This is a genomic window from Pseudomonas syringae group sp. J248-6, from assembly GCF_032586995.1.
GTDB classification, from domain to species: Bacteria; Pseudomonadota; Gammaproteobacteria; order Pseudomonadales; family Pseudomonadaceae; genus Aquipseudomonas; species Aquipseudomonas amygdali.
Genome location: NZ_JAWHOP010000035.1, coordinates 1 through 44,684 on the forward strand (window position 1 = coordinate 1; position 44,684 = coordinate 44,684).

Here is a 44,684-nt window from a genome sequence, read left to right on the forward strand (position 1 = left end):
GCTCAACGGTCAAAGCCCCGTAAAGTACAGGGCTCAGGCGGCAAGCTAAACCGTCCAACTTTTGGGGGGCAGTTCACAGCGTGGGAATGCCGTTCGTGACGCTCCGCGTCACAGATCTGCGCCGCGCCGCGCCCTCAAGACAGGACGCAGAGCTCCCAGAACTGCATGCGACGCGGAGCACCGCACGATAGTTGGGATTATCGTTCCGCACGCTCCAGCGTGGAATGCCTAGCAATGTTGATCAGATAGCTATGCGCCACGTTCAAGAGTAATACCGGGTATTTCCGCTGCCTGGACAGCTTCGCGTTGGCGGCAGGCATGGATCGTGGCACGATGGTCCGGTTATCGAACTGGATTTCCTGACCATGCCGCACTCAACACCCAAGAATTTTTCACTGATCGCCGCCATCGACCTGGGCTCCAACAGTTTTCATATGGTTGTGGCGAAAGCCAATCAGGGCGAAATTCGCATTCTTGAGCGCCTGGGCGAGAAGGTGCAGTTGGCCGCTGGCATCGACGAAGAACGCCAGTTGACCGAAGAATCCATGCAGCGCGGTCTCGACTGCCTGAAACGCTTTGCCCAGCTGATCAATGGTCTACCGCCCGGTGCCGTACGCATCGTGGGCACCAATGCGCTGCGCGAAGCCCGCAACCGCAACGACTTCATTCATCGCGCCGAAGAAATTCTCGGCCATCCGGTGGAAGTGATCTCCGGCCGTGAAGAGGCGCGCCTCATTTATCTGGGCGTCTCGCACACACTGGCCGACACCCCCGGCAAGCGTCTGGTCGCCGACATCGGCGGCGGCAGTACCGAATTCATCATCGGCCAGCGCTTTGAGCCGCTTCTGCGTGAAAGCCTGCAGATGGGTTGCGTGAGTTTTACTCAGCGCTACTTCCGCGACGGCAAGGTGACACCCGCGCGTTACGCACAGGCCTACACCGCTGCCCGCCTGGAAATCATGAGCATCGAACATGCGCTGCATCGCCTGAAGTGGGATGAAGCCATCGGTTCGTCAGGCACCATTCGCGCTATCGGCCTGGCGCTCAAAGCCAATGGTTACGGCGCTGGCGAGGTCAATGCCGAAGGGCTGGCCTGGCTCAAGCGCAAGCTGTTCAAGCTGGGTGACGTCGAAAAGATCGACTTCGACGGCATCAAGCCAGACCGTCGCGCGATTTTCCCCGCAGGCCTGGCGATTCTGGAAGCGATCTTCGATGCGCTTGAGCTCAAGCGCATGGATCACTGCGAAGGCGCCCTGCGTGAAGGCGTGCTGTATGACCTGATGGGCCGTCATCATCATGAAGACGTGCGTGAGCGCACGCTCAGCTCGCTGATGGAGCGCTACCATGTTGATCTGGAACAGGCCGCACGCGTCGAAGCCAAGGCGCTGCATGCGCTGGAGCAGGTTGCCGAAAGCTGGGAATTGCAACACGAGAGCTACGCCGAACTGCTGAGCTGGGCCGCCAAGGTGCATGAGATTGGCCTGGACATTGCTCACTATCACTACCACAAGCACGGCGCGTACCTGATCGAGCACTCTGACCTTGCCGGTTTCTCCCGCGAAGACCAGCAAATGCTCGCTCTGCTGGTGCGCGGTCATCGCCGTAATATTCCCAAGGACAAGTTCGCCGATTTCGGCGCAGAAGGCATCAAGCTGATTCGCCTGTGCGTGTTGTTGCGCTTTGCGATTCTGTTTCACCACATTCGTGGCACCCAGGAGATGCCGCGTGTGATCTTGCGTGCCGACGGCCCGAATCTGGACGCCGAGTTCCCCACAGGCTGGCTGGAAAACAACCAGCTGACTCAGGCCGACTTCGCGCTGGAAGCGGAGTGGCTGACCCGAGTCGGCATCGTCTTCAGCGTACGCTGAGAACCGGGTTGCTCAGGCGCTCCAGCAGGGTCGCCTGGGCGCTTCGGGCGTTCTGATTGCCGGTCGGCATGCTACGCACGTAACGCCCGTCTGGCTGCAACAGCCAGCTGTGGGTGTTGTCGGTCAGGTAGCTTTCCAGCTCTTTCTTCACACGCAGAATCAATTTCTTGCCTTCCACCGGGAAGCAGGTCTCGACACGCTTGTCGAGGTTGCGCTCCATCCAGTCGGCACTCGACAGGAACATTTGCTCGTCGCCGCCGTTGAGGAAGTAGAACACCCGCGTGTGCTCCAGGAATCGGCCGATGATCGAGCGCACATGGATGTTGTGCGAAACCCCGGCGATGCCCGGACGCAAACAGCACATGCCGCGCACCACCAGATCGATACGCACACCGGACTGACTGGCCTTGTACAACGCGCGAATGATCTTCGGATCGGTCAGCGAGTTGAACTTGGCGATGATGTGGGCTGGCTTGCCGTCGAGCGCAAATTGCGTCTCACGGGCAATCATGTCGAGCATGCCTTTCTTGAGCGTGAACGGCGCATGCAGCAGTTTCTTCATGCGCAGCGTTTTGCCCATGCCGATCAGCTGACTGAACAGTTTGCCGACGTCTTCGCACAATGCGTCGTCAGAGGTCAGCAGGCTGTAGTCGGTGTAAAGACGCGCGTTACCGGCGTGATAGTTACCGGTCCCGAGGTGGGCGTAACGCACGATCTCGCCGGCTTCGCGACGCAGGATCAGCATCATCTTGGCGTGGGTCTTGAAGCCGACCACACCATAGATCACCACCGCACCGGCAGCCTGAAGACGGCTGGCCAGTTGCAGGTTGGACTCTTCGTCAAAACGGGCGCGCAGTTCGATCACCGCGGTGACCTCTTTGCCGTTACGCGCCGCATCGACCAGCGCATCGACGATTTCCGAGTTCGCACCGCTGCGGTACAGCGTCTGGCGCACAGCCAGAACGTGTGGATCCTTTGCCGCCTGACGCAGCAGGTCGACAACCGGGGTGAACGACTCGAAAGGGTGCAGCAGCAGAATGTCCTGCTTGCTGATCACGCTGAAAATGTTTTCGCTGTTCTGCAGCAGTTTGGGGATCGCTGGCGTGAACGGCGGGTATTGCAATTCAGGGTGGCTGTCCAGGCCAGTAATACTGAACAGGCGCGTCAGGTTGACCGGCCCGTTGACCTGATACAGCTCGGACTCGTTCAGGTTGAACTGTTTGAGCAGGTAGTCCGACAGGTGTTTGGGGCAGGTATCCGCTACCTCCAGACGTACCGCATCGCCGTAGCGACGCGAGAACAGCTCACCGCGAAGGGCACGTGCCAAGTCTTCCACGTCTTCCGAGTCCAGCGCCAGATCGGCGTTTCGGGTCAGGCGGAACTGGTAGCAGCCCTTGACCTTCATGCCCTGAAACAGATCGTCAGCGTGAGCGTGGATCATCGACGACAGGAAAACGAAGTTGTCGCCAGGGCCACAGACCTCTTCCGGCACCTTGATGACACGCGGCAGCAAACGCGGTGCCGGAATGATCGCAAGGCCCGAGTCGCGACCGAAGGCGTCGATACCTTCAAGCTCGACAATGAAGTTCAGGCTCTTGTTGACCAGCAACGGGAACGGATGGGTTGGGTCCAGACCTATCGGGGTGATGATCGGCGCGATCTCGTCACGGAAGTAGCGACGTACCCAGGCCTTGAGCTTGGCCGTCCAGTGACGACGACGAATGAAGCGGACCTGATGCTTTTCCAGCTCCGGGAGCAGAATGTCGTTGAGGATCGCGTACTGGCGATCAACATGACCATGCACCAGCTCGCTGATTCTGGCCAGCGCCTGATGCGGCTGCAAACCGTCGGCCCCGGCCTGTTCACGGGCAAAGGTGATCTGTTTCTTCAGACCTGCGACACGAATCTCGAAGAACTCATCGAGGTTGCTGGAGAAGATCAGCAGAAACTTCAGTCGCTCCAGCAACGGGTAGGACTCATCGAGCGCCTGTTCCAGTACCCGGATGTTGAACTGCAATTGCGACAGTTCACGGTGGATATACAGGCTGCTGTCGTCCAGGTTCGGAGCGACGATAGCGGGCACTGTAGCGGCAGGTGCCTCAATGGCCGGGATTACTTCGATGTCAGGTTCAACCGCGGGCGTCGCCTGCGGAACATCGACTTCAACAGCGGCTTCGATGAGTGCTTCGGTATTCATGAATGATCCTGTGAGGCTATTGCCCCTTCAACAGTTGAGCGGCGCGAACAGCGAAGTAGGTAAGGATGCCGTCGGCACCGGCGCGTTTGAAGGCCGTGAGGGACTCGAGAATAACCCCTTCACTCAGCCAACCATTCTGGATTGCTGCCATGTGCATCGCGTATTCACCACTGACCTGATAGACAAAGGTCGGCACTTTGAACTCATCCTTGACCCTGTGCAGGATGTCCAGATAAGGCATGCCCGGCTTGACCATCACCATGTCGGCACCTTCAGCCAGGTCAGCTGCGACTTCGTGCAGTGCCTCGTTGCTGTTGGCCGGGTCCATCTGATAGGACGCCTTGTTGGCCTTGCCCAGATTCAGCGAAGAACCCACTGCATCACGGAACGGGCCGTAATAGGCACTGGCGTATTTGGCCGAGTAGGCCATGATCCGCACATTGACGTGCCCGGCCAGCTCCAGCGACTCACGGATGGCCTGGATGCGACCGTCCATCATGTCCGAAGGCGCGATCACCTGAGCGCCTGCATCGGCGTGCGACAAGGCCTGCTTCACCAGTGCATCGACAGTGATGTCGTTCTGCACATAGCCCTCTTCGTCGAGGATGCCGTCCTGACCATGGGTGGTAAACGGGTCCAGTGCCACATCAGTGATGACGCCCAGCTCCGGGAAACGGTCACGCAACGCGCGGGTGGCGCGTTGCGCAATGCCATCCGGGTTCCAGGCTTCAGCACCGTCCAGAGATTTTTTCTCGGTCGGCGTCACCGGGAACAAGGCCAGTGCAGGAATGCCCAGCGCAACCCAGTGCTCGGCTTCCTCAAGCAACAGATCGACACTGAGACGCTCGACGCCAGGCATCGAGGCGATGGATTCACGACGGTTTTCACCATCGAGGACAAATACGGGGAGAATCAGATCATCAACGGTGACAACGTTTTCACGCACCAGCCTACGGGAAAAGTCGTCGCGGCGATTACGGCGCAGACGAGTGAGAGGAAACAGGCGGTTTGCGGGGGTAAAGCTCACGGCGAGACTCCTGAGCCCGCTTACGCGGGCAAGCGCGACAGTTATAAGCCGCCATTATGACCAATGTGTGACAGTCATGGTTCGACCTGCGACTGCACGTCGCGGTCATGGCCCTTATGAGGATCCGACCATTGTGGTTGCAAGAATCTTTAACGTCGAGACACATATCGACACTTTCATCATTGCCTTGGGCGCGTTAGGCTGCGCGTTCATTTCGCCAGCATCCAGACAATGCTCCAGAATTTCTTGAACGAATTCGGCTACTTTGCCCTGTTCCTCGGCACCTTTTTTGAAGGCGAGACCATTCTGGTTCTCGCCGGCTTTCTGGCGTTTCGCGGATACATGGACCTCAATATCGTCATCCTCGTTGCCTTCTGCGGCAGCTATGCGGGCGACCAGTTGTGGTATTTCATGGGGCGCAAACACGGCCGCAAGCTCCTGGCTCGCAAGCCCCGCTGGCAACTCATGGGCGACAAGGCCCTGCGGCTGGTGCGCAAGCACCCGGACATATGGGTACTGAGCTTCCGCTTCGTGTATGGCCTGCGAACGGTCATGCCGGTGGCCATCGGCCTGTCAGGCTACCCACCGGGGCGTTACCTGCTGCTCAACGGTATCGGTGCGGCTGTCTGGGCGGCAGCGCTGGGTTCGGCGGCCTACCATTTCGGCGCGGTTCTCGAGGGCTTGCTGGGCAACGTCAAGAAATACGAACTCTGGGTGCTCGGTGCGCTGATACTGCTCGGCCTTGGTCTGTGGCTGCGCCGACGCATCAAGAACGCGCGTATTGCCCGTGAAGAGCGTGAAGAAAAGAGCCGCTTCTGTGCATCTGCAGCGGCGTCCGATCTGGATACACCTGTCCCCGTGCCCGTCGACCTGACGAAAAAATCAGACGAGTAATTTCTCCGTTTCCTTCCCCGAGTGCAGGCTGACAGGCCTCACTCGGCGGCAGCGCGCAGCCGCTGCCTGACCTCGCAAGCACCGCCCTTCCCCACGCATTTTTGCGTAGCCTGTAAAGCGTGAACTGAACACTCGGCCTGTAAAGCGATCAATTAATGGACGAATTAAAAGAAGCCTTAGATTGCTCAAGTACAAGGAGCCGAATCGATGCAGAAAAAAGTGGCTGTAATCCTGTCCGGCTGTGGCGTCTATGACGGTGCCGAAATCCATGAAAGCGTCCTCACCCTGCTTCGTCTGGATCAACGTGGTGCGCAGGTCCAGTGCTTTGCGCCGAACATCGCCCAGCATCACGTCATCAATCACCTGACTGGCGAGGAAATGCCCGAGTCGCGCAATGTCCTGATCGAATCTGCGCGCATTGCACGGGGCGAAGTGAAAGACATCCGCGAAGCAAATGCAGAAGACTTTGACGCCCTGATCATCCCGGGCGGTTTCGGCTCGGCGAAGAACCTTTCCGACCTTGCCCTGCAAGGCTCTGCCTGCCAGGTGGAAGCCGGGCTGCTGGAACTCGCAGAGGCGTTCGCAGAAGCAGGCAAACCGGTCGGGCTGATCTGCATCACCCCGGCACTGGCGGCCAAGATCTACGGTCCCGGCGTTACCTGCACCATCGGCAACGACCCGGATACCGCTGCGGCCATTACCAAAATGGGCGGTAGCCACGCGCCATGCGCTGTCGATGACATCGTCGAAGACGAAGCACGAAAACTGGTCAGCACGCCCGCCTATATGGTTGCCAAAAGCATCAGTGAGGCTGCATCGGGCATCAACAAGCTGGTTGACCGCGTGCTGGAGCTGACGCACGAGGGCGATGCCTGACCTGCCGCCGGACGAACCCAATGCACCGCCCGTCAGACGAGCGGTGTTTTACAAGCCAGCCATAGTGATCCATCACGGCCTTATGCTTTACTGTATGTATAAACAGTATTTGAGTAATGCCAGATGTCCAGCCCCTATCCGGTTCGTGGCCGCGGTACTGCCAGCAATCCGCATAACCGCTTTGCACCCAGCCAGTCCGTGGCCGAAGACGACGGCTGGTATCAGGAAGTGCCACTTACCCAAGGCACTCAGGTCACCAGCGAAACCGCCAAAAGCATCATTACCCGCAACAGCTCGCCGGATATCCCCTTTGATCGTTCGATCAACCCTTACCGGGGCTGCGAGCACGGCTGCATTTATTGTTTCGCCAGGCCCAGCCATGCCTACTGGGACATGTCGCCGGGCCTTGATTTCGAAACAAAGCTGATCGCCAAGACAAACGCCGCAGCGCTGCTGGAGCAACAGCTCTCCAAGCCAGGCTACCGCTGCGCGCCCATCACGCTGGGAGCCAATACCGACCCGTATCAGCCTATCGAACGTGAATACCGCATCACTCGCGCCACGCTTGAGGTGCTGCTGCGCTATCGGCACCCGGTCAGCATCATTACCAAGGGCTCGCTGATCCTCCGCGACCTGGACCTGCTCGCAGAGATGGCCAGACTTCGGCTGGTGTCAGTCTTCATCAGCCTGACTACACTGGATGACGAGCTCAAATGCATCCTTGAACCCAGGGCAGCAGCGCCCAAGGCTCGCTTGCGGGCCATTCGGGTGTTGCGTCAGGCGGGCGTACCCGTCGGGGTGCTGTGCGCACCCATGATTCCGATGATCAATGACAGCGAACTGGAGGCGCTGCTGAGCGAGGCGAAAGCTGCAGGCGCGCTAAGCGCAAGTTACGTGATGCTGCGCCTGCCGCTGGAGGTCGCGCCGCTGTTCGACGAATGGCTGAAGACGCACTACCCGCAACGTGCCGAACATGTGATGAGCCTGATTCGTCAAAGCCGCGGCGGAGCGCTGTACGACAGTCAGTTTGGCTCAAGGATGCGCGGTGAAGGACCGTTTGCCGATCTACTGGCTCAACGCTATGCCCTGGCAATCAAACGGCTTGGATTGAACAAACGTGGCGGTTTCGCACTCGATTGCGATGCTTTTTGTCCGCCAGGAGGACAAATGTCACTGCTGTGACGAACTTGGTACTATCGTGCAAACCCGCGTCCCAGAGCCATCGCATTCAGTTTCGCTTAAGCTTGGGCGATTAGTCTGTAACTCGGAGTGTCACCAGCGATAGCGCTCAAGGGATTTGTTCGTGATGCCATTTACAGGGATCACATCCGGCTCTGGTCAAACAGGCATGAAGAATCCATATCAATCCGTCAGAGAGGATGAAGACATGACAGACATCGGTAAACAGCATTCGGCTACGTCGTCCAGCACATCAAGCCATTCAGACAGCGCCGACGTAGCGTTGAAACACATCGTCGATGGCTTTGTACATTTTCGTAACGAGGTCTTCCCCCAGCAGGAAGAACTGTTCAAGAAGCTGGCGACTGCCCAATCGCCACGGGCCATGTTCATCACCTGCGCCGACTCGCGCATCGTGCCCGAATTGATCACCCAAAGTTCGCCTGGCGACCTGTTCGTCACGCGTAACGTCGGCAACGTCGTCCCGCCGTATGGCCAGATGAACGGCGGCGTGTCCACCGCTCTGGAATACGCAGTGGTTGCACTGGGCGTGCAGCACATCATCGTTTGCGGACACTCTGACTGCGGCGCCATGCGCGCAGTGCTCAACCCTGACAGCCTGGACAAGATGCCTACGGTAAAAGCCTGGTTGCGTCATGCCGAGGTTGCCCGCACGGTAGTCGAGCAGAACTGCAGCTGCAGCGGCGAACTGGAAACCATGCAGGTCCTGACTCAGGAAAACGTGATTTCCCAGTTGCAACACCTGCGCACCCACCCTTCGGTCGCAGCAAAAATGGCCAGCGGCCAATTGTTCATTCACGGCTGGGTCTACAGCATCGAAACCAGCGAAATCCTGGCTTATGACGCCGAACTCGATCGTTTCATACCGCTCGACGGTTCGGGACCGACGCCGATGGCTTCACCGAAAGCACGCTTTTCAGCCGACTGATCACCAGTCCGACTGACGGCAAGCCCTTCTTTATCAGCTGATGGCGGCTGCGCAGGATGCGCGTCGCCCGTCTTGCCTCGTCTGAAGAATTCCGGAGAAGCGTCATGGGTATTACAGCATTGAAAACCGCTTTACCACGGGAGCTGCTCGCTTCCGTGGTCGTGTTCCTGGTCGCCCTGCCGCTGTGCATGGGGATCGCCATCGCATCCGGCATGCCTCCGGCCAAAGGTCTGATCACCGGCATCGTGGGCGGGCTGATAGTCGGCTGGATAGCCGGTTCTCCGTTGCAGGTCAGCGGACCCGCAGCCGGTCTGGCAGTACTGGTTTTTGAAGTGGTACGCGAGCACGGCATGGCCATGCTGGGTCCTATTCTGGTACTCGCCGGGTTACTTCAGCTGCTGGCAGGTCGATTCAAGCTTGGCTGCTGGTTCCGGGTCACGGCGCCTGCGGTGGTCTATGGCATGCTCGCCGGTATCGGCGTGTTGATCGTACTGTCACAGGCACACGTGATGTTCGACAGCGGTCCCAAACCTTCCGGGCTGGACAATCTTATCGCCTTCCCTTCCACACTGATCCAGGCATTCGGACCAGGCACCGGCATGCAAGCCGGTATGCTCGGTCTGGGCACCATGCTGATCATGTGGGGCTGGGAAAAACTTCGTCCGCAGTCTTTGCGCTTCGTACCCGGCGCGCTGCTGGGCGTGGGTATCGCCACCGGCATCAGCCTGTTCATGGCCTTGCAGGTCAAGCGTGTCGAAGTGCCTGACAACCTGGCCGACGCCATCGACTGGCTTCGCCCGGCCGACCTGATGAACCTGGCCGACCCGGCCATTCTGGTTGCCGCTATCGTTGTGGCGTTCATTGCCAGTGCCGAAACGCTGCTCTCTGCCTCGGCGGTTGACCGCATGCACAGTGGCCAGCGTTCGGACTTCGACAAGGAACTCAGCGCTCAAGGCGTGGGCAACATGCTCTGCGGCGTGCTCGGTGCGTTGCCGATGACCGGCGTTATCGTGCGCAGCTCGGCCAATGTTCAGGCCGGTGCCACCACGCGCTTCTCGACGATCTTCCACGGTCTGTGGCTGCTGGCGTTCGTGTTGCTGCTGTCGAGCGTACTGCAGAGTATTCCGGTCGCGAGTCTGGCTGGCGTGCTGGTTTATACCGGTCTGAAGCTGGTCGACCTGAAGGCGTTTCGTGGTCTGGGTCGCTATGGCCGGATGCCGATGTTTACCTATGCGGCGACTGCCGTGGCGATCATCTTCACCGACCTGCTGACCGGTGTACTGGTCGGTTTTGGTCTGACCCTGGTGAAGCTGGCGTTCAAGGCTTCGCGCCTGAAGATCAATGTGGTCGAACTGGCGGGCGAGAAGGAATTCGAGCTGCGCCTGGTCGGTGCCGCAACGTTCCTCAAGGTGCCGGCGCTGACTCAGGCTCTGGGCACTATCCCGCAGGGCAGCACCGTGCATGTGCCTCTGGGCAATCTGTCCTACATAGACCACTCGTGCCTGGAGCTGCTGGAAGAGTGGGGACGTTCCAATGCCGCGCATGGCACCCGACTGCTCATTGAGCCGCGCGGGTTGAAGCGTCGTCTTGAAGGGCGGATCTACACAACAACGGGGATAGGCTCGGGCGCGGCCTGATAGTCAAAGCCTTGGGCTACAGCCTGGAATGATGGGAGCCGGATGGGTCTTCGCGTAGCAGCGGAGCGATATCCGGCTCCTTCCATTGCGGGCGAAGACATTGATTCGGGCCTCTGAATCAGATGACGGAGCGTTCCAGCTCCAGGCCGATACCCAATTGTCGTGACAGGCTCGGCCAGCGCTTCCACGCTGCACCTGTATCAGGACTGGTCAGTTTTTCGCGGTAAGCCTCGACGGAGTCCAGCGCGAAACTTTCATCATCAAGCAGCTTGTCGACGGCATGGTGAACCGCCTCGTCCAGCTGGTTGGCAAATTGCTCGCCGATCAACTGGTGGGCAATCACGCTGGCAACCGTGGTATTTGACGGTATCAGCGGCTGACCAAAATGCTTGATGTACAGATCGTTCACCTCCTCGACCAGTCTGTGTGCCAGATAGGCCTCGTCCAGCAGGCTTTCCAGCCCTTCATGTCCGTCCATGATGGAAGGGGGTGCTGCGAAAAAATGCTCTGCGATTTTCAGTACCGGTTTAATCTGCCCTTCGATACCGGCTTCTACGGCGACCTCGTGAGCAGCGTCCAGCAGGTCGGGGACCAAGTCGATGTAAGCAGTGACGAAACGCGTCAACACGTCCTTCGCGTCGACATCCGGGAGGTGAATGGCAGGATGAAGATGTGGGAGCTTCTGTTCCAACTGTTGCAGCAAGTGGCCGGTCTCGGCTTCATGTTGATGGGCTAGTTGTATCTGCTCGCGCAATGCGGCGGTGTTCATGGCAGTGGGGACTCCTGAGGGCATTAAACCCCGTGGTTTGGTTATGGAGAGTCATACGTTAGCTCGGTTAACTAAATGCCTAAGACATTTTTGCTATAACCGAAACGCATTTATATGCATTGGCTATATCAAGGCGTTTTTTGCTCAGTTTCTGACCATTTGCCTACAGTGGCGCATAAATACGGCACCTTGCGCTGATGTAAGCAGGCTACTCTGAAGCCGCCCGCAGACCTTTCGACACGCTGTCTGACATAAAAAGTGAGCCCGGCATGACTCAGCCTCTTTTATCCAAGCGGCTTGCTCTGCGTTTGATCTGTTTGCTGGTGATCATGTTCATCTGCGGATTTGCATTGCCGTCGCTCTATGGTTTGCTGACCGGGCATAACGGAAACCGCGATCAGGACGCTTCGCGGCAGATCGAGGTGCAGTTCACCGCGACAAACTCTGCGGGGATGGTCTGGGCGTTCTACCCGCGCGCCAGCCAGATGCAAATCAACCCTGGTGCCCTCAACGAAATGATTTTCGTGGCGCAGAACCCTACTGACAAACCGATGAAGGCCCAGGCTGTACCGGGTATTTCGCCGGGGAAGGCGGCAGAGTGGTTTCACAAGACCGAATGTTTCTGCTTCACCCAGCAGACCTTACAGCCGGGTGAGCGTGTCGAGATGCCCGTGCGCTTCATTGTCGACCGCGACTTGCCCAAAGAGGTGAAACGCCTGACGCTGGCCTATACGCTGTTCGATGTCACTGCGCCCTAGGCGCTCGAAGCCATATAGGCCATCATCCCCAGCCGCATGCCGATCACTACCCGCGTTGATGCCATGACCCGTATCCAGAAAACCGTTTTTATCGCTGCCGCCATTGTTGCCCTCGTTCTGGGCCTGATCCTCAGCCAGTTGCTGCCGGGCAGCGGGTCTGAGGATCAGGCGGCACTTAACGATGCAGGTATTGTGCTGCTACCGAAAAGTCGCCAGTTGCCAGCCTTGAGCATGTCGGACCAGAACGGCGCAGCGGTGGCCCTTGATGACTTGAAAGGCAAATGGACGCTGATGTTCTTCGGCTACACCTTCTGCCCGGACATCTGCCCCACTACCCTGGCGCACATAAAGCAGATCAGTACCGAGCTGCCTGAAAAGGTGGTCGAGCGCATGCGTGTGGTGCTGGTCAGCGTCGACCCTGACCGCGACACGCCGCAGCAGCTCAAGCAATATCTGGGTTATTTCGACAAGCAGTACATTGGTCTCACGGCACCTGTCGCAGATATCCAGAAGCTGGCCAACGCAGTGAGCATCCCGTTCATTCCGGCCGATACCAGCAAACCGAACTACTTTGTCGACCACAGCGGCAACCTGGCTTTGATCGGGCCGGACGGCACCCAGCGAGGCTTTATCCGCGCGCCGCTGAACAACCAGAAGCTGGTGAAGCAATTGCCTGGGTTGCTGGAGAGGGATTAGTCAGTGCACTGACACGAAGTCGCCGAGGACGCGGAGCGTCCTGAAGGGCGCTACCACGCGACAGGGTTGTGTCTGGCGCGGGAATGCAGCCCCCAATGCTCTGCGTCGCAAGGGACACAGAGCATAGGCTCGAGAACCACAAGTGCGATCAGATCAGAACGCCGGAACCACAGCGCCTTTGTATTTCTCGGCCAGGAAGGTTTTCACTTCAGGACTCTGCAGGGCCGCTACCAGCTTTTTCATCGCGTCTGAATCCTTGTTGTCCGGGCGGGCAACCAGAATGTTCGCGTAGGGCGAATCGGCACCTTCGATGATCAGTGCGTCCTTGGTCGGCTCAAGCTTGGCGCTCAAGGCATAATTAGTGTTGATCAGCGCCAGATCGACCTGAGTCAGTACGCGCGGCAACGTAGCTGCTTCCAGCTCACGGAACTTGAGGTCTTTCGGGTTATTCACGACATCCGAAGGCTTGGACAGGATATTGGTCGGATCCTTCAAGGTAATCAGACCTGCCTTGGCCAGCAGCAGCAAGGCACGGCCTTCATTGGTGGCGTCGTTTGGCAGGGCGACGTTGGCACCGTTGGGCAGTTCTTCCAGCTTCTTGAACTTGTCCGAGTACGCGCCGAACGGCTCTACGTGAACCTTGGCTACGGCCACCAGATCTGTGCCCTTGCCCTTGTTGAACTCATCCAGATACGGCTGGTGCTGGAAGAAGTTCGCGTCCATACGGTTCTGCGACACCTGTACGTTCGGCTGGATGTAGTCGTTGAACACCTTGATGTTCAAGTCCACGCCCTCTTTGGCCAGCGTCGGTTTGACGAACTCGAGAATCTCGGCGTGCGGCACGGCAGAGGCCGCGACGGTCAGGGTTTCGTTGGCCTGCGCGGACAAGGCAGTAACAGCGGCAAATATGGCCAATAGTTTTTTCATGCAACAACTCCTTTGGGCCCGCACAGGCGGGCCGATACCAACGGTTCGATCAACGATGTGTGAAATGCGCGACCAGTCTGTCGCCGATGGTTTGCAGAATCTGCACCAGCACCAGCAACAATACGACCGTCACGAACATCACATCGTTCTGGAAGCGTTGATAACCATATCGGATGGCCAGATCGCCCAGCCCGCCAGCACCCACGGCACCGGCCATGGCGGTGAACGACACCAGCGCAATGGCGGTAACGGTGATTGCAGCCAGAATGCCGGGGCGAGCTTCAGGCAGCAGCGCCTTGACGATGATCTGCCGAGTCGTCGCGCCCATGGCCTGCGTGGCTTCGATGATGCCGCGATCCACTTCGCGCAATGCTGTCTCTACCAGACGCGCAAAGAACGGCGTGGCGCCAGCGATCAGCGGCGGCAACGTGCCGAGAATGCCCAGTGACGTGCCGGTAATGATTTCGGTGAGCGGCATCATCACGATCAGCAGGATGATGAACGGCAACGCACGCAGCATGTTCACAATCAACCCGACCGTGGCGTACAGCTGCTTGTGTTCCAGCAACTGCCGCGGCGAAGTGAGGAACATCAGCACACCCAGCGGCAGGCCAAGCAGGATGGTGAAGCCCAGCGAAACACCGAGCATGATCAACGTGTCGCCGGTGGCGACCCAGATCTCGTACCAGTCGACATTGGAAAACAGGTTCAGAAAAGCGTCCATCAGCGCAGCACCTCCATATGAACGTCGGCGGCGGTGAAGCGCGCAAAAGCAGCGTCCATATCGCCGCCGGTGATGGCCAGCGTCAACTGCCCGTAAGGGGTGTCCTTGATGCGGTCGATGCGTCCGGCAAGGATGCTGTAGTCGACGCCGGTTTCGCGGGCCACGGTGCCCAGCAGAGGCGCATACGTCGCATCGCCCTGAAAGGTCAGGCGCACGATACGGCCTTGAACATGAGCGAAATCGTCACGCTGTTCATTTTCATCGATCTGGTCATCTTCCTGCACAAAACGCTTGGTCGTCGGGTGCTGCGGATGCAGAAACACATCGGCGACCTTGCCTTGCTCGACAATCACGCCAGCGTCCATGACCGCCACCTGGTCACAGACGCGACGAATCACGTCCATTTCATGGGTGATGAGCACGATGGTCAGCTTCAGTTCGCGATTGATCTCGGCCAACAATTGCAAAACCGACGCAGTGGTCTGCGGGTCCAGCGCGCTGGTGGCTTCATCGCACAGCAGGATTTTCGGCTTGGTGGCCAGGGCGCGGGCGATGCCGACGCGCTGCTTCTGGCCGCCGGACAATTGCGCCGGGTATTTTTTCGCATGATCGGACAATCCAACCCGCTCCAGCAGCTCAGCCACGCGCTGGTCGATCTGCTTGCGGGGCATGTCACCCGCCAGCGTCAGCGGCATCGCAACATTGTCGGCCACGGTTTTGGAGGCCAGCAGATTGAAGTGCTGGAAGATCATCCCGACTTGTTGGCGGAAGCGGCGCAGGCCATTGGCATCAAGCGCCGTGACGTCTTCACCGTCAACCACGATCTGTCCACCGCTCGGGGTCTCCAGACGGTTGATCAGGCGCAGCAAGGTACTTTTGCCAGCGCCGGAATGGCCGATGATGCCGAACACCTGGCCGCCGTCGACGCGCAGGCTGGTAGGGTGCAGGGCCGGTATTTCCTTGCCTGCCACCCGATAGGTTTTGTGGACGTTATGAAACTCGATCACGGAGCGAACCTTGTGGGGCGCGTTAAAAAATCAGCGCAGTGGCAGGACGCCACCTGCTTCGTTACCTCGGCCGGGTAAAGCCGGGCGCGCATTTTAGCCTGTCCGGCCCGCTGTGCTTAGCATTTATTTGCAGGCTGCCCTGCGCAACAGGCATAACGCGACCGTTGGTAAAGATGTGCGACAAATAAAGGGAACGGCTGTTTTAGGCCTCGGTCACTTCTTGGATACCGTGATTTCCCGCTTACGCCAGGGAAGTCGTATTCAGCGAACCCAACTCAATGATTGGGGCGAGATAAGGAGTCTCTGATGGCTAGCAAGAACGCACCACCTGTAACCGCAACGCCCAAGAGCGAATTGGCAGGTACCGACACCCTGGACCGTGGCAATACCAACGACAAGCTGGAAAGCCTTGAGCAGTTCCGCTCGGACGCGACCCAGCAGGCCCTGCGCACCAATCACGGTGTCAAGATTTCCGATAACCAGAACACACTGAAAGTCGGCAGCCGCGGCCCATCGCTGCTCGAAGACTTCATCATGCGTGAAAAGATCACGCACTTTGACCATGAGCGTATTCCGGAGCGTATCGTTCACGCCCGCGGCACCGCGGCACATGGTTATTTCCAGACCTATGAAGACCATGGCGCGCTGAGTAAAGCGGGCTTCCTGCGTGATCCGGGCAAGAAGACCCCGGTGTTCGTGCGCTTCTCTACCGTTCAGGGCCCGCGCGGCTCGGGCGATACCGTGCGCGACGTGCGTGGCTTTGCGGTCAAGCTCTACACCGAAGAAGGCAACTTCGATCTGGTCGGCAACAACATGCCGATCTTTTTCATTCAGGACGCCATCAAGTTTCCTGACTTCGTGCACGCGGTAAAACCAGAGCCGCATAACGAAATCCCGACCGGGGGCTCGGCTCACGACACCTTCTGGGACTTCGTTTCGCTGGTGCCGGAATCTGCACACATGGTGCTGTGGACCATGTCCGACCGTGCCATTCCGAAAAGTCTGCGCACCATGCAGGGCTTTGGTATCCACACCTTCCGCTTTATCAACACCGAAGGTAAGTCGAGCTTCGTGAAGTTTCACTGGAAGCCAAAGTTCGGCGTGTGCTCGCTGGTATGGGACGAAGCGCAGAAGCTGGCTGGCAAGGACACCGATTTCCACCGCCGCGACCTGTGGGAATCCATCGAGATGGGCGACTACCCGGAATGGGAACTGGGCGTGCAGATCGTTGCCGAGGAAGACGAGCACAAGTTCGACTTCGACCTGCTCGATCCGACCAAGATCATTCCCGAAGAACTGGTACCGGTCACTCCGCTGGGCAAGATGGTCTTGAACCGTAACCCGGACAACTATTTCGCCGAGACCGAGCAGGTTGCCTTCTGCCCGGGCCACATCGTGCCAGGTATCGACTTCTCCAATGACCCGCTGCTGCAAGGTCGCCTTTTCTCCTACACCGACACGCAGATCAGCCGTCTGGGTGGGCCGAACTTCCACGAGATCCCGATCAACCGTCCGATTGCGCCGAACCACAACGGTCAGCGTGACGCACAGCATCGCACCACTATCGACAAGGGCCGCGCTTCTTACGAGCCGAACTCGATCGATGGCGGCTGGCCGAAAGAAACCCCTGCCGGCCCGGTAGATGGCGGCTTCGAGACCTACCCTGAGCGCGTTGAAGCGCACAAGGTTCGTGAGCGCAGCGAATCGTTTGGCGACCACTTCTCGCAGGCCACATTGTTCTTCCAGAGCATGAGCCATCACGAGAAAGAGCACATCATCGCGGCCTACAGCTTCGAGTTGGGCAAGGTCGAGCGCGAGTACATTCGTGCCCGTCAGGTCAACGAAATTCTGGCCAATATCGACCTGGAACTGGCCAGCCGCGTAGCCGCCAATCTGGGCTTGCCAGCACCGACTGCCGGGACCGTACCGGTGCGTCAGACCTCGGTAAAAGAGTCTCCGGCGCTAAGTCAGGTCAATCTGTTGTCTGGCGATATCGTTTCGCGTAAGGTTGCCATTCTTGTGGCAGACGGCGTGGACGGCAAAGCGGTCGAAGCCATGAAAGCCGCACTGACTGCCGAAGGCGCACACGCCAAGGTATTGGGCCCGACCTCCGCACCGGTCAAGACAGCTGACGGCAAGAGCCTGCCAGTGGACGCATCGGCTGAAGGCCTGCCTTCGGTAGCGTTCGACGCAGTCTTCGTGCCGGGCGGCAAGGCTTCGATCGAGGCGCTGAAAGGCGACGGCGTGGCATTGCACTTCATCCTGGAAGCCTACAAGCATCTCAAGGCCATCTCCGTAGCCGGGGAAGCCAAAGATCTGCTGAGCTTGTTGCGTCTGGAGGAAGATGCGGGCCTGCTGGTGGTATCCGATATCAAATCGTTCAAACCGTTCTTCAACGCGATTGCTCAGCACCGTGTATGGGATCGTGAAGTGAAAGCCAAGGCTGTACCGGCTTGATCTGACGCGGCTACATCGCTCCCACGCTCCGGCGTGGGAGCGCCTTTCTGAATACTCTCACCCTTCGCATAGACTCCCGAACACTTCTCGTTCCTCACGCTGCGCGTAGGAATGCAGTTCTGGACGCTCTGCGTCCGCTTTGAAGGGTCGGCTCAGGACTTCGCAGGCGTCAGTACGATGTGCGCTTTTTCATTGCGCTCGATCTGGCGGCGCAATTCCAGCTCAAAATCCGGATTGGCTTTGACCACCCGCTTGGTCAGCAATGTAGCCAGCCACGGGTAATCTTCGGTGCGTGGCACCACCAGCAGCACTTCACAGTTGAACGCTACGGTATCTGCTGCGATATCGTCCAGTTGACGGCGCAGTGCGCGCATATCGCCGATTTTAAGATCAATCGTGGTTTTCTCTGCTGACGGATCAACCAGCTTCGCCACTCTTCTGTCTTCCGCCGCCTTCAAATCTGCTTCGGCTTTTTCCAGCTCGGCCTTGCGTGCATGCGCGATAGCGCCGTTGACGCCACTGGTCAGCGCCGGTGCCTTGGGCATCAGCGCGCGCGCACGAGTCAGTGCGTTGGCCGCCGCATTCATATCACCCTTCTGCAGGCTGATCTGGCTGCGGCTCAGATAGGCTTCAGCCAGACGACGCTGAAAAGGTTCGAGGCGGATATCGGCAGGATTGGCGGCCTGCAACGCGGCCAGTTGATCCTCGGCCGTCGCCAGCTCATTGCTGACGATGTTCTGCTCCAGCTGAGCGAACGCGTCAGGCTGAACATCGGAGGCAGGCGTCTCGGCAGTGGGCGCACTCTGGCAGGCACCCAGCAGGATGGAAAATGCGACAAGCAGCAGATAGCGTGGGGCGAACGGCTTCATTCCTGCGATTCTCTAGTTTGCGCAAAAAACGAGCAAGTCTACACCGCTCGCCTGGGTAGAACAAAGCTGAGCAAAAACAACGCTGCAGCGGATACCACTATAGACGGTCCGGCCGGGGTGTCCTTGAACCATGACAATGATAGCCCGACACACACGGCGATCACGCCCAGCAGGCTTGCACCCAAGGCCATCTGCTCCGGCGAGCGGGCGTGACGCTGTGCCGCAGCGGCAGGAATGATCAACAGCGACGTAATCAGCAGAACGCCGACAATCTTCATCGCCACGGCGATTACCACGGCGATCAGCAGCATCAGCGCCATGCGCAATGCCGCGACGGGCAGGCCTTCGACCCGTGCCAGTTCTTCATGGACGGTCATTGCCAGCAACGGGCGCCACAGCGCAACAATCAATACCAGCACCAGCGCGCTACCGCCCAGAATCCAGGCCAGATCAGCCGGGCTGATGGCCAGCAGGTCGCCGAACAGATAAGCCATCAGGTCGATACGCACTTCATGCATGAAGCTGAGCACCACCAGGCCGAGCGACAGCGTGCTCGGTGCGAGGATCCCCAGCAGCGTGTCCGAGGCCAGCGGCTGGCGCTGTTGCAGCGTGACCAGCAGCACCGCCAGCAGCAGGCAGCCGACCGTCACCGCGATGGTCGGGCTGATATCCAGCAGGAAGCCAAGCGCCACGCCGAGCAATGCCGCATGGGACAGCGTATCGCCGAAGTACGCCATGCGCCGCCAGACCACGAACGACCCCAGCGGGCCAGCGACAACAGCCAGAGCAACGCCTGCGAGCAAGGCATACAGTAAAAAATCAGCCATGCTTGCAGTGGTCTCCGTGAACATGAGTGTGAGTAGGTGACGAAGTCGCCGGGGCATCATTCACCACAGCGCCATGCAGATCATGAGCGTGGTCGTGATGGTGGTGGTAGATCGCCAGGCTTTGCGCGTTTTTGCCGAACAGCTCGACAAACGCCGGATCATGGCTGACCTGCTCGGGATGCCCGGAGCAGCAGACATGGCGGTTCAGACAGACCACCTGGTCGGTCGTGCTCATGACCAGATGCAGATCATGAGACACCATCAGCACACCGCACTGGTGGCGGTCGCGCAAGCGGGTGATGAGGCCGTACAGCTCGGCCTGGCCTGCCACGTCGACACCCTGCACCGGCTCATCGAGCACCAGCAATTCAGGCTTGCGCAACAAGGCTCGGGCCAGCAGAACGCGCTGCATCTCGCCACCGGAAATGCCTTGAATCGGGCTGTCGATGACCTTCTCGGCCCCGACTTCTTCCAGGGCCGACTCTGCAGCCATGCGGTCCACGCCCGGAACCAGACGCAGAAAGCGCAGCACCGACAGCGGCAGCGTCTGATCCACATGCAGTTTTTGCGGCATGTAACCGATACGCAGCTTCGGCTTGCGCCAGACGGTTCCGGAGTCAGGCTTGAGCAGCCCCAGCACTGCACGCACCAGCGTGGTTTTGCCAGCACCGTTAGGGCCGATCAACGTAACGATTTCGCCGGGCTTTACGCTCAACTGGATGTTGTCCAGAACGCTTTGCCCGGACAGCGTTACAGCGACCTGTTCCAGACGTATCAATGCATCCGTCATCAAGCCGCCTTGCAACCGGCGCATACACCCACGATCTCGACCGTCTGGCCTTCGACCGCGAAGCCAACGCCTGCAGCGGCATCGATGACGGCATTGCTGATGGCCGGGTGCTGCAGCTCGATCGCCGCGTGACACAGGCGGCAAATCAGAAACTGGCCCTGGTGCGCATGAGTGGGGTGATTGCAGCCGGTGAATGCGTTGAGCGAAGCGATGCGGTGCACCAGACCGTTTTCCAGCAGGAAATCCAGTGCGCGGTAAACGGTTGGCGGCGCGGCGCGGCGACCGTCTTCATCACTCAGCACCGCGAGGATGTCGTAGGCACCCAGCGGTTTGTGGCTTTGCCAGACCAGTTCCAGCACGCGACGGCGCAAGGTGGTCAGGCGCAGCCCCTGTTTGGCGCACAGGGCATCCGCTTCGGCGAGTGCCGAATGCACGCAGTGAGAGTGGTCATGGGGGCGACTGGCCAGGGGAGTATTGGGCATGAGCAGCGACGATATTGGCTAGAGACGTTATTATGTTACCTGTTCCTGGCTTATATGAGTGATTCGAGTGCGCCGTCTTTTAAATCTTGTTGCTGTTTTGTGGGTCAGTCTGCTGGTCATTTCCCCTGTTCAGGCCGAGGTCCGGGTGCTGACCAGTATCAAGCCATTGCAGCTGATTGCGGCGGCTGTGCAGGATGGCGTCGGTACACCGCAAGTGCTGTTGCCACCGGGTGCCTCACCGCATAACTACGCGCTGCGCCCGTCCGACGTACGGCGCGTGCAGGAAGTCGAGTTGCTCTACTGGATCGGCCCGGACATGGAAACTTTCCTGCCGCGCGTCATTCAGGGCCGCAAACTGCCTGCGGTTGCCGTGCAGTCGCTGCCCGGCATGCACCTGCGCCACTTCGGCCAGGACAATGCCTCGCATGATGACCACGAACATGATCACGACAACGATTCAGACGAACATGATCATGATCACCGGCCCGGCAGCCTGGATTCACACCTGTGGCTGTCGACCGTCAATGCCCGGGTGATTGCTGCGAAGATGGCCACAGACCTGAGCGCTGCCGACTCTGCCAATGCAGCCCGTTATGCGAGTAACGCTGCCGCATTCAGCAAACGCCTTGATGCGCTGGATGCTCGGATCAAGGGTCGGGTGAGTGCAGTGGCAGGCAAGCCTTACTTCGTCTTCCACGAGGCGTTCGATTATTTCGAAGAGGCTTACGGGCTCAAACACGCCGGGGTATTCGCCATCGCCGCCGAGATCCAGCCCGGTGCACAGCATGTCGCCGCCATGCGTGAACGCCTGAAGGCTGCGGGCAAGACCTGCGTATTCAGTGAACCGCCACTGCGCCCGCGTCTGGCTGAAACCTTGAGCGCAGGCCTGCCGGTCAAGCTGGCGGAGCTGGATGGACTGGGCGGCTACACCCCGGCCACCGCGCAGGGTTACGAGCAGGTATTGCAGAAGCTGGCTGATGACCTGGCAGGTTGCCTGAGTAGTCTTTGACTGCCACCGCCCACATCGCAGCACTGCTGTGTGACGCGGAGCGTCACGAACTGCATTCCCACGCGGAGCGTGGGAACGATGATTTGCCTGGATTTAAGTCATAGCGCAAACGGCAAGGCTATGTGCGCTTCCTGGCGCTCAGCCAGACGGCACTCGAATTCCGCAGGATCATGAATCAGCACGTCCTGACCGGCGAAGGTTTCGGCGGCGATCAGACGTGACAGCCAGAAACGTACGCAGGCGATGCGCAACATGGTCGTCCAGAGCTTCGACTCCGCCGCAGTGAATGGTCGCAAACCCGCATAAGCCCCCAGCAGCGCACGGGCGCGAACAGCATCGAGCTGGCCGTTTTCACGCGAGCACCAGTCATTGAGGGCAATCGCCAGATCGTAGAGCATCGGCCCGGAACAGGCGTTATAGAAGTCGATCAGCCCGGTCAGGTGCGTGCCTTCGAACAGGACGTTGTCGCGAAACAGGTCCGCGTGCAGGTTGGCACGCGGCAACGCCATGATTTGCGGCTTGAAGTCTTCGATCTCTTGAAGGCTCTTTTCCAGCAAGGCTCGCTGGGTTTCGCCCAGATGCGACAGGAAATTGCGCCCCTCACTCAGCATCCAGTCCAGACCTCGATCGGTCTTGCGCTCCAACACCTGCTCACGGGTCGCCAGATGCAGGTTGGCCAACAGCTCGCCAATCTGTACGCAGTGCTGGGTATTGGGCTCGCTGATGTGCTTGCCCGGCAAACGTGGCTGCAGAAGCGCCGGTTTGTCCGCCAGTTGCCGCAGGGCCTCACCGTCGGTGGTGCGCAATGCGTAAGGCACCGGCAAATCGGCATCGTGCAGCACGTCGAGCAGTTCGATGAAGAATGGCATCTCCTGCACCGGGCCGCGTTCGACCAGTGTCAGAACAAATTCGCCCTGCTCCAGACTGATGAAGTAATTGGTGTTTTCGCTACCGGCGGCAATGCCCTGATAGTCAAGCAGACGGCCGAGCCCGTAAGGGGCGAGAAATGCTTCCAGCTCGGGCCGGGCCAACGGGGTAAAAACGGACATGTCAGAACTGCCAGCAATTAAAGTGAATGTAGGTGGCTACCATTCGAATATTTTCCACTCCGGGATCAGCATGTCCGGTTGGTCCGAACGGATAAAATTGGGACTTGTACCATCGGATCGCACCAGAAAATAGGGCTTGCCGTGCTTGGGGGTAATCTTTACAGCATACAGAAAGCCGTTCTGGCGGTATTCCTGAATGGTTTTGTCCCCGTCGGTGCGGATAGTAACGTCCGGGGCCGCCGAAGGTGGATCCTCTGCTGAAACTGCGAGCAAAGGACAAAGTGCCAACAGGCCGGTCAATATCAGTCGATTTACCTTGCTCATGATAACCTTGTCCCTTTGTCGTCAATGGTCCGCGCATTCTAGCGCCGACCCCGCCGAAAAGGTTGATTCTGCTCATGACCCAAGCGCCGCTCGTCCTGATAGACGGTTCCTCTTACCTCTATCGCGCCTTCCACGCACTGCCACCACTGACCACGTCCAAAGGATTGCCGACGGGTGCCGTCAAGGGCGTGCTCAACATGCTCAAAAGCCTGCGTCGCCAGTACCCGGACAGCCCGTTTGCGGTGGTCTTCGATGCCAAGGGCGGGACTTTCCGCGACGCGCTGTATACCGATTACAAAGCCAATCGGCCCAGCATGCCGGATGACCTGCGCGTGCAGGTCGATCTGCTGCATGCCTGCGTCAAGGGCATGGGCTATCCGCTGCTGTGCGTGGAAGGCGTTGAAGCAGACGACGTGATCGGCACACTGGCGCGCAGCAGCGCGGCGGCAGACCGTCCGGTGATCATCTCCACCGGTGACAAGGACATGGCGCAGCTGGTCGACGGACACATCACCCTGGTCAACACCATGACCGGCAGCGTGCTGGACGTGGCTGGCGTGAAAGAGAAGTTCGGCGTCGGTCCGGAGCACATCATCGACTACCTCGCACTGATGGGCGATAAGGTCGACAACATACCTGGCGTCCCCGGCGTCGGCGAAAAGACTGCCGTCGGCTTGCTGGTTGGCGTGGGCGGCGGAATCAAGGAGCTTTACGAACGCCTCGAAACGGTCGCGACCCTGCCTATTCGTGGGGCCAAGACCCTGGCGGCCAAGCTTGAAGAGCATCGTGCGATGGCCTTCCTGTCCTATGAACTGGCAACTATCAAGATCGACGTGCCACTGGACATCGAACTGGACCAGCTGCATTGCGGCGAGCCGGACCGCGACAAATTGATGGAGCTGTACGCCGAGCTGGAATTCAAAAGCTGGATCGAAGACCTGCAACGTGATGCCAAACGCGCCGGGCAGGAGCTGGCCGTCGAAGAGCCAACCGTCGAGGCAAAGCAAGCCGCCTATGAAGTCATTCTTGAACAGAGCCAGTTCGACGCGTGGCTGAAGAAGCTCAACGCCGCGCCGCTGTTCGCCTTTGTGACCCAGAGCAACGGCACCGACGCCCAGCGCGCGCAACTGGTAGGTTTGTCTTTTGCCATTCAAACCCATGAAGCCGCCTACATTCCGCTGACCCACTCCTACATGGGGGTGCCGCAGCAACTGGACCGCGACACAGTACTCAAGGCGCTCAAGCCGCTGCTTGAAGACCCGGATAAAACCAAGGTCGGTCAACACGCCAAGTTCGCTATCAACCTGCTTGCCAACTGCGCGCTCGACGGCGATCAGACCCAAGGCATCGACCTGCAGGGCGTCAGGTTCGACACTATTCTGGAGTCCTACGTTCTGGACTCCACCGCCACTCGCCACGACCGCGACAGCCTGGTGGCCAAGTACCTGACGCACACGCCGATCAACTTCCAGGAGATCGCCGGCAAAGGCGCCAAGCAGTTGACCTTCGACCAGATCGCCATCGAACAGGCTGGCAATTACGCTGCAGAAGAAGCCGACCTGACCCTGCGCCTGCATGAAGTCTTCGAAGCGCGTCTGGCCGCAATTCCAACCCTGCAGCCGGTCTTGAACGACATCGAGATGCCGCTGGTGCCCGTCCTGGCAGGTATCGAACGCCAGGGCGCACTGGTTGATGCCAACCTGCTGGGCATCCAGAGCGTGGAACTGGGCGACAAGATGACCGCGCTGGAGCGCGAAGCCTTCGCCATTGCCGGTGAAGAGTTCAACCTGGGCTCGCCCAAGCAGCTTGGTGTGATTCTCTACGAAAAACTCGGCATGCCGATCCTCAGCAAGACCGCCACCGGCCAGGCATCGACTGCCGAGGCCGTGCTGGCCGAACTCGCCGAGCAGGACTTCCCGCTGCCCAAGGTACTGATGCAATACCGCTCGATGAGCAAGCTCAAGAGCACTTACACCGACCGCCTGCCGGAGCAGATCAACCCGCGCACCGGGCGTATTCACACCTCCTATCATCAGGCAGTGGCGGTGACCGGGCGCCTGTCATCCAGCGATCCGAACCTGCAGAACATCCCGATCCGTACCGCTGAAGGCCGGCGCATCCGTCAGGCATTCGTGGCCCCCAAGGGCTACAAGCTGCTGGCGGCCGACTATTCGCAGATCGAACTGCGCATCATGGCGCATCTGGCACAGGACGAAGGCTTGCTGCATGCCTTCCGCAACGACCTGGACGTTCACCGCGCCACGGCAGCGGAAGTCTTCGGCGTCGAGCTGGAAAACGTCACCACTGACATGCGCCGCAGCGCCAAAGCGATCAACTTCGGCCTGATCTACGGCATGAGCGCGTTTGGCCTGGCCAAGCAGATTGGCGTGGACCGCAAACAGTCACAGGCTTACGTCGACCGCTATTTCGCCCGCTATCCCGGCGTGCTGGATTACATGGAGCGCACACGTGCGCAGGCCGCCGAGCAGGGTTTTGTCGAGACCATTTTCGGCCGTCGCCTGTACCTGCCGGACATCAACGCCAAGAACCAGTCGCTGCGCAAAGGTGCCGAGCGCATGGCGATCAACGCGCCGATGCAGGGCACCGCAGCGGATATCATCAAGAAAGCCATGGTGGCCGTGAATGGCTGGCTGGAAGAGTCCGGTCTGGATGCGCGGGTCATTCTGCAGGTGCATGACGAACTGGTGCTGGAGGTGCGCGAAGACCTGGTCGATCAGATCAGTGAACAGATCCGTCCACACATGAGTGGCGCAGCAGACTTGGCAGTGCCGCTGCTGGTGGAAGTCGGGGTCGGCAACAACTGGGACGAGGCGCACTGAGTCTGAAAAGGCGAACCTGTCAGCAGGTTCGTCAAACCCTGTAGGAAATGTGAACTTTTCTTCATTGCTGGAACTTAACCGTTTGGACAGGAGTCAGACGTCCCGATTGATTGAAAAATCGATCGTGCTCCTAGTTGTGTTAAGTGTTGGCAGTTATCCAGATCCCACCCTAAGATCTGGACCTTAAGCCCCGGAACTTCCCCCTCCCCATGCGAAGTCCGGGGTCTTTTTTGCCTGCGATTTACTCCGCAGGTGCCTTGTCTTCCAGCTCCATCCAGTCGGCCAGCACGGTGTAAGCCTCTTCCAGCCCCATGCGCTTGGGAGCCGAGAACAGCTGGATGCTCACTGCATCGCCCCAGCCTTTGCGAATTTCGGCCTGAACCTTGAGCAGCGTGTTCTTCGCAGCGCCATAGGTCAGCTTGTCGGCCTTGGTCAGCAGAATGTGCATCGGCATGTTGCTGGCGATGGCCCAGTCCAGCATCAACAGGTCGAAGTCGGTCATTGGATGACGGATATCCATCATCAGGATCAGACCTTTCAGGCTTTCGCGACTTCCCAGATAGGCTTCCAGGTGGCGCTGCCAGTGCAGTTTGAGCGGGATAGGCACTTTGGCGTAGCCGTAGCCGGGCAAGTCGACCAGACGTCGATCTTCATCCAGCCCGAAGAAGTTCAGCAACTGAGTGCGCCCCGGTGTCTTGGAGGTGCGCGCCAGGCTGGCATGGGTCAGGGTGTTCAGCGCGCTCGATTTGCCCGCATTGGAGCGACCGGCAAAAGCGACTTCAAACCCTTCGTCGTCGGGACATTGGTCGACCTTGGCGGCGCTGAGCATGAACGTGGCCTGTTGGCACAGACCGAGGATGGGGTTTTTGAGTTGCATGTGATTTCCGGTGAAGGCCCTGCCTGCAAAGGGAGCGGCAAGAGGTGTCGGTTTCGTTTGGATGCGTACGCATATAATGACACACCTGCCCCCCGGCCCACACTGGCACTGTATCGGGCCGCTCTGGCTGGCGGCTGGAACATTCAGACATGACCTGCTTCACTCCTTATGCAAAAAGGCCGTCCGTGGTCGCCCATTTTTACAACCTCAGCGTTACACTAACGAACTCAGGCTTTCGCGTTCGGTCGAAACCACCGTCGCTTGAAGGCGATTCAATCTGTTCAGGAGTAAAGCATGCGTAATCTGATCATCAGCGCCGCTCTGGTTGCCGCCAGTCTGTTCGGTATGTCCGCCCAGGCTGCCGAGCCCATCGAGGCCGGCAAACAATATGTCGAGCTGAAAAGCGCTGTGCCTGTAGCAGAGCCGGGCAAAATCGAAGTCGTCGAGCTGTTCTGGTATGGCTGCCCGCATTGCTACGCGTTCGAGCCAACGATCAATCCGTGGGTTGAAAAACTGCCGTCCGACGTCAAGTTCGTACGCATTCCGGCCATGTTCGGCGGCCCTTGGGACGCCCACGGCCAGTTGTTCATCACCCTCGACACCATGGGTGTCGAGCACAAGGTTCACGCCGCCGTATTCAAAGCTATTCAGAAGGATGGCAAGCGCCTGACCGACAAGAATGACATGGCTGATTTCGTAGCCACTCAAGGCATCAACAAGGACGATTTCCTCAAAACATTCGACTCCTTCGCCGTGAAAGGCAAGATCGCGCAGTACAAGGAACTGGCCAAGAAGTATGAGGTGACTGGCGTTCCGACCATGATCGTCAACGGCAAGTATCGCTTCGACCTGGGTTCTGCCGGCGGTCCGGAAAAGACCCTGGAAGTTGCCGACCAATTGATTGCCAAAGAGCGAGCGGCTGCTACAGCCGCCAAGTAAGCGCCCGCCATGCGCCGCTGGGGCAAGGGCAGCACCCGTATCGTTGGCCTGCATGACCCGCAGGTCAACGAACATCATCTGACGCAAAACGGTCTGCCGGAAGACGGCAGGCTGCGTTTGCTCAGTTTCAATATCCAGGTGGGTATCAGTACCCAACGCTACCACCACTACCTGACGCGCAGCTGGCAGCATCTGCTGCCACATGGCGGCAGGGCGGGCAACCTGCAGAAAATTGGCGATCTGATCCACGATTTCGATCTGGTCGCATTGCAGGAGGTCGATGGCGGCAGCATGCGCTCCGGCTTCGTCAATCAGGTCGAGCACCTTGCTCAACTGGGTGGCTTTCCGTACTGGTATCAACAGCTCAATCGCAATCTCGGTCGCCTCGCCCAACACAGCAATGGTGTGCTGAGTCGCTTGCGCCCGACCAAGATCGAGGATCATCCGCTGCCGGGTCCGGCCGGGCGCGGGGCAATTCTTGTCCGCTTCGGCGAAGGCGAGGATGCGCTGGTGGTGGTCATGATGCACCTGGCTCTGGGCACTCGTACCAGAACCCGGCAACTGGCTTACATTCGCGACCTGATCGGCGGTTATCGCCATCAAGTGCTGATGGGCGACATGAATACCCACGCCAATGACCTGCTGGAACACTCGCCGCTACGCGATCTGGGCCTGTTGGCACCCCAAATCGAAGCGACCTTTCCGAGCTGGCGGCCACAACGCTGCCTTGACCACATTCTGCTCAGCCCGACCCTCACGCTTGAACGCGTACAGGTACTGGCGCAGCCCATTTCCGATCACCTGCCGGTTGCTGTCGAGATTCGCCTGCCAGATTCACTGCGTGGGGACTCACTGCCTGTGCCCTCTGGTGGAAGCCTTGCATGAGCGACGACGCAGAGCGTTGGAAAGAGAAGTACCTCAAGGGAATCGAGCAACAGGATAAGCTCGAAAAGCGCTGGGATGCGCGGCTCGATTTGTTGCGACGCGGTCTGGTACGCAGCAGTCTGGCGGCGGAGGGCTCTGACCGCGCCGTCGATGAATGCATGAAGGAAATGCGCGAAATTGTCCGCAAGGACGATATGGACGCCGGTCTGGCAGCCTTGATTCCGCGCCTCGAAAAGGCCGTGCTGGACTCCGAACATCGCCGTGAAGTGCGGGTCGGGCAAATTGGCTCGGCACTGACCGCACTGGTTTCACAACTGCAGGCGCTGCCGCTGCCACGAGAGGTACGCAAGCCACTCAAGCGCTTTGCCAAGGACCTTGAAGAACGTGCATCGCAGGCGCGCGAACTGCCCTTGCTGCTCAGCGAATTGAGTGGTTTGCAGGGCCAGGCCCTGACCCTGCTCGAAAAGCACGAAGAGGGTCCACGCCAAGGGCTTCTGCAGCGTTTGTTCGGTTCGCGGGACGAACATGGCAATGAGCACCCTCCCGAGGCTGCCCACCCCGAAAACGCCTCTTCTGCTCAGGAAACGCATGAGACGCACGTGGAGCCTGAGGCCGAGAACGCTCACGCCCCGATAGACGTTGCCGCATCTGAAGTCGAAGCTGCCATTGTCCCCGACATCGCCAACCAGAAGACAAAGGACGCATACACACTGCCGCCGCCGGTTTCCGAAGCCGAAACCATTGTCGTTACGGCAACTGAAACACCTGTGCCATCGCCAGCCGCAGCAGCCCTTGCTCCAGCCCTGGCCGAAACAGTCACCGAACCTGCGGTTGTCCCTGTCGAGCCGATCGATTACACCGACCTGCTGGGCCCCGTTCCTTCAGTGCCCTACCAGCAACGGCCTGCGCCAATCATCCAGGCACTGGAAGAACCGCAAGAAGATGCCGAATCAGAAGCCGAGACGGTAGACGGCGAAGAGGGTTATTCGTTGCCCTCGTCGCCAGAACCCAGCTACAGCTCGGTGGCCGCACACATCGAGGAAACGCTGCTGGGCCTGCTCGATGACCTGACCTTGTCGGAGCACTTCCGCCCGCAGGTCGAGGACATGCAGTTACGTTTGAAACATGGGCTCAACTGGTACGAATTGCTGCCTATCCTCGACGATCTGGCAGTTCTGATGCTGGCAATCAACAACGGCGGCCAACAGGAATTCAGCACCTACCTCAAGCAGCTCAATGAGCGGCTCGAATCGTTTCAGAGCCACTTGCAGGCTGCCAGTGAAGATCATGCCGAGGATCAGTCCACAGCCCGCGACCTGAACGAACAGTTACGCGAACAGGTGGGCGGCCTGCAAATCAGTGTTCAGGACGCCTCCGACCTGACCAGTCTCAAGCAGGTACTCGACAACCGCTTTGAAGGCTTGCTCAGCACCATGGACCACTATCAGCTCAAGCGTGACGCGCGCGAGCGGGAAGTTGCCTCGCGGCTGCAGGGTCTCTCGGCCCGCGTTGCGAGCATGGAGCAGGAAGCTCTGGGTTTCAGGACTCACCTGGAAGAACAGCGCCAAAAGGCCTTGATCGACCCGCTCACCGGCCTGCCCAATCGCGCAGCCTGGGGCGAACGCCTCGAACAGGAGATGACCAGGTGGCAACACGAGAAAAACAGCCTGCTGGTGTGCATTCTGGACCTGGACCACTTCAAGCGCATCAATGACGGCTATGGCCACCTGGCGGGCGATAAAGTGCTGAAGATCGTCGCCAACGTTTTCAGGAAACGCCTGCGCAGCGACGATTTTCTTGCCCGGTTTGGCGGTGAGGAATTTGTCATGCTGCTGCCTGCGACACCTCTCGGCACCGGGCTTACGCTGCTCGACGAACTGCGCGCTGCGGTGGAGTCATGCCCGTTTCACTTCAAGGGCGAGCGCGTGACGATCACCGTATCTATTGGAGTGACGGCTTTTCGAACGGCTGAACGCAGTGACACTGCGATCAAGCGCGCCGATCAGGCGCTGTACAAGGCCAAGGAAAATGGCCGAAACAGGGTCGAACAAGGCTGACTGAAACATTTTGACCTGAACGAGCACGTCAATGCCGAAGCTATTTGCACGCATGTTGTTATGATATTGCATTTCCCGCTGACGCTGCCGATCCCATGAAACTGTATTTCTCTGCCTTTCTGCTGCTCATCCTCACTGCCTGCGCCAGTGGCCCCAGGCTGGACACCAGCCATCCATCGGTGAATTTCGATGGCCGGGTTCAGTACGTGATCATGCATTACACCTCCACTTCGATGGAGAAATCCCTCCAGCTTCTGACCCATGGCGAGGTCAGCAGCCACTATCTGATTGGCGATGACAGCAAGGCCACGATCTACAAGCTGGTCGATGAAAGTGCCCGCGCCTGGCATGCTGGCGAAAGCGAATGGGAAGGCCGTACCTGGCTTAATTCCAGCTCGATCGGCATCGAAATCGTCAACCCCGGCTTCAAGGACACACCGACAGGCCGGTTGTGGTACCCCTACACTGAAGCCCAGATCCAGTCGATCACGGTGCTGCTCAAAGACATTGTCAAACGCAACAAAATCGATCCAAAACACATCATCGGCCACAGCGACATAGCGCCGACGCGCAAACAGGACCCTGGCCCGCTGTTCCCCTGGAAGCGCCTTGCTGCCGAAGGGCTCGGCATCTGGCCTGACGAACGCCTGGTTGCCCAGCGTCAGGCAGTACTCGCAACCAACCTGCCGAGCATTAGCTGGTTCCAGCAACAACTGGCACGTCTGGGTTACAGCACCCCGCAGACCGGGGAGCTCGACACCGCCACGCGTCAGGTGCTGGCGGCATTCCAGATGCACTACCGCCCGGCACGCTTCGACGGCGAACCTGATGCACAGAGCGCAGCCATCCTGCAGGTGCTTAACCGCGTCAATTGATCAGGGCACAACCTGATATTTGATGCGCTTATGAAGGGCAGACATGCAGCGCCTGCAAGACCATGCCGTTACAGCGGCAGAGCCATATAGAACTGCGTGCCCTGCCCCGGCCTTGAATAAACCCCCATGCGACCGCCGTGCAGCTGGACGATCTCCTTGCACAGCGCCAGCCCGAGTCCCGCCCCGCCTTTTTTGCGACCGACCTGCACAAAGGGTTCGAAGATTCGTCCCTGCTGCCCGTAGGCAATGCCCTCACCGTTGTCTTCAACGCTGATGATCGCCCGCTCGCCATGACGCCTGGCCTGCAGACGAATCAGACCGTTCTGCGGCGTGTGCCGCAGCGCATTGTCCAGCAGGTTGTCCAGCACCCGCTCCAGCTGGGACTGATCGGCATGCAGGCGCGGCATGGGCTCCTGCATATCCAGCATCAGTACGATGTCCTGCTCAAGGGCCTTGTCCTCGAATCGCGCCCTGGCTTCTTCGAGCAAGGTTTCGATGGAGCACGGTGCCAGTTTGAGTTTCTGCAGACCGTTCTGGTAACGCGAGAAATTCAGCAGATCATTGATAAGTTGCATCAAGCGCTGCATTTCTTCGGTGACCGTATTGAGCAGATCGGCTTCACGGGTTTCGGGGGCGAAATGCAGGCGCTCCTGGAGAAGACCGAATGCCATGTGCATACCCGTGACAGGCGTGCGCAGCTCATGCGAAGCGCGCAGGACGAACTCACTGCGCACCCTCTCGAAAGCACGCTGTTCGGTGACGTCATGCAGCACCATCACCGCGCCCAGGATATGCCCTTTGGTATGACTGACCGGCGTCATGCTGTAGGTCAGCAGGCGCGATTCACCGTCGATTTCGATGGCCAGGTCTTCCGGCGCCCGCTCCAGCGTCCCGCCACGCAGTACCAGATGCAATTGCTCATCCAGCTCAGGTCGGCCCAACGCATCTCCAAGGCTCTGCCCGAGGCGACTCTCGTCCCAGCCGAGCTGACGCTGAGCCACAGGGTTCAAGTGCTCCAGATGCCCTTGGCGATCAATCATCAGCAGACCATCGTCGATACTGTCGAGAACCGCTTGCAGACGCTGCTGGCCAGCCAGTAATTCATCAATATTGGTCGCCTGATGCTGACGCAGGGCTTCGGCCATGATGCCGAATCGCCGGGTCAACAGGTTCATCTCGGCGGCCGACGAAATGGGCAGCGTGACTTCGTAGTCCCCTTCTCCGATGCGATCGGCAGCCTTGGCCAGCGCCTCGATCGGCGCACCGAAACGCCGGGCGATACCGTGCGCAGTCACAAAGCCGATACACAGCACCGCCAGCCCGACCAGCCCCAGCAATCCCGCGATCCACAGTGCACGATCACGGGAGTTGATTTCGGCGCTGCTGATGTTCTCCAGCGCCTTGCGATGTACAGCCAGCAAGCCGTTACGCAGGTTGTCGAAGCTTTCACTCAGTTGCGGGACGCCGCGTATGCCTCGCGCATCGTTGCCGTATTGTTTCCAGGTATCGATGAATTGCCGGTAATCGCCCTTGGTCTTTTCGAAACCATTGCGTACGTTTTGCTGGGTGTCCTGTACCGAGCCCTCTTCCAGCAGCTCTTCAAACTGATTCTGGATTCTTTCCAGCTCAGCCTGATCGCGGTTGGCACCCGTCATCAACACCAACTGATCACCCAGGTTCTGGCGCAGCTTCAAACCCAGATCCAGAATGGCGAAGTTATGCTGGATCAGTGATTCCTGAGTCCGGGCCATTTGCATGACGCTGACGAGCCCCAGCAGCAGTCCGAGCAAAGCAACGGTGATCAGTGCCGAGATACTCAGAAAGAGGCGGGTGCGCAGTTTCATGGCCAGCTTCATTTGAGGCCTTTCACAGGTTGTACTGTTTACGTTTGCGGTAAAGCGTCGACGCATCGATACCCAGCGTCTTGGCAGCCTGATCAAGGGTTTCACTGGTCGCCAGCACGGCTCCGATGTGTGCTTTTTCAAGCTCGTCCAGGCTCAAGGCGGCGCCGACACGCGGCGCATTGTTCGCCGGTTGCTCGGCCATACCCAAGTGGCTGATCTCCACACGCTCCTGCGGACAAATGATGCTGGCACGCTCAATGACGTTGCGCAGCTCACGAATGTTGCCCGGCCAGCGGTAGTTGAGCAGCGCTGCACGGGCCTCTTCACTGAACCCTCGAGCCGGGCGAGCGTACTCCTTGACGAAGCGCGCCAAAAACCGGTCCGCCAGGGTCAGGATGTCTTCGCTGCGCTCACGCAGGGCTGGCAGGTGCAGAGTGATCACGTTCAGGCGGTACAGCAAATCCTCACGGAAGCGCCCGCTGCGCACCATGTCTTCCAGATTCAGGTTGGTGGCGGCCAGGATACGTACATCGGCACGTCGGGTAACCGGGTCACCCACACGCTCGTATTCCTTGTCCTGAATGAAGCGCAGCAACTTGGGTTGCAGCGTCAGCGGGAAATCGCCGATCTCGTCGAGGAACAGTGTGCCGCCGTCCGCCTGATTCACACGGCCCAGAGTGCTCTCACTGGCACCGGTGAAGGCCCCGCGACTGTGGCCGAACAGTTCGCTTTCCATCAGTTCTGCGGTGAGCGATGGGCAGTTGATCGTGACGCAGGACTTCTTTGCCCGCTTGCTCCAGCCGTGAATAGCCCGAGCCAGCTCGCCTTTACCGGTCCCCGACTCACCCAGAATAAGGATGTTGGCATCGGTCACGGCAACCTGACGGGCAGTTTCCAGAATGGCCATCATTGAAGGACTGTGGGAATCCAGTCCGTCTTTGGGCTTGCGAACCTCGCCTTCCAGTGCCTCAAGGCGAGCAGACAGTTGGCGCACTTCAAGCTGTTTGGCGGTAGCAAGACGCAGCTGATCGGGGCTGCACGGCTTTACCAGATAGTCGGCTGCGCCCGCCTGAATGGCATCAACAGCCGTATCGACCGCAGAGTGTGCAGTCACGATGACCACACGCATCCACGGCGCCTGAATACGCATCTGCGCCAGTACATCCAGGCCGTTATCTTCACCCAGACGCAAATCGAGAAAGCACAGGTCGAAAACCTGGCGCTGCATGAGCGTGTCAGCCTGGGCTGCGCTGTTGGCAGTGGCGACACTGTAGCCTTCGTCTTCCAGACAGTACCGGAAAGTGCGGAGGATGGCGGACTCATCGTCCACAAGCAGAATACGGCCCTGATTCTCAGTGGCTGCTTCCATTTTTCCTACGCTCCTTAATGAATTGTCTCAGTTAGTCTCGGAATCATCGGGCAAGTTGCATGGTCAATTCTGATTGATTCTTCGGCATGCATGGTAGCTTTCTGAACGCCCAATGGCGAACAGCCTGATTAATCCGCGTTTATGTCGTTAAAGCCGTCCACTCGGAGACGAAATCCCATCTCAAAAGGAACGCTCATATGTTTTCACTGAAAAAGATTGCTCTGATCACCGCCGCCGCTGCGCTGCTTGGCAGCGGCCCGGTACTCGCCCAACCTGATTTGCCCACCCAACTCGCCGAGGCGCGTCAGGAAGGTTCGATCTGGACAGCTTTCGCGCTGAACAAACATCTGAGCCCGTTCAAGATCGATGTAAACGTCGACCAGGGCACTGCGACGCTGAAGGGCAAGGTTGAAAACGAGGTTGATCGTGAGCTGGCCGAACGCATTGCGCTGGATACCAAAGGCATCGAAAAGGTCGACAACCAGCTGGAGGTAGACCCTGCCGTTGCCAGCGAGCCTGGTACGCGAACCAACATGGCCCAGCGTTTCGAAGATGCCACGCTGGTCGCGACGGTGAAATCCAAATTGTTGTGGAGCAGCGTGACTGAAGCGCTGACCATCGATGTTGATAGTAAAGATGGCGTGGTCACCCTCAAAGGCCGCGCGCAAAGCCCCGAAGCCAAAGAGCTGGCGGGCAGCCTGGCAAGCAATACTGACGGGGTGATCAGCGTCAACAACCTGATCAGCCTGAGCGCAGCCGACTCGATCGCTGCCAAGACCCAGCCCCAGACATTGACCCCAACCGAGGAAATGAGCGACGCCTGGATCACCAGCAAGGTGAAGGCGAGCCTGATCTACAGCCGGACGCTGGACGGACTCAACATCAAAGTGGACACCAAAGCCGGTGTGGTGAGCCTGAACGGCGCGGTTGCCAACTTTGCGGAGAAGGAGCTGGCGGTGGAAATCGCGCGCAACATTCGTGGCGTCAAGGGAGTGAATGGCGACGCCCTGAAGGTCATGGCGCGTAGCGCAGGCTGATCGCCCAGGCGCACAACGCTGAACGCTTCGTGCAGAACGCACGATTACAAAGGTGTAATCGTGCAGCTTGCTGGTAGGACGTCTCTGCAAAACTCCGCAGGCCATTGATTTTAAAGGATTTAAATTACACCAACAAACTGGCATGCAGTCTGCAATAAACCATTCAATAAGGTCGATATACAACGACCCATCAGATTGAATGCCCACTCAGGCCAGGGGAGTTTGCAGATGAACAGCCAGCGTATTGCACAATTGCGTATCTCTCCCCTGCATATTCAGCAAGGTCTTTTTCTACTCCTTGCACTGCTTGTCACTCTGATCGCCATTCAGCAGTTTCAGCGTTGGAATCAAGCCAACGAAGCAACTCAAGCCAGACAGCAATTCATCCAGACCAGCAGCATTTCTTATCGCGGCGTAAGCGCCCCAGCGGTCAAGGATGCGTCCTCGAGCCTTCGCCCTGTCGATGGGCTGGTATCTGTAGATGAAGTCGCACCGCAGCAAAAATGGGTTTTCTGACCCGACCTGAAAAATCGCAGCATTCACATTAAAACGGCACCAAAAAGGAGTATCACCATGTTGAGTTGGGCAATCACGTTTCTGATCATCGCCATTGTCGCTGCAGTACTGGGCTTCGGTGGTATCGCGGGCACGGCTACCGGTATCGCCAAGATCCTGTTCGTCGTCTTCCTGGTGATGTTCGTTGTGTCGTTCTTCTTCGGTCGTCGCGGTCGAGGCTGATAATGCACACGTCATTTCGCACACTGGTCGCCGCCCTGTTGATGGGCGGCAGCGCCATGGTCATGGCAGCCAATGATGGACAGTCTCGGGTCAACGAGCTTTTGAGCTCTGCCCCCGAGTACCGCACAACCTGGGCGAAGGTCGTCAAGAAGGAAGAGCGGTTGCCGGATTGGGTGATCAACCTGTCCGGCGCTTCCGAGCAGCAGATGACAGCGGCCACTGAAGACGGTGATAAGTATCTTGTCGGGCCGCTTTGCGAAACTGCCGATACGTGCAAAAGCAAACGCCTGATCGTGGCTTTCAGTCTCGATAAGGAAGATGCTTACGCCATGTTGGTTGAAGTACCTGCGGGCTTGCCTGCGGATAAATCACCAACCCGTCACGCGACTTACCGCTACCTGGGTAAGCCTGACGAGGGTATGCAAAAGCTCTTGAATGAAGAGCTGCGCAAAGACCCTAACTGGTATTGATTCAGAAGAAGGTATCGGCTCCAGAAGCCGATACCTCTCTTGTTTGTGCGGCCTGAGGAAGGTGCGCGCATGACCAAGGGGCCGGGATGCGTTGATCGAATGGATCGGCGTGACCTAGGGGTACAGGGAGTACCTCCGCCAAGGGCCGGGTCAGGCAAGCTGCCGTGCAAGTCCTCAAGAATGCGTCGACCTGTCGAACATTTTCCATGACCCGCACGGCGCTTTATGCCCTTTACGATTCTTTCTAGATAGCATCCCTCGGCAGCATCAGCCCTAAAGGCAGACGCACTCGCGCCTCCAGGCCACCCCCCGAACGATTTCTCAACTCGACGTTGCCGCCGTGCATGGCAGCGATACGCTTGACGATAGCCAGCCCCAGGCCGGTCCCTTTGCCGCTGCGTGCGCGGTCACCGCGAATGAACGGATTGAAGATGGTATCAAGCTCGGACGGATCGATGCCTGCGCCCCTGTCCAGTACGCTCAACACCACGTACGGCGCGTTTCTGTCACCGGATACATAAGCGGCCACTTCGATACCGTTACCGGCATGATGCCTTGCGTTGCCAATCAGATTGGTCAACAGACGCTTCATCGATACGCGCCTTAGCGGGAACGGCGGAATAGGTTCCAGACACAGACGGATGCTGTCTTCATCGTTATTGAAGGGTGCAACCACGTCGCGCACCAGATGCCCCAGATCGACCTCTTCAATCTCTTCATCACGCCCATCGCGAATGAACGCCAGGAATTGATCAAGAATGGCATCCATGTCCTCGATGTCCCGCACCATGCCTTCGGAGAACTCATTGTCGTTCATCAGTTCCAGAGACAGGCGCAGACGCGTCAGTGGTGTACGCAAGTCATGGGAGACGCCAGCCAGCATCAGTTCGCGTTCCTGCCCGGCCTGTTCGACGTCTTCGGCCATCTGATTGAAGGCCCGATAGACTTCGGTCATCTCGCTGGGTGTGTCACTGACCGGCAAGCGCACGCTGCGCCCCTGCCCCAGCTGTCGAGCCGCAAAGACCAGACGCTTGAGCGGCTGATTCAGTTGACGCACAAAAATCCACGCCGACGCCGTGGAGAGCAACCCGATGGCCAGGAACCAGCCCAGCACACTCCAGATCTTCTGGCCGCGCAACGGGTGCGGATAAAGCGGCACTTTCAGCCAGCCATCCCCAAGGCTCGGCGCCCTTACCCAGAGCGCGGGCGGTGCGTGCACACGCAAACGCACTTCCGTATCGGCACCCAGCTCGGCCTGCATCTGCCGCTGGTAGATCTCACTGTACGGCCAGTGCTGCTCACCTTCCGGCACGCCACCGCCCACGACTCGAATCAGACCGGCCGCTTCGGCAATCGCCTCACGATCATTTTCATCGGCTGCCCAATACGCTCGCAGCGTCAGCGCAACGCCGTGGCTGTATTGCCTGTCGACCAGCACGTCTTCGTTCATCAACAGATAAACCAGCGTCAGGGCCTTGGAAAACAGCACGACGATGAGCACCAGCCAGAGCGTGCGAGAGAAAAAGCTTTGCGGAAACCAGAGCGGAGTCTTCATAACTGCAGCCATACACTTTGCAAGGCGAGCGAGGCTCGCAGGTTTGCCGAACGCGGGCCGGACCCGATGGACGAACGCAAAAAACCAGTACGCCGATAACCTTGAAAGAGATTATCGACGTAACTGGCGGGAATGACGGACTTCTGTGCTGACAACCGGCTTATCAGCGATTACCGGCACCATCCGGAACGAATACATAGCCTACGCCCCAGACGGTCTGGATATAGCGGGGCTTGGAAGGATCCGGCTCGATCAGGCGACGCAGACGGGAAATCTGTACGTCGATGGATCGCTCCAGCGCATCCCACTCCCGGCCGCGGGCCAGGTTCATCAGCTTGTCACGGGTCAGCGGCTCGCGAGCGTGCATGACCAGAGCCTTGAGTACCGCGAACTCACCCGTGGTCAGCATATGCACCACGTCGCCACGCTTGAGTTCGCGGGTTGCCAGGGAGAGCTCGTAGTCGCCGAAACTGACCGACTCGTCTTCACTGCCGGGCGCGCCGGGTACAGGCGCAGCCTGACGACGCAGAACAGCCTTGACCCGCGCCATCAACTCGTCCGGGTTGAACGGCTTGGCCAGGTAATCGTCAGCACCCAGTTCGAGCCCCTTGATGCGGCTCAGCTCATCGCCCTTGGCGGTCAGCATGATGATCGGTACCTGATTGTTCGCGGCTCGCAGACGACGGCAGGCTGAAAGGCCGTCTTCTCCGGGCAGCATCAAGTCCAGCACCACAAGGTTGAACACCTCGCGGGCCAATAGTCGGTCCATTTGCTCCACGTTTGCCACGGCGCGGGCCCGGTAGCCCTTGCTGGTGAAAAAACGTTCCAGGAGACTGCTCAGCCCCGGATCGTCATCGACAATAAGGATTTTTTCGCCTTCAGCATTTTGTGCGGTGCTGCTCATCGGATGCTCCTCTGATCTCGGGGCGCATTATGGCGTAGCTGCGGTGATGCGCACCTTGTGCATTGTTAGCAGATTTTACTGGAGGCGGCACTTGTGCAGGCTTTTTCGCCGAAAAAAGACCACATTTGTCGGCCGATCCCCTAATCCGCCTTCGCCGGGTATAATGCGCCGCCCTCAAAGTCAGGCAATGCTGGCCTTGTGGCGGTTCGCCAGCGCTGAAAATAAATGCTGGCGGACGATATTCAGGCAAGGCAATTCGTACATAGCCCAGTTTTTTGCTCACAACTCCAGGTGGTTTTATGGACAGCATCAACAGCCGCATCGCCGAAGAACTCGGCGTACGCCCACAACAGGTCGCAGCGGCCGTAGCACTACTGGATGAAGGCTCGACCGTGCCCTTCATTTCCCGCTACCGCAAGGAAGTGACCGGCAGTCTTGATGACACGCAATTGCGCCATCTGGAAGAACGCCTGCGCTATCTGCGTGAGCTGGATGACCGGCGTGTCAGCATTCTTGCCAGCATTGAAGAGCAAGGCAAGCTGACCCCGGAGCTGGCTCGCGACATCAAGCTGGCCGACACCAAGACCCGCCTTGAAGATTTGTACCTGCCTTATAAGCAGAAACGTCGCACCAAGGGCCAGATCGCCCTTGAAGCCGGTCTGGGCGAGCTGGCCGACGGCCTGTTCAACGACCCGAGCCTGACCCCGGACGCCGAAGCAGCCCGTTTTGTCGACGCCGAGAAAGGCGTGGCCGATGTCAAGGCTGCGCTGGAAGGCGCCAAGTACATCCTGATGGAGCGCTTCGCCGAAGACGCATCGTTGCTCGACAAGCTGCGCAGCTTCCTCAAACAGGAAGCGGTAATCAGCGCACGCGTGGTGCCGGGCAAGGAAGAGGAAGGCGCCAAGTTCCGCGATTATTTCGAACACGACGAGCCGCTCAAGAGCATGCCTTCGCACCGTGCACTGGCGATTTTCCGCGGCCGCAACGAAGGTTTTCTCAGCTCCGCACTGAAAGTCGGTGAAGAACTGCCGGGTGCCATGCACCCTTGCGAACTGATGATCGGTGAACGCTTCGGCATCCAGAACCAGAACCGCCCTGCAGACAAATGGCTGGCCGAGGTGGTGCGCTGGACCTGGAAGGTCAAGTTGTACAGCCACCTGGAAACCGACCTGCTGGGCGAGCTGCGCGACGGCGCGGAAACCGAAGCCATCAACGTTTTCGCCCACAACCTGCACGACCTGCTGCTCGCCGCCCCGGCTGGCCAACGCGCCACACTGGGCCTGGACCCGGGCCTGCGCACCGGCTGCAAGGTCGCTGTGGTGGACGCCACCGGCAAGCTGCTCGACTACGCCACCGTCTATCCGCATGTGCCGAAAAACCAGTGGGATCAGACCATTGCCGTGCTGGCTGCCCTGTGCGCCAAGCACTCGGTCGACCTGATCGCTATCGGCAACGGCACCGCCAGCCGCGAAACCGACAAGCTGGCCGCCGACCTGATCAAAAAATACCCAGGTCTGAAAATGACCAAGGTCATGGTTTCCGAAGCAGGCGCATCGGTTTATTCCGCGTCGGAACTGGCCGCCAAGGAATTCCCGGACCTCGACGTATCGATCCGTGGCGCAGTCTCCATCGCCCGTCGCTTGCAGGACCCGCTCGCCGAGCTGGTGAAAATCGATCCGAAGTCCATTGGTGTCGGTCAGTATCAGCATGACGTCTCGCAGCTCAAACTGGCGCGCGGTCTGGACGCGGTGGTTGAAGACTGCGTGAACGCTGTGGGCGTGGACGTGAACACCGCTTCGGTGGCGTTGCTGGCGCGGATTTCCGGCCTTAACACCACTCTGGCGCAGAACATCGTTGCGCATCGCGATGAAAACGGCGCGTTCAAGACGCGTGCAGCGCTGAAGAAAGTCAGTCGTCTGGGCGAAAAGACCTTTGAACAGGCCGCAGGCTTCTTGCGCGTGATGACCGGTGACAACCCGCTGGACTCTTCTGCCGTTCACCCGGAAGCCTATCCACTGGTGCAGCGTATTGCGGCAGAAACCGACCGCGATATTCGCTCGTTGATTGGCGATGCGAGCTTTCTCAAACGTCTGGACCCGAAGAAATTTACCGACGAGACCTTTGGTCTGCCGACCGTGACCGACATTCTGCAGGAACTCGAAAAACCGGGTCGCGACCCGCGTCCGGAGTTCAAGACGGCAGAGTTTCAGGACGGTGTCGAAGAACTCAAGGACCTGCAACCGGGCATGATTCTCGAAGGCGTGGTCACCAACGTCACCAATTTCGGTGCATTCGTCGATATCGGCGTGCATCAGGACGGTCTGGTACACATCTCGGCATTGTCCGAGAAGTTCATCAAGGACCCGCGTGAGGCGGTCAAGGCCGGTGATGTGGTGAAAGTGAAGGTCATGGAAGTCGACATTCCGCGCAAACGCGTCGGCCTGTCGATGCGCATGAGCGACACGCCCGGCGAGAAGGTCGACGGTGCACGCGGTGCACGCCCAGGTTCCTCGCCTCGCCAGCAGAACAGCGCTCCACGCAAGGAAACCACAGCACCCGCGCCCATCAACAACGCAATGGCTTCGCTGTTTGCCAATGCCAAGCAGTTGAAGAAGCGCTGATGGATATTCCTGAAGATCTGACCCAAAGTGCCTACTTCAAGATGCTCGGCTGCGAACTGCGGCGTCTGGACGAGGGCGTGGCGGAGGTTGCGTTGCCGCTGGAGGCGCATCTGCGCAATCGCGGCAACGTGATGCACGGCGGGGCAATCTTCAGTCTGGTCGATATCGCCATGGGGCTGGCCTGCTCCAGCTCCCACGGTTTCGACCAGCGCAGTGTCACCATTGAGTGCAAGATCAACTATGTGCGCGGCGTGTCCGATGGCGAGGTGTTATGCATCGCCAAGGTGCTGCACGCGGGCCGCAGGACGCTGGTCGTCGAGGCGGAAGTCGTTCAGGGCGACAAGCTTGTTGCGAAAGCTCAGGGCACATTCGCAGTCATCTAGACTGCGATAAAGGCTGATGAAAGCAATCACTGTGAACAGAACCTAGCCGTATCGACATCATTTAGGTTAATTTCGGCACCATTAGCGTGGTGCCGAGTCCATTTGGGTGGTACGACATAGAGCAGTGATTGTGAACAGGCGCTACAGACCAACCAGGCGACTACGCCAGTTCCTTTCTTCACCCTTGTAGACCGTCAAGTCCACCCCCATATCGGGGCGACCGATGCGTGAAGGATTACACCTTGAGCGAACTTTTAAACCGTCGTCTTGCATTGCTCGGCGAGCGCAACAACCTCTCTCTGCTGGAGCAGTGCCTGCACGGTATCGAGCGCGAGTGCCTGCGCGTTACTGCAACGGCAGAACTGGCACAGACGCCTCACCCGCAAGCTCTGGGTGCTGCACTGACCAACGGTCAGGTTACGACCGACTATTCCGAATCGCTGCTGGAGTTCATCACGCCTGCGCTGAAGAACCCGGCCGAAACCATCGACAGCCTGGACAAGATCCATCGCTTCGCCTACAGCAAGCTGGGCGACGAGTTGCTCTGGAGCCCGTCGATGCCATGCCCGCTGCCCGATGAAGAGCACATACCGATTGCCTATTACGGCACGTCGAACATTGGCAAGCTCAAATACGTGTACCGCAAGGGCCTGGCGCTGCGCTATGGCAAGACCATGCAGTGCATCGCTGGCATTCATTACAATTTCTCGTTGCCGGAAGACGCCTGGGCGCTGCTCAAGCAGACCGAAGACTTCGCTGGCGACGCGCGCGACTACCAATCGCATTCCTACATCGCGCTGATCCGTAACTTCCGCCGCTACAGCTGGCTGCTGATGTACCTGTTCGGTGCTTCGCCAGCGCTGGATGCGGGCTTTCTGCACGGCCGCCAACATCAACTGGAACAGCATTTCGACGCCGATACCCTGTATCTGCCGTACGCCACCAGCCTGCGTATGAGCGATCTGGGCTATCAAAGCGACGCCCAGGCCGACCTGACCCCTTGCTACAACGACTTGGTCAGCTACACGGACAGCCTGCGCAAGGCCGTGGCCACGCCTTATAAGCCTTACGTCGATGTCGGTACTCATGACCAGAACGGCGAGTGGATTCAGCTAAACACCAACGTGCTGCAGATCGAGAACGAGTACTACTCCAACATTCGCCCCAAGCGTGTGACCTATAGCGGCGAGCGCCCTATTCAGGCGCTGGTGGCCCGTGGTGTGCAGTACGTCGAGGTACGCTGCCTGGACATCAACCCGTTCCTGCCTACCGGCATCAGCCTGGAGCAATCACGCTTCATCGATGCGTTCGTGCTGTACTGCGCGCTTGAGGAAAGCCAGCAACTGGCCAGCCATGAGTGTTCCAATGCAAGCTCGAACTTCCTGGCAGTGGTCAAGGAAGGTCGCCGTCCGGGCCTGAACCTGCTGCGCAACAACAGCCCTGTTGATCTCAAGACCTGGGCAACCGAGCTGCTGGAAAAAATCACACCGATTGCCCGACTGCTGGATCAGGCCCAGGGCATCGACGAGCACATCAAGTCGATTGCCGTGCAACAGGCAAAGATCGACGATGCGTCGCTCACACCTTCGGCCCAGGTGCTGGCCAGCATGAAAGCGCATAACGAGGGCTTTACTGCTTTCTCTTTGCGCCAGAGCCAGGCCCACGCCGAATACTTCCGCACTCACCCGCTGAGCGCTCAGGAACAGGCAGATTTCGAAGCCCAGGCCAAAACCTCGATCGAAGAACAGGCCGAACTGGAAGCGACCGAGGAAGTGGTGGAGTTCGACACGTTCGTGGGGTCGTATCAGGCGAGCATTCTGTCGATCAGCAACTGATCGTGCAATTACTGTGGGGAGCTTGCTCTCGAAGGTGCCGGTGCAGGCGCGACTATCGTGCGGCGCTCTGCGTCGCATGCCTTTCTGGACGCTCCGCGTCCTCTTGACGACGCAGAGCGTCGAGAACTGCATTCCCACGC

Annotated in this window: 39 protein-coding genes; 22 read left to right on the forward strand and 17 right to left on the reverse strand. The window is 58.9% G+C overall.

What is annotated here, in order from left to right; genetic code table 11:
* The first annotated feature begins 365 nt into the window (after window positions 1-365).
* Window positions 366-1,868: an exopolyphosphatase gene (gene ppx / locus RYC17_RS25990; protein ID WP_005731673.1), complete on the forward strand. Its 1,503-nt coding sequence runs from the start codon at window positions 366-368 to the stop codon at window positions 1,866-1,868.
* Here ppx and ppk1 read toward each other — a convergent pair.
* Together ppk1 and hemB are read right to left on the reverse strand one after the other, a co-directional pair.
* The gene (ppk1, locus tag RYC17_RS25995; protein WP_004655199.1) at window positions 1,855-4,065 is read right to left on the reverse strand and encodes a polyphosphate kinase 1; all 2,211 of its coding nucleotides are present in this window, start codon (window positions 4,063-4,065) and stop codon (window positions 1,855-1,857) included. The genes ppx and ppk1 overlap by 14 nt on opposite strands.
* Window positions 4,066-4,081: 16 nt before the next feature.
* The gene (gene hemB / locus RYC17_RS26000; protein WP_122281541.1) at window positions 4,082-5,092 is read right to left on the reverse strand and encodes a porphobilinogen synthase; all 1,011 of its coding nucleotides are present in this window, start codon (window positions 5,090-5,092) and stop codon (window positions 4,082-4,084) included.
* Window positions 5,093-5,323: 231 nt separating this feature from the next.
* On the opposite strand from hemB, the gene RYC17_RS26005 reads away from it, so the two are divergent.
* The 5 genes from RYC17_RS26005 (at window position 5,324) to RYC17_RS26025 (ending at window position 10,627) form a co-directional block, all read left to right on the forward strand.
* Window positions 5,324-5,986 (forward strand): DedA family protein, encoded by a 663-nt coding sequence (locus RYC17_RS26005; protein WP_004655204.1) that lies wholly within the window; start codon window positions 5,324-5,326, stop codon window positions 5,984-5,986.
* Window positions 5,987-6,193: 207 nt separating this feature from the next.
* The gene (gene elbB, locus RYC17_RS26010) at window positions 6,194-6,862 is read left to right on the forward strand and encodes an isoprenoid biosynthesis glyoxalase ElbB (protein ID WP_122281540.1); all 669 of its coding nucleotides are present in this window, start codon (window positions 6,194-6,196) and stop codon (window positions 6,860-6,862) included.
* 123 nt (window positions 6,863-6,985) lie between these two features.
* The gene (locus RYC17_RS26015; protein WP_002551548.1) at window positions 6,986-8,044 is read left to right on the forward strand and encodes a PA0069 family radical SAM protein; all 1,059 of its coding nucleotides are present in this window, start codon (window positions 6,986-6,988) and stop codon (window positions 8,042-8,044) included.
* Window positions 8,045-8,249: 205 nt separating this feature from the next.
* Window positions 8,250-8,990, forward strand: coding sequence for a carbonic anhydrase (locus tag RYC17_RS26020; RefSeq protein WP_003432243.1), 741 nt, complete (start codon window positions 8,250-8,252; stop codon window positions 8,988-8,990).
* Window positions 8,991-9,094: 104 nt separating this feature from the next.
* Window positions 9,095-10,627: a SulP family inorganic anion transporter gene (locus RYC17_RS26025; protein WP_003403858.1), complete on the forward strand. Its 1,533-nt coding sequence runs from the start codon at window positions 9,095-9,097 to the stop codon at window positions 10,625-10,627.
* 118 nt (window positions 10,628-10,745) lie between these two features.
* On the opposite strand, the gene RYC17_RS26030 is transcribed toward RYC17_RS26025, so the two are convergent.
* The gene (locus RYC17_RS26030) at window positions 10,746-11,396 is read right to left on the reverse strand and encodes a hypothetical protein (protein WP_002551545.1); all 651 of its coding nucleotides are present in this window, start codon (window positions 11,394-11,396) and stop codon (window positions 10,746-10,748) included.
* A 269-nt stretch (window positions 11,397-11,665) separates the two neighbouring features.
* On the opposite strand from RYC17_RS26030, the gene RYC17_RS26035 reads away from it, so the two are divergent.
* Window positions 11,666-12,154: a cytochrome c oxidase assembly protein gene (locus RYC17_RS26035; RefSeq protein WP_316887548.1), complete on the forward strand. Its 489-nt coding sequence runs from the start codon at window positions 11,666-11,668 to the stop codon at window positions 12,152-12,154.
* A gap of 63 nt (window positions 12,155-12,217) precedes the next feature.
* Complete coding sequence (locus RYC17_RS26040) at window positions 12,218-12,850, forward strand: SCO family protein (RefSeq protein ID WP_316887615.1); 633 nt, start codon at window positions 12,218-12,220, stop codon at window positions 12,848-12,850.
* Between the two features lie 153 nt (window positions 12,851-13,003).
* On the opposite strand, the gene RYC17_RS26045 is transcribed toward RYC17_RS26040, so the two are convergent.
* The 3 genes from RYC17_RS26045 to RYC17_RS26055 are packed head-to-tail and all read right to left on the reverse strand — an operon-like array spanning window position 13,004 to window position 15,508.
* Window positions 13,004-13,777: a MetQ/NlpA family ABC transporter substrate-binding protein gene (locus RYC17_RS26045; RefSeq protein ID WP_002551542.1), complete on the reverse strand. Its 774-nt coding sequence runs from the start codon at window positions 13,775-13,777 to the stop codon at window positions 13,004-13,006.
* Window positions 13,778-13,826: 49 nt separating this feature from the next.
* Entirely contained in the window at window positions 13,827-14,501 is a 675-nt protein-coding gene (locus RYC17_RS26050) for a methionine ABC transporter permease (protein ID WP_004666537.1), read from the reverse strand.
* Complete coding sequence (locus RYC17_RS26055) at window positions 14,501-15,508, reverse strand: methionine ABC transporter ATP-binding protein (RefSeq protein WP_002551540.1); 1,008 nt, start codon at window positions 15,506-15,508, stop codon at window positions 14,501-14,503. Before RYC17_RS26055 ends, RYC17_RS26050 begins: the two co-directional genes overlap by 1 nt.
* A gap of 306 nt (window positions 15,509-15,814) precedes the next feature.
* On the opposite strand from RYC17_RS26055, the gene katE reads away from it, so the two are divergent.
* Window positions 15,815-17,965 carry a catalase HPII gene (katE, locus tag RYC17_RS26060; protein ID WP_316887546.1) on the forward strand — a complete coding sequence of 717 codons (2,151 nt, stop codon included), beginning with the start codon at window positions 15,815-15,817 and terminating at the stop codon, window positions 17,963-17,965.
* A gap of 152 nt (window positions 17,966-18,117) precedes the next feature.
* Here the strand turns inward: katE and RYC17_RS26065 are convergent, their stop codons facing one another.
* The 4 genes from RYC17_RS26065 to RYC17_RS26080 are packed head-to-tail and all read right to left on the reverse strand — an operon-like array spanning window position 18,118 to window position 20,933.
* Complete coding sequence (locus RYC17_RS26065; RefSeq protein ID WP_058402758.1) at window positions 18,118-18,834, reverse strand: PA5502 family lipoprotein; 717 nt, start codon at window positions 18,832-18,834, stop codon at window positions 18,118-18,120.
* Window positions 18,835-18,872: 38 nt separating this feature from the next.
* On the reverse strand, window positions 18,873-19,661 hold the full coding sequence (gene znuB / locus RYC17_RS26070) for a zinc ABC transporter permease subunit ZnuB (RefSeq protein WP_058402757.1): 789 nt from the start codon (window positions 19,659-19,661) through the stop codon (window positions 18,873-18,875).
* Complete coding sequence (znuC, locus tag RYC17_RS26075; protein WP_122258906.1) at window positions 19,654-20,451, reverse strand: zinc ABC transporter ATP-binding protein ZnuC; 798 nt, start codon at window positions 20,449-20,451, stop codon at window positions 19,654-19,656. Before znuC ends, znuB begins: the two co-directional genes overlap by 8 nt.
* Entirely contained in the window at window positions 20,451-20,933 is a 483-nt protein-coding gene (locus RYC17_RS26080) for a Fur family transcriptional regulator (protein ID WP_002551451.1), read from the reverse strand. Before RYC17_RS26080 ends, znuC begins: the two co-directional genes overlap by 1 nt.
* Before the next feature lie 67 nt (window positions 20,934-21,000).
* Here RYC17_RS26080 and znuA point away from each other — a divergent pair, with 67 nt between their 5' ends.
* Window positions 21,001-21,942 (forward strand): zinc ABC transporter substrate-binding protein ZnuA, encoded by a 942-nt coding sequence (znuA, locus tag RYC17_RS26085; protein ID WP_122281537.1) that lies wholly within the window; start codon window positions 21,001-21,003, stop codon window positions 21,940-21,942.
* Between the two features lie 98 nt (window positions 21,943-22,040).
* Here znuA and RYC17_RS26090 read toward each other — a convergent pair whose 3' ends face one another.
* Together RYC17_RS26090 and RYC17_RS26095 are read right to left on the reverse strand one after the other, a co-directional pair.
* On the reverse strand, window positions 22,041-22,991 hold the full coding sequence (locus RYC17_RS26090) for a homoserine kinase (protein ID WP_316904740.1): 951 nt from the start codon (window positions 22,989-22,991) through the stop codon (window positions 22,041-22,043).
* A gap of 36 nt (window positions 22,992-23,027) precedes the next feature.
* Window positions 23,028-23,315 (reverse strand): DUF2782 domain-containing protein, encoded by a 288-nt coding sequence (locus RYC17_RS26095; RefSeq protein ID WP_058402755.1) that lies wholly within the window; start codon window positions 23,313-23,315, stop codon window positions 23,028-23,030.
* A gap of 74 nt (window positions 23,316-23,389) precedes the next feature.
* Between RYC17_RS26095 and polA the strand changes: the two genes are divergently transcribed.
* Window positions 23,390-26,155, forward strand: a complete 2,766-nt coding sequence (gene polA / locus RYC17_RS26100) for a DNA polymerase I (protein ID WP_316887542.1) — start codon at window positions 23,390-23,392, stop codon at window positions 26,153-26,155.
* A 241-nt stretch (window positions 26,156-26,396) separates the two neighbouring features.
* Here polA and yihA read toward each other — a convergent pair whose 3' ends face one another.
* Window positions 26,397-27,032 carry a ribosome biogenesis GTP-binding protein YihA/YsxC gene (gene yihA, locus RYC17_RS26105; protein WP_005731658.1) on the reverse strand — a complete coding sequence of 212 codons (636 nt, stop codon included), beginning with the start codon at window positions 27,030-27,032 and terminating at the stop codon, window positions 26,397-26,399.
* A gap of 294 nt (window positions 27,033-27,326) precedes the next feature.
* Between yihA and RYC17_RS26110 the strand changes: the two genes are divergently transcribed.
* The 4 genes from RYC17_RS26110 (at window position 27,327) to RYC17_RS26125 (ending at window position 31,788) form a co-directional block, all read left to right on the forward strand.
* On the forward strand, window positions 27,327-27,971 hold the full coding sequence (locus RYC17_RS26110) for a thiol:disulfide interchange protein DsbA/DsbL (RefSeq protein WP_122258910.1): 645 nt from the start codon (window positions 27,327-27,329) through the stop codon (window positions 27,969-27,971).
* A gap of 9 nt (window positions 27,972-27,980) precedes the next feature.
* Window positions 27,981-28,856 (forward strand): endonuclease/exonuclease/phosphatase family protein, encoded by an 876-nt coding sequence (locus tag RYC17_RS26115; RefSeq protein WP_122258911.1) that lies wholly within the window; start codon window positions 27,981-27,983, stop codon window positions 28,854-28,856.
* Window positions 28,853-30,913 (forward strand): diguanylate cyclase, encoded by a 2,061-nt coding sequence (locus RYC17_RS26120; protein WP_316904741.1) that lies wholly within the window; start codon window positions 28,853-28,855, stop codon window positions 30,911-30,913. Before RYC17_RS26115 ends, RYC17_RS26120 begins: the two co-directional genes overlap by 4 nt.
* A gap of 95 nt (window positions 30,914-31,008) precedes the next feature.
* Window positions 31,009-31,788 carry an N-acetylmuramoyl-L-alanine amidase gene (locus tag RYC17_RS26125; RefSeq protein ID WP_230017304.1) on the forward strand — a complete coding sequence of 260 codons (780 nt, stop codon included), beginning with the start codon at window positions 31,009-31,011 and terminating at the stop codon, window positions 31,786-31,788.
* A 68-nt stretch (window positions 31,789-31,856) separates the two neighbouring features.
* On the opposite strand, the gene RYC17_RS26130 is transcribed toward RYC17_RS26125, so the two are convergent.
* Both RYC17_RS26130 and algB read right to left on the reverse strand, forming a co-directional pair.
* Window positions 31,857-33,644 carry a KinB sensor domain-containing domain gene (locus RYC17_RS26130; RefSeq protein WP_316904742.1) on the reverse strand — a complete coding sequence of 596 codons (1,788 nt, stop codon included), beginning with the start codon at window positions 33,642-33,644 and terminating at the stop codon, window positions 31,857-31,859.
* Window positions 33,645-33,654: 10 nt separating this feature from the next.
* The gene (gene algB, locus RYC17_RS26135; RefSeq protein ID WP_005744816.1) at window positions 33,655-35,001 is read right to left on the reverse strand and encodes a sigma-54-dependent response regulator transcription factor AlgB; all 1,347 of its coding nucleotides are present in this window, start codon (window positions 34,999-35,001) and stop codon (window positions 33,655-33,657) included.
* Between the two features lie 197 nt (window positions 35,002-35,198).
* Between algB and RYC17_RS26140 the strand changes: the two genes are divergently transcribed.
* The 4 genes from RYC17_RS26140 to RYC17_RS26155 all read left to right on the forward strand — a co-directional run bounded on the left by RYC17_RS26140 (window position 35,199) and on the right by RYC17_RS26155 (window position 37,246).
* Entirely contained in the window at window positions 35,199-36,038 is an 840-nt protein-coding gene (locus RYC17_RS26140) for a BON domain-containing protein (RefSeq protein WP_316904743.1), read from the forward strand.
* 228 nt (window positions 36,039-36,266) lie between these two features.
* Complete coding sequence (locus RYC17_RS26145) at window positions 36,267-36,554, forward strand: hypothetical protein (RefSeq protein WP_002555680.1); 288 nt, start codon at window positions 36,267-36,269, stop codon at window positions 36,552-36,554.
* 57 nt (window positions 36,555-36,611) lie between these two features.
* Window positions 36,612-36,776: a DUF1328 domain-containing protein gene (locus tag RYC17_RS26150; protein WP_002555679.1), complete on the forward strand. Its 165-nt coding sequence runs from the start codon at window positions 36,612-36,614 to the stop codon at window positions 36,774-36,776.
* A 2-nt stretch (window positions 36,777-36,778) separates the two neighbouring features.
* Complete coding sequence (locus RYC17_RS26155) at window positions 36,779-37,246, forward strand: inhibitor of vertebrate lysozyme family protein (protein WP_316904744.1); 468 nt, start codon at window positions 36,779-36,781, stop codon at window positions 37,244-37,246.
* A gap of 244 nt (window positions 37,247-37,490) precedes the next feature.
* Here the strand turns inward: RYC17_RS26155 and RYC17_RS26160 are convergent, their stop codons facing one another.
* Together RYC17_RS26160 and ompR are read right to left on the reverse strand one after the other, a co-directional pair.
* Complete coding sequence (locus tag RYC17_RS26160; protein WP_004655259.1) at window positions 37,491-38,801, reverse strand: ATP-binding protein; 1,311 nt, start codon at window positions 38,799-38,801, stop codon at window positions 37,491-37,493.
* Between the two features lie 163 nt (window positions 38,802-38,964).
* Window positions 38,965-39,705 (reverse strand): two-component system response regulator OmpR, encoded by a 741-nt coding sequence (ompR, locus tag RYC17_RS26165; protein WP_002555676.1) that lies wholly within the window; start codon window positions 39,703-39,705, stop codon window positions 38,965-38,967.
* A 299-nt stretch (window positions 39,706-40,004) separates the two neighbouring features.
* Here ompR and RYC17_RS26170 point away from each other — a divergent pair, with 299 nt between their 5' ends.
* The 3 genes from RYC17_RS26170 (at window position 40,005) to gshA (ending at window position 44,544) form a co-directional block, all read left to right on the forward strand.
* A complete protein-coding gene (locus RYC17_RS26170) occupies window positions 40,005-42,326 on the forward strand; it encodes a Tex family protein (RefSeq protein WP_002555675.1) in 2,322 nt (773 codons plus the stop codon).
* A complete protein-coding gene (locus tag RYC17_RS26175; RefSeq protein ID WP_004655264.1) occupies window positions 42,326-42,709 on the forward strand; it encodes a PaaI family thioesterase in 384 nt (127 codons plus the stop codon). The genes RYC17_RS26170 and RYC17_RS26175 overlap by 1 nt, the downstream gene beginning before the upstream one ends.
* A gap of 242 nt (window positions 42,710-42,951) precedes the next feature.
* Window positions 42,952-44,544, forward strand: coding sequence for a glutamate--cysteine ligase (gene gshA / locus RYC17_RS26180; protein ID WP_316904745.1), 1,593 nt, complete (start codon window positions 42,952-42,954; stop codon window positions 44,542-44,544).
* The last annotated feature ends 140 nt before the right edge of the window (window positions 44,545-44,684 follow it).

What these genes read in the sequence shown, in the direction of transcription:
- elbB (WP_122281540.1), top strand. Translation starts at nt 6,194, where the DNA reads ATGCAGAAAAAAGTGGCTGTAATCCTGTCCGGCTGTGGCGTCTATGAC.
- RYC17_RS26045 (WP_002551542.1), bottom strand. Translation starts at nt 13,777, where the DNA reads ATGAAAAAACTATTGGCCATATTTGCCGCTGTTACTGCCTTGTCCGCG.
- RYC17_RS26015 (WP_002551548.1), top strand. Translation starts at nt 6,986, where the DNA reads ATGTCCAGCCCCTATCCGGTTCGTGGCCGCGGTACTGCCAGCAATCCG.
- znuB (WP_058402757.1), bottom strand. Translation starts at nt 19,661, where the DNA reads ATGGCTGATTTTTTACTGTATGCCTTGCTCGCAGGCGTTGCTCTGGCT.
- RYC17_RS26090 (WP_316904740.1), bottom strand. Translation starts at nt 22,991, where the DNA reads ATGTCCGTTTTTACCCCGTTGGCCCGGCCCGAGCTGGAAGCATTTCTC.
- RYC17_RS26175 (WP_004655264.1), top strand. Translation starts at nt 42,326, where the DNA reads ATGGATATTCCTGAAGATCTGACCCAAAGTGCCTACTTCAAGATGCTC.
- RYC17_RS26020 (WP_003432243.1), top strand. Translation starts at nt 8,250, where the DNA reads ATGACAGACATCGGTAAACAGCATTCGGCTACGTCGTCCAGCACATCA.
- RYC17_RS26155 (WP_316904744.1), top strand. Translation starts at nt 36,779, where the DNA reads ATGCACACGTCATTTCGCACACTGGTCGCCGCCCTGTTGATGGGCGGC.
- ppx (WP_005731673.1), top strand. Translation starts at nt 366, where the DNA reads ATGCCGCACTCAACACCCAAGAATTTTTCACTGATCGCCGCCATCGAC.
- RYC17_RS26130 (WP_316904742.1), bottom strand. Translation starts at nt 33,644, where the DNA reads ATGAAGCTGGCCATGAAACTGCGCACCCGCCTCTTTCTGAGTATCTCG.
- RYC17_RS26030 (WP_002551545.1), bottom strand. Translation starts at nt 11,396, where the DNA reads ATGAACACCGCCGCATTGCGCGAGCAGATACAACTAGCCCATCAACAT.
- katE (WP_316887546.1), top strand. Translation starts at nt 15,815, where the DNA reads ATGGCTAGCAAGAACGCACCACCTGTAACCGCAACGCCCAAGAGCGAA.
- RYC17_RS26050 (WP_004666537.1), bottom strand. Translation starts at nt 14,501, where the DNA reads ATGGACGCTTTTCTGAACCTGTTTTCCAATGTCGACTGGTACGAGATC.
- RYC17_RS26110 (WP_122258910.1), top strand. Translation starts at nt 27,327, where the DNA reads ATGCGTAATCTGATCATCAGCGCCGCTCTGGTTGCCGCCAGTCTGTTC.
- RYC17_RS26040 (WP_316887615.1), top strand. Translation starts at nt 12,218, where the DNA reads ATGACCCGTATCCAGAAAACCGTTTTTATCGCTGCCGCCATTGTTGCC.
- polA (WP_316887542.1), top strand. Translation starts at nt 23,390, where the DNA reads ATGACCCAAGCGCCGCTCGTCCTGATAGACGGTTCCTCTTACCTCTAT.
- RYC17_RS26125 (WP_230017304.1), top strand. Translation starts at nt 31,009, where the DNA reads ATGAAACTGTATTTCTCTGCCTTTCTGCTGCTCATCCTCACTGCCTGC.
- yihA (WP_005731658.1), bottom strand. Translation starts at nt 27,032, where the DNA reads ATGCAACTCAAAAACCCCATCCTCGGTCTGTGCCAACAGGCCACGTTC.
- RYC17_RS26095 (WP_058402755.1), bottom strand. Translation starts at nt 23,315, where the DNA reads ATGAGCAAGGTAAATCGACTGATATTGACCGGCCTGTTGGCACTTTGT.
- RYC17_RS26145 (WP_002555680.1), top strand. Translation starts at nt 36,267, where the DNA reads ATGAACAGCCAGCGTATTGCACAATTGCGTATCTCTCCCCTGCATATT.
- RYC17_RS26170 (WP_002555675.1), top strand. Translation starts at nt 40,005, where the DNA reads ATGGACAGCATCAACAGCCGCATCGCCGAAGAACTCGGCGTACGCCCA.
- znuC (WP_122258906.1), bottom strand. Translation starts at nt 20,451, where the DNA reads ATGACGGATGCATTGATACGTCTGGAACAGGTCGCTGTAACGCTGTCC.
- RYC17_RS26150 (WP_002555679.1), top strand. Translation starts at nt 36,612, where the DNA reads ATGTTGAGTTGGGCAATCACGTTTCTGATCATCGCCATTGTCGCTGCA.
- RYC17_RS26080 (WP_002551451.1), bottom strand. Translation starts at nt 20,933, where the DNA reads ATGCCCAATACTCCCCTGGCCAGTCGCCCCCATGACCACTCTCACTGC.
- RYC17_RS26120 (WP_316904741.1), top strand. Translation starts at nt 28,853, where the DNA reads ATGAGCGACGACGCAGAGCGTTGGAAAGAGAAGTACCTCAAGGGAATC.
- ompR (WP_002555676.1), bottom strand. Translation starts at nt 39,705, where the DNA reads ATGAGCAGCACCGCACAAAATGCTGAAGGCGAAAAAATCCTTATTGTC.
- RYC17_RS26035 (WP_316887548.1), top strand. Translation starts at nt 11,666, where the DNA reads ATGACTCAGCCTCTTTTATCCAAGCGGCTTGCTCTGCGTTTGATCTGT.
- RYC17_RS26115 (WP_122258911.1), top strand. Translation starts at nt 27,981, where the DNA reads ATGCGCCGCTGGGGCAAGGGCAGCACCCGTATCGTTGGCCTGCATGAC.
- RYC17_RS26005 (WP_004655204.1), top strand. Translation starts at nt 5,324, where the DNA reads ATGCTCCAGAATTTCTTGAACGAATTCGGCTACTTTGCCCTGTTCCTC.
- RYC17_RS26065 (WP_058402758.1), bottom strand. Translation starts at nt 18,834, where the DNA reads ATGAAGCCGTTCGCCCCACGCTATCTGCTGCTTGTCGCATTTTCCATC.
- ppk1 (WP_004655199.1), bottom strand. Translation starts at nt 4,065, where the DNA reads ATGAATACCGAAGCACTCATCGAAGCCGCTGTTGAAGTCGATGTTCCG.
- RYC17_RS26025 (WP_003403858.1), top strand. Translation starts at nt 9,095, where the DNA reads ATGGGTATTACAGCATTGAAAACCGCTTTACCACGGGAGCTGCTCGCT.
- RYC17_RS26160 (WP_004655259.1), bottom strand. Translation starts at nt 38,801, where the DNA reads ATGAAGACTCCGCTCTGGTTTCCGCAAAGCTTTTTCTCTCGCACGCTC.
- algB (WP_005744816.1), bottom strand. Translation starts at nt 35,001, where the DNA reads ATGGAAGCAGCCACTGAGAATCAGGGCCGTATTCTGCTTGTGGACGAT.
- RYC17_RS26140 (WP_316904743.1), top strand. Translation starts at nt 35,199, where the DNA reads ATGTTTTCACTGAAAAAGATTGCTCTGATCACCGCCGCCGCTGCGCTG.